Genomic DNA, 55,941 nt, shown 5'->3' with positions numbered 1-55,941 from the left:
CGCCGGCGTCGTCCATGACGCCGTACTCATCCGCCGACTCTCCGGAGCCCCAGTTGAGGCCGCACTGCTCGTTGATCGCGAGGGTGATGGTCGCGGTCTCGAAGCCTGCGACCTGCTGCTGGAAGTCCTGCGCGGCCTCATCCGGGTGCGCACACGCCCACAGGTAGCCCTTCTGCATCGCCCGGTTGAACTTCCGCACCTGCTCGGGATCGCTTTCGAGTCTCTCGTTGGAGAAGATGATCCCGTTGCCGTAGAGGTCGATGCCCAGGTCGGACCACTTCAGCACAACGGCCTCCCGGCCGAGTGCGTCGATGGCCGGCTGGTCGGAGACGTACAGGGCGAGGTTGGCGTCCCACTGCCCCGACAGCAGCCCGGGGATCTTCGATTCGCTCGATGCGTGGACGACGTTGACATCGCCCTCGTCGAAACCCAGCGTGCTCATCGCGTACGGCCACATCGCGGTCATCGCGCCCGCGCCCTCGGTGGCGACCGTCCTGCCCTGGAGGTCGTCCCAGTCATCGATCCCGGTGTCCGCGAGGGCGACGACCGCGTAGGCGGACCTGGCCTGTACGAGGTTGACCTGTCTGACGTCGGCGCCCCTGCCCTGGCTGGTGACCGTGGCGCCGAAGTCCGCCCAGCCGACGTCGACCTTGCCGGTATCGACCGAGGTGACCGTGTTGGTCGACCCCGAACCCGGCATGACGGTGAGGTCGATACCCTCCGCCTCGAAGAAGCCCTGCTCGACAGCCGAGATGAAGGGGGCGTGCTTCGGCAGGTACCCCACGTCGAGCATGAGGGTCATGGAATTCTTCCCGCCGCCGTCGGCGCACCCCGACAGGACCACGAGCAGCATCGCCGCGGCGATCGCGGCGGTTCTAGGAGTCGCGTTGCGCATCCGAGTCTCCGATCTCCGTGGTCACTTCAGGTGGTTCTTCCACGGGACCAGCTTTCGTCCCGCGAAGTCGACGAGGAAGAACAACGCCAGCGCGATGGCCGCGAGCACGATGAAGGCCGCGAACATCGATGGGAGGTCGACCTGGCTGTTGGCGAGGAGGATGACGTAGCCCAATCCCTTCGAGCCGGCGATGAACTCACCGACGACCGCCCCGCCCACAGCCAGCGAGATGGAGATCTTCGCTCCCGAGAAGATCGACGGGATCGCGTAGATGAACTCGATCTTCGTCATCTTCTTCCACTGCGACGCCTTGTTGATCCGGGCGAGTTCCTGCAATTCCCGGGGCACGGAGCGCAGGCCGTCATAGGTGTTGATCACGAGTGGGAAGAACGCGATGGCCATGGCGACGAACGCCTTCGACTCGAAGCCGAACCCGAACCACACGATGAACAGCGGTGCGAGCGCGACCTTGGGGATCGTGTCGATCGCGATCAGCGCGGGGTAGAGAAAACTGCGCACCGTCGTCGAGTAGTGCAGGGCCGCGCCACACAGGACCCCCAGTGCGGTACCGAGCGCGAACCCCGCGAGTGCCTCCTGCAGGGTGACGAAGGTATTACTCGCGAAGTACCCGGGCCGCTCGATCAACTCGGCGAAAGCGGAGATCGGCCCGACGAGCAGGTACTCCGGCGGATCGGTGATGACGACCACTAGCTGCCAGACGACGAAGAGCCCGCCGATCCCCACGACCCCCTTCACCCCGGCCATGATGGAGTCGCGGCTGAGCCCCCGCGAACGCGGCCTCGCCGGTCCACCGGGCGCCGGCTCAGGGGACGACCGGCGCAGGTCGTCCGGCTTGACTTCAGGAATGGCCATCGCGGGAGCTCCCATCGAAGACGCGCCGTGCGCGGACTGGGCCGCGGGACGATGATCGACAACTACGGACTGTCAGAGGTGGATGCCGGCGGGATCGCGTGGCGGAGAGCGGTGACGCAGCCGTGGCCCGGCGCAACGGCGGTGATAACGAAGGTGATCGCGGTGTCATGGGGTCCTGACGGGATTGGGAAGGTCGCGGCCGGGCACGCCCGGTCACGTGGCGTCGCCGGCGAGGGCTGGGTTCGACCGAAGGGGCCCGCTGTGGCCGGCCGGCACTGCTCGGTCGACGATGGGCGCGTCTCGGCCGGGTTCACCGCCGAGTCGGCGCCACACGTTGATGGAGATGTCGTCGCGCGCCTCACCGGCACCAGCGCCGTCGGCGCGTCCTGATGGAAGGTGGGTCGCGACAAGCGCTCGATCGCGCGCGTCCCGCACGAGGTGCCGAGCGGGGATCGGACGTGGTCGGGAACGGGCCGCGGTGCACTATGGCGAGTCGGCCTCGCGGCCGGTGTGCCGGCCACCGAACAGGATCGGGCCCGTCCGTTCGTCCAAGAGCGGCAGCGGCTTCGCGGCGAGTAGGTGATCGGCCGCATCAGCGTGAACGGTCGCGGTGAGCCGACCTTTCAGCACGCTGACAGCAGCTGTCAACTCAGCGAAGGCCGCGCACCCGATGAGCGGTGATGTCGTGCCGACGACCTCGGTTCGCAGCGCCGGATCGACGCCGGGTCACGGATGGAGTGAGTCACCGGGAATGAAAGCGGCCCGGAGCCGAGACGCTCGGCGAGCTCGGTCGAAGTGAAGGTCGGCATGGGCGTTTCCCCTCCTACTGGTTACGAACTGGCCCGACTGTGACTGGGACCACCGTAAGGACCTGAAACGATGCACGTCCAACACTGTTTTGGTATGGATCGATACCTAGAATGGATCCGCCTCACGCGGAGCCGAGGTGGAGGACCGCGTCGACCCCCGACAACCGCGCGGCGGTCTTCACAGTGGGACACGCCCCCTATCAGACCCGTTCACCTCCGCGGCGTCGCCCGATCCCCTGGTCTCCTCACGAAACCGCCTTGACCCACCCCCCGACGTGCACCTCCCGCCGGACGAGTCCGTCGTCCCCCATCTCCCGCAGTGTCTGGGTCAGCACCTTCTCGGTGAGGCCCGGCACCCGGCGGCGCAGCTCGCCGGGGCGGTACGGCCTCTCCTCCAGGAGCCACAGCACCAGCGTCTTCCACTTGCCGTCGATCACGGCGACCGCGGCGGTCACTCCGCAAACGTTCGGGTCCTGAGCACGGCCGCGCGTCATCGCCGCCCCTTCGACCGCCCGGTACTGGACACCCTGGGCGGCACCCACACCCACCTCGGAGCCGAGATCGGCCGCGCGGCCGCGTACGACATCGCTCTGCTCGACGTCTTCTGGACGGCGATGGCCGGCTACGCCCACGCACTGGCCGTGGCACGGGCGGAAGGCATCAGCGCCCAGGAGTTGGCGCCGTTCGCCCAGGGCATCGCCGCGATCCTGCCACCGCTCTTCGGGCAGGGCATGGAGGACGTGGACGAGGGCCGATACCCCGGCGACACCAACCCGATCACATCGACGGTGTCGACCATGGCCCATATCATCCACGCCTCGGAGGGCCACGGAATCGACGCGAGCGTGATGCGCGCCGCCGAAGGGCTGTCCCGCCGCGCCATCGGACTCGGGCACGACGCCGACGGGTTCATGCGGGTCGTCGAGATCCTGAATCCCCGCTGAGCCGAGATCCCACTGCCGAGTATCAGGACCACGGATCCTGGGCCAAGAGCGCGGATCTCGTCGAGAAAGATGGGAACCGTGGTGAGAGAGACGGAGCGGAAGCGCCACCCGCGCTCTGTCGACAAGAAGGCCAAGCTCCTCAAGGTTGAGATGTACCAGGAGGGCAAGGGGGCGTGGCTCGCCATGTCGATTTCGGTGACCAGGCCGGGAGATTTCAAGGCGGAATTCCATTACGAAAAGGAGTTGGGGGTCCACCCGATTTCTCCGTCGCCGGAAAACCATGCCTTCGAGCTAGGGAAGTTCCCCCGGGACGACGACGCGATCTCCGACTGGCTCAGGGAGAAGCTTCGCCAGGCGCAGGGCTAGTGTCCTGCTTGACCGTGATCTCCACGCGACATTCGCGGCAATTGGATGGCGGCCGGCAACGCGTCGTGCCGGCCCTTGCCGAATATCCCTTTGCGCACCTCCAAAGCCTCGGGGAGAACCGGTCGGAAGTCCTCATCCTCCGCCGTCTCCGCCCCCACCGTCGCCGCCGTCACCCCCGTCGCCGGCCCATCCTCCGTCATCGGAGGACCTGCGGTAGTACCCCGTGCCCTCGCTCCCACCGCGCCTCGGTGGGCTCGAACCGTCGTCATTTATCGCTATGAGAATGCCGATGACGACCCCCGCCACGACGATGTAGATGACCACGGTGAAGACGATTTCCACGAGCTCTGCAAGGGCAGCCAGGAATTCCTGGCCCTCCGGCGTCTCAAGGAAGGTGATGACGCCCATTGTGGCCAGGCCCCCTATGGCAGCGCCCGCCAGGGCGTGTACCAGGAGGCTCAACGGACCGTCGTCCGCCAGGAACTCGGCGAGCTCGTCTTTGAAGGCGTAGGCGAAGCATCCGATACCGAAGAGGATCAGGAGTATTCCCAGGCCCACTGCAAGGCACCTCCCAGGGTGGGTGCCTATCCCTACCCGCTGACGGCGGGTTGCCGGCGAAGGCGGGTGTCCGGATCGGGCCGACCGCGGGTGGAGTCCTTGCGGCGGCTTCCCTGCCGTGACCGATATGGCTACCGATCCGCGGACGCGGTCGGCTGCCGTAGGTTCGGACCCGCTCGAGGGCCCTACGTGCCCGAAACCCCCGATCTGGGAGCCGTTGATGTCCTCCGTCCTCGGTCGTCTTTGTTTCGCCGGCGGCGCCTCGCGTGAGGCCGATGCCGCATGACCACGTCCGCGCGGGCCGCTGTCGTCGAAAAGAAAGACGGGCCGTTCGAGTTCCGCGACATCGAGATCGAAGACCCCCGACCCGACGAGGTACTCGTCCGCATGGTCGCGACCGGAATCTGCGCGACCGACGCCCACGTGCGGTCGCAGCGAATGGCGACCCCGTTGCCGGTCGTGCTGGGGCACGAGGGCGCGGGAATCGTCGAACGCGCGGGGAGCGCCGTCACCTCCGTGAAGCCCGGTGACCACGTCGTCCTGTCCTACCACTCGTGCGGCCGCTGCAAGCCGTGCTCCTCCGGGCACGCGGCCTACTGCGACGACGTCTGGGCGGCGAATTTCGCGGGTGCCCGCCTGGACGGCTCGAACGGCCTGCGCGTCGCCGGCGGTCCCGGGCCCCACGGCCACTTCTTCGGCCAGTCCTCCTTCTCCACCTACGCCCTCACTCACCAGCGCAACACGATCAGGGTCCCGCCGGACCTGCCCCTCGAAGTCATGGCTCCGTTGGGCTGCGGGCTGCAGACGGGCGCGGGGGCCGTGCTCAAGGCCCTCGCCGTTCCGGCGGGGGCGTCCTTCGCGGTGTTCGGCGTGGGCGCCGTGGGCATGGCGGCGGTCATGGCGGCGCGCGTCGCGGGCGCGACCACCATCGTCGCCGTCGACATCGACGCCGATCGGCTCGAACTCGCACGCGACCTGGGAGCGACGCACACCGTCGACCCCACCCGGGTCGAGGATCCGACCGGCGCGCTTCGCGCGATCGAGGGGCGCGGCCTGGAGTACGTGCTCGACACCAGCGGCCGGAAGGAGAACCTCGACGCGGGGGTGGGCGCCCTGGCGCCGATGGGCAAGTTCGGCTTCGTGGCGTTCCATGAAGGCGCGGGTGCGGTGGTCGACGCAGGCAGGCTCACCGTGGGCCAATCGTTGCAGGGCATCATCCAGGGAGACGCCGTCTCGCCGCTGCTGATCAACGAACTCGCCCGGCTCTACCGAGCGGGCCGATTCCCGATCGACCGCCTGCTGTCCTTCTACGAATTCTCCGACATCAACACCGCGTTCGAGGATTCAAGCGCGGGCCGCACCACCAAGGCGGTCCTCAGATTCACGGGGTAAGCCCGATCGACGCGACCGAACCCGCGAAACACGATATCGGACAGAAAAGAACAGGTAGCCCGTCGATGTGCCCTAACGTTCAAAAACCCATCAGCGTCGAGAACACTCCCGGTTTCTTCGGAATCGACCACTACGGGTTTCCCCGGGTCGGGGCGGAGGACCCGCCGGACCCTGAGGGATACTACCCGCCTTACCTGCAGAGTGAGCGCTTTCAGACGTACGGCTATCACGTCGAGGAATTGCGCGACGGCTTCTACTGGGTCACCAGCGCCGGCTATGACGCCGCCTTCGTGGTGACCGATGACGGCGTGGTCGCGATCGACGCACCGCCGACGCTGGGCGAGAACATGCTGGCGGCGATCGAGGAGGTCACCGACCGGCCGGTGACCCACGTGATCTACAGCCACTGGCACGCCGACCACATCGGCGCGGCCTCCGTCTACGGTCCCGCCGTCGAGATCGTCGCCCACCGCATCACCAAGGAACTCCTGGAGCGGTTCCCCGACCCCAAGCGCCCCGTGCCGACACTGACGTTCGACGACGAGTACGTCCTCGACGTGGGCGGGGTGCGCCTGCATCTGTCCTACAAGGGCGAGAACCACTGCCCGGGCAACATCTTCATCTACGCACCGCAGCAGAAGGTGCTCACCGCCGTGGACATCCTGAGCCCGGGTTCCGTCACGTTCATGCACTGCGACGCCTCGCAGAACATCTCCGGCTGGTACGAGGCGCATGAGCAGATCCTCGGCTACGACTTCGACTTCTTCGTCGGCGGGCACCACATGCACTACGGCACCTACGAGCAGGTGAAACTGTGCGTGGAGTACTTCGCCGACGTGCTCGAGGGGGCGACCGCGGCGGTCGAGCGGTTCAGCCGCTCGGACGCGCTCGTCGACATCCTGGGCGAGGTCGGCCAGAACCGGGTCTTCGTCGGCACCGAGAACTGGATCAGCTCCATGGCGAACTACACCACCCGGCACGTCCTGGAGAAGAGGACCGGCGACGGCCGGCTCTGGTGGGAGCGGCTCGCAGGTGCCACCACCCAGACCAAATACCACGCGTACACCGTGCTGGAGTCGATCCGGCTGGAAAGGCCCCGCCCCGATTACCGCTTGCGCGGGGAGAACCCCCCGGCCTTCCAGACCTGATGCCGTCCTGAGCGGTATGACCAGATGAGCGGTGTGGTGGACCAGGCGGGTCCGCCACACCGCTCACTGCCGCAACAAGGTGCGGCAGCGCCTCGGCGGCGTGCGCGGCCAACCGCGCCCACGGGTGAGCCGGATCGACGGACCGGGTCTTCCGGGAATCCGGCATCTTACGGCGATCCCTCGCCGAGGCGAAGCTTCAGCCGTCGTTCTCGGCGCTCCACTCGACGAGTGGGTGCAGAACACGCATCAAGCCGGCGCCTCGTTCGGTGGGCCGGTAGAGGATCTGCACGGGCGCCGTCGGCACCACGACCCGCTCGATCAGTCGGTGGCCCTCCAGTTCCCGAAGTCGCTGGGACAGCAGCTGGTTCGAGATTCCGGTGATCCGCGAGCGGTACTCGACGAACCTGCGTGCTCCCCGCATCGCCGCCAGGAGTACCGAAGCGGTCCATTTCTTGCCGACGACCTCGATCGAGCGCTGGAAGCTGCGGCACACGTCGTCGTCGATGTGTTCATAGTCGACGTCCGGGGGGCTCTGGCCGGATGGAGCGGCGGATCCGTCGATAGGTCGAAAGCCGGACATTCGGTCAGGATAACAGAGCGTGTCATGGTTGCAGAGGAGGTCATTTCCTCTTTGCCCAAGGTGTGTCGTCGTCCAGCCTTGAGCCATGAACGCACACCGACCTGTGGCGGGGCACGGTGAACCGCGGACACCCGATGAGACTCAGGCTGCGCCTGACCACGGGCGCCGGCCGCGGACCGGCCCAGCCGGTGCGGCAAGCGGGCATGGTCGAGCAACCGGGGCCGGACCTGCTCGTCGTACCACGAGCGGATCGCCAAGCCGCACCCTCGTCCGCGACTTCGCCCGACGCCACCCGATGGCGGAGGCGCGGCAACGGCTGAGCCGCACGTCCGATCCGCACATCCGACACCGTGCTGCCCGGGATGCGCGAGGCGGTGGTGCCCACGGCCATCGCCACACGCAGGGCGGTCCCGGTCGGTGGAGCCCGGCGGCATGACAGATGTCATGGCCGCCTCGTGCGGAAGCGCGAGAAAACCCGTGATCGGTGACACTCTGTCACGCTCCGCCCCCTACCTAGGTTCGAGGCATGAACAGCGACGGCCTGACCTTCTCCGCATCGCCCCCCGCACAGCCCGCCGGCCGGTCGGCTCCCCGGATCCCGCCCGGTGTCGAGTACCACCGCGTCCTCGCCGGTGAGAAGCGCCGCATCGGACGCGGCGTCCTCGCGATCGCACTCCTGGTGGCCGGGCTGTTCGCCTCCCAGCTCGTTCTCGCCGTGGGTGCCGCCTTCATCGACGCGCAGATGGGCAACACCAACCCGACCTTCGGCGGCACCGACTACACACCGCTCTTCCTCTCCGCGAACCTGGTCTCGATCGCCCTGCTCATCCCGTGGAGCATCCTCATCCAACGGTGGCTCTACGGCGTGCGCGGCCCTTCGCTGCACTCCGTGGTGTCGCAATTCCGGTTCGACCTGTTCGGCCGGGCGATCCTCTACGTCGGCCCCTTCTGGCTGTTCCTCTCGCTCATCGGCCCGGCCGTCATGCCCTTGCGGGACGTCGACTGGTCCACCGCCACGCTCCTCACGGTCTTCGCCGCCGGCCTCCTGCTGACGCCTCTCCAGGCGGCGGGTGAGGAGTACGGTTTCCGCGGGCTCGTGTTCCGGGTCGCCGGGAGCTGGGCGCGCGGGCCGCGCACGGCGCTGGCCCTGGGTGCGGTCGTCTCCGGGCTGATGTTCACGGGCGTCCACCTCTCGACCGATCCGTGGTTCATGCTCTGGACCTTCACGCTCTCCGTCAGCCTGGCCGTCATCACCTGGCGCACCGGCGGCATCGAGGTCGCGGTCGTCGTCCACGCTCTGCACAACACGCTCGCCGCCCTTGTCGCCACGGTCCTGCACGCCGACCCGACCCCCGCGCTCGACCGCTCGGCGGGTACCGGGTCGGCCGCCCTGCTCGTGCTCTGCGCCGGCGTCGTCGCCGTCACGGCGGTGGTGTGGTGGCGCACGCGCGGATCGGGACCGGCCCTGACCCCCGCGGAGCCACACTCCGGGCGGGTGTGACCAGACGATGACGGCGTCGGTGGAGTTGTTCGGTCGTCGCGAGGAGACCTCGGTGCTCGACGGGCTTGTCTCGCGCGCCCGCAGCGGGGCCGGTGGCGCGCTCGTGCTCTGGGGCGAACCGGGTATCGGCAAGACCGCTCTGCTGCACCACCTCCGTGATCAGGCCGCGGACTTCCTCCGGCTCAGCCACCAGGCCGCACGGACCGAGTCGACCCTGCCCTACGCGGGCCTGCACGCACTGCTGCGGCCGGTGGCCGACCGCATCGAGTCCCCGGCCGGCACCCGGTTCCCGGCTCTGCGCGACGCGTTCGCGTCCAGCGGTGGGCCGGCCAACCCGCTGGCGGTCGGGGCGGCCCTGCTGTCACTGCTCTGCGAACTCGCCCAGCAGCAGCCCGTCCTCGTCGCACTGGACGACGCGCAGCGGCTCGACGATGCCACCGCGCTGTGCCTGGGCATCGTCGCGCGGCGCGTGCGGGCCCACCCCGTGGTGGTCGCCGTCGCCGACCACAGTGACCCGGCCGCCCGGCCCTGGGAAGGCACGCCCGGCATGCGCGTCGAGGGCCTCACCGAGGCGAGCGCGCGCCACCTGGTGGCGACCATGGCCCCCGACGCCGACGAGGCCACCGTGCGCAACACCGTCGATCAGGCGGGCGGCAACCCACTGGCGCTGCTGGAGCCGGCCGTTACCGGCGGCGACTCCGCTGACGCCGAGCACCACCACGCGGACCGGGCGCGGCCACCCGTCGGCCCGCGCCTGCGGCGCGCCTTCCGTGCCGCCATCGAGGCGCTCAGCCCCCCGGCGCAGCTGCTGACCGTGCTCGCCGCGGCCGAGGAACACGGCGACCGACGCACACTACAGCGCGCCGGCAACGCGTCAGGGGTCGACGACACCGCCTGGGAGGAGACCGTCAACGCGGGCCTGCTCCACGTGATGGACGACAGCGTGGGGTTCCGCCACCCCATCGTGCGCGGAGCCGTCTACGAGGGGGCCGGTGCGGCGGCGCGGCGACGGGCACACCGCGCCTTGGCCGCCGTGCTGGCGGAGGAGGCAGAGGACCGCGCCTGGCACCTCGCCGCCGCGACCTACGACCACGACGAGGACGTCGCGGCGTTGCTCGAGCGGGCCGCGGCCCGCTCCCGCCTCCGCGGGGACGCGATGGCGGCGGCACGGGCGCTATGGCGGGCCGCCGAGCTCTCGCCCGCGCCGATCGACGCCTCACAGCGGCTGGCCGGCGCGGCCCGGGCGGCGTGGGACGCCGGCCGGGCGGCCACCGCCCAGCGCCTCCTCGACGACGCCGAGCGGCTGGCCCCGGGGGCCCACATCGCCCGGCGCAGCCACGGCCTGCGGGGGGTCATCGAGTTCGCCCGCGGCACACCCGAGCTGGCCCACCACTATCTGACCACCGACATGAACCTGGTCTCGGACCCGCCTACGGCACTGGAGCTGGGCACGACCGCCATGCGCGCCGGCTGGTCGGCGGGACGCGACGACCTGTGGGCCACGGCTCTGGGCTCGCTCCTCGAACTCGACGCCGACGACCGCGCCGGGCTGGGCGCCCTCCTTGCCTGCTGGAGCGACGACCCGGCTGACGGTGTGGCGGGGGGTGGGTCCGGTTTCGACGATGTCGTCGTGCGGGCCCGGGCGACGGCGCTGGGGTTGCTTCCACCGTCACCGCTGGCGTTGGCCTGGGGCATCGACGAGCCGATGGGGCAGGCCCTGCACCGCCGGACGCGGCGCCTTCGGCTGCGTGTGGAGCCCGCCGACCTCGCCGGCGTGCTGGCCCATACCGCGACGCTGGACAGCTTCGCGGGCCGCTGGACGGATGCGGAGTCCGCGGCGGCCGAAGGGCTGCGGCTGGCACAGGACGTGGGCGCCGACCAGGTCGCCGCCCACTGCCGCAACTGCCTGGGCTGGCTCGCCGCCGCGCGCGGCGACGAGCGCACGGTCACCGAGGTCACCGCCGACGTTTTGCGGACCTCGCTCCCTCAGGGTGTGCGCGCGGTGAGTGCGGCGGCCTACTGGATCCGCGGTATGGCGAGCCTGTTCCACGAGCGCCCCGAGGAAGCACTGGAGATGCTGATGCGCCTGGCCGAGCCGGGCCACGGCGCGGCGCACCCGACCTTCGCGCTCCTGGCGGCACTCGACACCGCCGAGGCGGCCGTGCACGTGGGACGGCACGACGTCGCAGAAGAGCGGGTACACCGACTCCACGCCTGGGCGCGGCGCACCGCAGCGCCGTGGGCGCGCTCCGCCGCGCACGCCGCCGAGGCGCTCCTCGGTGGCCCGGGTGCCGAGAGTGCCTTCCGCACCGCGTTGGAGGTGCCCGGCGCCCGCTCGCAGCCCCTCCTGCACGCCCGTGTCCAGCTGTTCTACGGCGAGTGGTTGCGGCGCGGCCGTCGCCGCACCGACGCGCGCGTCCACCTCGGGGGTGCCCTGGAGGTGTTCGACCGCCTCGGGGCCGAGCCGTTGCGCAGACGCGCCCGGCGCGAGTGGGACCTCACCGGCCCCCCGGGGCGCCGTGGGAGCCCCGAGGCCGGGGAGACCGGTGGGCTCACCGCCCAGGAACAGCGCATCGCCCGGTTGGCCGCGGAGCAGCTGACCAACCGCGAGATCGCCGCGAAGCTGCGGATCAGCCACCGCACCGTGGGCCACCACCTCGGCAACGTCTACGCCAAGCTGGGCATCAACACCCGGGCCGGACTGAGCCTCGTCTACGCCGACTCCGAGCCGGGATGAGAGCAACGCGGGGCGTGGAGGCGCCCCGCGGCAGGACGCGCCGTTGCGCGTCCGGGCCGGCGACCGATTGCACGCCCGATTCGCCGACAGGCCCCGATCCGTAACGTCGACACCGTCCCCCGCAGACCCGCAGCGGACCGTCGATCGCCACACGACGGGACCGGCCCGGCGGTGGGCCTCGGTCCTCTGTCAGTCGCGCAAGCGAGACGACGAGGCGCTCGGCGATGTCCGGCGGCCACCAGTAATTGCCCGTCACCGCGGAGCGTTGGTGGGCCAGCCCGTGCAGTCCCATCCACAATGCCGCCGAATCGGCCCACGGATCGGTGCTGGTCGAGATGCCCGCGGCCGCGCAGCGGCCGACGGCGTCGGCGAGCAGCTCCTTGCTCGCTTGACCGATCGCGTGCAGGTCGTGCTGGGTCACCGACGAGGATCGCAGTTCCCGCTTCCAGATGCCGCCGAACATCGTGCGGTAGCGCCCGGGGTACCTGTCCGCGAACTCCAGGTACGTCGAGCAGATCGTGAACAGGCGCGAGCGCGGATCGCCAGGGGCCGCGTCCAGCGCTGCGTCCGGTATCGAGTCCAACTCCTCGAAGCCCCGCTGGATGACGACCAGCATGACGGTGGCCGGGTCGGCGAAGTGGCGGTGGATCGAGGGTGGCGTGATCCCGACCCGGCGCGCGACCGCACGCAGGGTCACCAAGGCCCCGTCGGACAGTGCCAGGGCGAGCGGTAGCGGCATCCTACGCCGGGCAGGCCGACACGCCGAGTTGTGCGCACTGGGTGGACGAGTAGGCCGAGCCGCCGGTGGAGATCACGACGACGGTAGAAGACCGATGAAGATCTTGTTGAGGGGCTGTCCGGCCAGAGGTCAGTCTTCCAGTCGGCCGCCCCGCCCGCCACGGTTCGCCCCGGAATCGCCATCTCCGCCGCCCCGGTTCAGCCTCGGCCCCGAACCCGCGGGAGGACACCCCCGAAAACCCCGTTCACCTGCCCCGGCCTTCCGCCGGGGCTCCCCCATGTCTGGAGGCTCTATGTCCTGGAGGCTCGCGCGCAGCCTGGCGACGCTGCGCGCCGAGATCAACACGGCCGCGCCGGACCGCTCGAAGCGGTCGGACGGATCGATCGGCGACGCCGCCCACCGCGCATCGGCGTCCGACCACAACCCGAACGCGGCCGGGGTGGTGTGCGCGATCGACATCACCCACGACCCCGACGCCGGGGCTGACATGGCCGAGGTCGCCGAACAGCTCCGCGCCGGCGGGCACCCCGCCCTGAAGTACCTGCGCCGCCGCCAAGCAGATCATGTCCCAGTTCATCAAGGCCCACCTGTAGGCCACCACGCGCTTGCCGCCCCGGCCGGGCTGTTCCTGTGCGCTCTGCGCCGGGGCCCGGTGTCCGGTCCCCGCACACCTCGCGGGGACCGGACGGTGGCTTACGCGATGTAAACGCTGACGCCGAATTCGGAGGTCGCGCTCCCGCCGGGCGGAACCACCTGGATGACCGCTCCCGTGCAGTTGGGGGCGTTGAAGATGAGCGCGGGCTCGTCGGTGTCGTTCTGGACTATGAGCGGCCACCGCTGGGCGTTGTAGCAGCCGCTGGGGTTCTCAATCGTTTGCCCGCTGAGGACGAGCGTGCCGGTGGCGGCGTAGGCGGGGACAGCGGAGGTCAGGACGAGCCCGGCGGCAGCGAGGAGAACAGCGAAACGCTTCATAGCGCTCCCATCACGTGGAGTCGTGGAACCAGCGGACTCATTTCATCGCCCACCGGCAGACCACACCACCCCGGACGCACCCTCGAAAGGGGTTGTGACCTGCCCGTATACCAAGATCACCCGAAAGATTCCGCCCCGGCCGACACACGGCCGGGGCTTTCTCATGCCCAGCAGGAGGACAGCATGCACACCACCCCACAGACCCGCGCCGACGCCCGCACCCGCGCCCTGCGCACCGCCCTTCAGGGCGCCGTGTCCGCCGTCCTGGTCGCCGTCGCGCCGTCATCCTCGACCAGGTCACCCCCGGCACGGTCATCGACTGGCCGACCCTCGCCGCGGCGGCCGGGACCGCGCTCGCCGCGTGGGTACAGCGGCGCCTCGAAGGGCGCCCCGGCCGACGCCGCCCCCGGTGGTGATGCCTGATGGCGCGGACCTACCTGCGCGGCACCTGGCGAGCCGGAACCCAAGACGGCCGCCCGATCCCCGACGCCCAGGCGTCCGTCTGGGACGCCGCCGAGGGCGGGCAGCAGGTGACCGACCTGCGCACCCTCGACGGCGCCCTGATCCCCGGCGGGCTGCTGGAGTGCGACGCGTGGGGGTACATCTCCCTGCCCGGATGGATCGACCCCGCCGACGTCCCGCACCTGTTCCTCATCGGCTCCCCAGACGGCACCATTCCCGGTGTCGGCCGCGTGCATCTGGCCCCGGCCGACACCCCGGCCCGGGTGACCAGCCTGGAGACCCAGCACGCAGGGCTCGCCGGGCGCGTGGTGGGGCTGGAGAATTCGCGCGGTACGCCGGGCGGGATCGCCACCCTCGACTGACCGGGCGCGTCCCCGCCGCCCAGCTCCCCCGGGCGGCCCCGGCGGCGGGGGCATGACTAGGACGTGTTTGGAAACCGGGTCATGTAGGGATGAACGGCATCACAACGGCATAGTCGGGCGTGTCGCCCCGCAGATGAGCGAAGCCTCCGGTAGACGGGTCAACGACCAAGAAGACCTTGCCCACCGGAGGCTTCGTGCCGACCCTACCGGGCCCTGGGCGCGGTGACCTCACCGATGCGCAGTGGGCCCTGCTGCACCCCCTGCTTCCCGGCCCTGCGGCATGCGGCCGGCCGCAGGTGCGCCGCAAGCGGACCCTCATCGACGCGATCCGGTGGCGAACCCGTACGGGGGCGCCCTGGCGCGACCTGCCCGCAGGCTATGGGCCCTGGCAGACGGTCTACGACCTGTTCCGCCGCTGGAGACAGGACGGCACCTGGGCGCGTATTCTCGCCGGCCTCCAATCACACGCCGACGCCCAAGGCCTGATCACCTGGGACGTCGGCGTCGATTCCACCGTCATACGCGCCCACCAGCACGCCGCCGGCGCCCCGAAAAGGGGGAGGGCGAAGATCACGGAACGGCGGCGGAGCCCGCCGACCACGCGCTGGGCCGCTCCCGCGGCGGGCTCACCACCAAAATCCACCTGGCCTGCGAGCAGGCGATGAAGCCCCTGGCCGTGGTGATCACGGCAGGGCACTGCGGGGACGCCCCGCAGTTCGAGGCGGTCATGGACCGCATCCGGGTGGCCGCGCACGGAAGGCCGGGGCCGGCGCGCACCCGCCCGGTGCGGGCCCGCGCGGACAAGGCCTACAGCTCCCGCGCGATCCGCTCCTACCTGCGCAGGCGCAGGATCAAGGCGACCATCCCCGAGCCGGCCGACCGGATCGCCGCCCGCAAGCGCAAGGGGAGCCGGGGCGGCCGCCCGCCCGCCTTCGACAAGGCCGACTACCGCCACCGCAACACGGTGGAGCGCGGGATCAACCGGCTCAAGCGCAACCGGGCGGTCGCGACCCGCTACGACAAGCTCGCCTCAAGCTACGAGGCCACCGTCCTGATCGCGGTCATCAACGAATGGCTCTGACTTCCCAGACACGGCCTAAAGAGCACACCTGGAGCACATCCGGGAAGCACGAAACCCCAGCGTCACGGTAGGAAATAGCCGACGACCTGGGGTTTTTCTCGTGCGAAGAGTAGGCCGGGCGGGGCTCGAACCCGCGACCCAGGGATTATGAGTCCCCTGCTCTGACCAGCTGAGCTACCGGCCCGCTGCGCGGCACCCAGGGGGTGCGCTCACGGTTTCCCGGCCGGGGTGTGGCGCCGGGATGGGACATCTTAACAGGGTGGGCCCTTCTGACATGGGCCGGAATCCGGTCCTGGTGGGCCCTTTGGGGCCGCAATACCGCTGAGCGGCCGTTCTGTCCGCATTGCGGTCGCGGCGCGGGCGTCGGCCCTCCTGGCCATAGGGTCCCGCGCACGGCTTCGGCATCCTGGGCCATGGCTCCCTTGGTTTCGGGTGTGGATGGGTGGCCGGGCGTGGGGGTGGGGGACGGCCCGACTAGGGTGGATGTCCGCGGCGCCGCCGCCTGCTTCTGCGGGATGCGTCGTCTCCGGAGGTCGAGTCCGTTCTCGCCGTCCCCGTAGCCGGGGTGGCGGGTGGCAGCGGCTCCGGGGAGGCGCGGGAGGGCCGTCTCCGGGTGGTGCGGGAGCGCCACGGGCCGGGGCGGCGCATCCGCAGGCCGGGGAGGGCATCGCCGGTCGCACACACGTCATCAGGAGAAGAAGGTCAATGGCCCAAGCACCCGTCAACGTCACCGTAACCGGCGCGGCCGGTCAGATCGGCTACGCGCTGCTGTTCCGGATCGCCTCCGGCCAGCTGCTGGGTGCCGACACGCCCGTCAAGCTGCGGCTGCTCGAGATCCCGCAGGCCGTGAAGGCCGCGGAGGGCACCGCCATGGAGCTCGACGACTGCGCGTTCCCGCTGTTGCAGGGCATCGACATCTTCGACGACGCCCGCCAGGCGTTCGACGGGTCCAACGTCGCGCTGCTGGTCGGCGCCCGCCCGCGTGCCAAGGGCATGGAGCGCGGCGACCTGCTGGAGGCCAACGGCGGCATCTTCAAGCCCCAGGGCGAGGCCATCAACGCCGGCGCCGCCGACGACATCCGCGTGCTGGTGGTGGGCAACCCCGCCAACACCAACGCGCTCATCGCGCAGGCGCACGCCCCCGATGTCCCGGCGGAGCGCTTCACCGCCATGACCCGCCTCGACCACAACCGCGCGCTCACGCAGCTCGCGCAGAAGCTCGGCGTCTCGGTCACCGACATCAAGAAGCTGACGATCTGGGGCAACCACTCGGCCACCCAGTACCCCGACATCTTCCACGCCGAGGTCAACGGGACCACCGGTGCCCAGGCCGTGAACGACGACGCGTGGCTGCGCGACGACTTCATCCCGACCGTCGCCAAGCGCGGCGCCGCGATCATCGAGGCGCGGGGCGCGTCGTCGGCCGCCTCGGCCGCCAACGCCGCGATCGACCACGTTCACGACTGGGTCAACGGCACCCCCGAGGGCGACTGGACCTCGGCGGCCATCCCCTCGGACGGCTCCTACGGGGTGCCCGAGGGCCTGATCTCGTCCTTCCCTGTGGTCTCGCGCAACGGCGCCTGGGAGATCGTGCAGGGGCTGGACATCGACGCGTTCTCCCGAGAGCGCATCGACGCCTCCGTCCAGGAACTGGCGGACGAGCGCGACACCGTCCGCAAGCTCGGCCTGATCTAGGCGCAGCAAGCGCCCGCAGGGCCGACCGCCGGCTCGGCCTGGTCCAGGCGCAGCAGGCGCTCGCAGGTCCGACCGGGCGTTTCGGGCGGTACCCGGGGACGCACCCTGTTCAGGGTGCGTCCCTTCGCCGTGTTGGGGTCACTGCCGCGGACGGGGCAGTATGGGTTGCGTGAGTCTCATCGATCAGCTTCCGGCCCGACCCGAACCCGATTCCCTTTTCGAGGCGTTCGCTTCGTGGGCCGAGGAGCGGGGCCTCTCCCTCTATCCGCACCAAGAGGAGGCCCTGATCGAGGTGGTGTCGGGGTCCAACGTCATCCTGAGCACCCCCACCGGGTCGGGCAAGAGCCTGGTCGCGGCCGGCGCGCTGTTCGCCGCCCTCGCCCGCGACGAGTGCGCGTTCTACACTGCCCCGATCAAGGCGCTGGTGTCGGAGAAGTTCTTCGACCTGTGCGCGGTGTTCGGCACCGACAACGTCGGCATGATGACCGGCGACGCCAGCGTCAACGCCGACGCCCCGATCGTGTGCTGCACGGCGGAGGTGCTGGCCAACATCGCGCTGCGCGACGGCGCCGACGCCGACATCGGCACGGTCGTCATGGACGAGTTCCACTTCTACGCCGAGCCCGACCGCGGCTGGGCGTGGCAGGTGCCGCTGCTGGAGCTGCCGCAGGTGCAGTTCCTGCTGATGTCGGCGACGCTGGGGGACGTCGCCCGGTTCGAGGACGACCTGACCCGGCGCACCGGGCGGGAGACGTCGGTGGTGAGCTCCGCCGAGCGGCCGGTGCCGCTGTTCTACTCCTACCGGACCACGCCGCTGCACGAGACGCTGGAGGAGCTGCTCTCCACGCACGAGTCCCCCGTCTACATCGTGCACTTCACCCAGGCGCAGGCGGTGGAGCGGGCACAGTCGCTGACCAGCATCAACATGTGCACGCGCGCGGAGAAGGACGCCATCGCCGCCGAGATCGGGAACTTCCGGTTCACCACCAAGTTCGGCCGCAATCTCTCCCGCTACGTACGGCACGGGATCGGCGTCCACCATGCGGGCATGCTGCCCAAGTACCGGCGCCTGGTGGAGCGGCTGGCGCAGGCCGGCCTGCTGAAGGTCATCTGCGGCACCGACACCCTGGGCGTGGGCGTCAACGTCCCGATCCGTACGGTGCTGTTCACCGCGCTGAGCAAGTACGACGGGGTGCGGGTGCGCCGGCTGAGCGCGCGCGAGTTCCACCAGATCGCGGGGCGGGCCGGCCGCGCCGGGTTCGACACCGTCGGCAACGTGGTGGTGCAGGCGCCCGAGCACGTGGTCGAGAACGAGAAGGCGCTCGCCAAGGCGGGCGACGACCCCAAGAAGCGGCGCAAGGTGGTGCGCAAGAAGGCGCCCGAGGGGTTCGTGGGCTGGGACCAGGCGACCTTCGAGAAGCTGATCGCCGCCGAACCCGAGCCGCTGACGTCGCGCTTCCGGGTGAGCAACGCGATGCTGCTCAGCGTGATCGCCCGCCCGGGCGACTGCTTCGCGGCGATGCGCCACCTGCTCACCGACAACCACGACGACCGGCCCACGCAGCGGCGGCACATCCGCGAGGCGATCGCGATCTACCGGTCCCTGATCGACGGCGGGATCGTGGAGCGGCTGGCCGAGCCCGACGCCAACGGGCGCACCGGCCGCCTGACGGTCGACCTCCAGCCCGATTTCGCGCTGAACCAGCCGCTGTCGACGTTCGCGCTGGCGGCGCTCGAACTGCTCGACCCGGCGTCGCCCACCTATGCGCTGGACGTGCTGACCGTCGTCGAGTCGACGCTCGACGACCCCCGCCAGATCCTCGGGGCGCAGCTGAACAAGGCGCGCGGCGAGGCGGTGGCGCAGATGAAGGCCGACGGCATCGAGTACGACGAGCGGATGGAGCGGCTGGAGGAGATCGACTACCCCAAGCCGATGGTCGACCTCCTCGACCACGCCTACGAGGTCTACCGGCGCGGCCACCCGTGGGTGGGCGACCACCCGCTGCGCCCGAAGTCGGTGGCCCGGGACCTGTTCGAGCGGGCGATGACGTTCACCGACTACGTCGGCTTCTACGAGCTGGCGCGGTCGGAGGGCCTGGTGCTGCGCTACCTGGCCGGCGCCTACAAGGCGCTCAGCCAGACCGTGCCCGAGGACGCCAAGACCGAGGAGCTGCGCGACCTCACCGAATGGCTGGGCGAGCTGGTCCGCCAGGTCGACTCCAGCCTGCTCGACGAGTGGGAGGAGCTGACCAACCCCAAGCAGGACACCGCGAGCGCGGAGCAGATCGAGGAGCGCCCCAAGCCGGTCACCGCCAACCAGCGGGCGTTCCGGGTGCTGGTGCGCAACGAGATGTTCCGCCGGGTGGAGCTGGCCGCGCTGCGCCGCTACGCCGACCTGGGCGCGCTCGACGGCGAGGAGGGCTGGGACGCGGAGGCGTGGTCCGAGGCGATGGACGAGTACTTCGCCGAGCACGACGACCTCGGCATCGGCCCCGACGCGCGCGGCCCGAAGATGCTGCTCATCGAGGAGCGGCAGGGCGTGTGGGAGGTCCGCCAGGTCTTCGACGACCCCGACGACGACCACGACTGGGGCATCAGCGCCGAGATCGACCTCGCCGCCTCCGACGAGTCCGGCCACGCGGTGGTGCACGTGGTGGACGTGAACCGCCTCTAGGAACGCACCGCCCTGGCGCCGCGCGGCCGGGCCGACCGCGTCAGCGGGTGGTCCGGTCCCGTCAGCGGGCGGTCCCGCCGCCGGTCAGGTGGTCGATGACGCAGAACTCGTTGCCCTCAGGGTCGGCCAGGACGACCACGCGGTGGTGCGCCTCTTCGACCGGGCCCTCGCGGTGGACCGCGCCCAGGGCCAGGAGGCGGGGGACCTCGGCGTGGAGGTCGGGGACCACCATGTCGAGGTGCATCCGGTTCTTGCCGGTCTTGGGCTCGGGCACCTCTTGGAGGAGGAGGTCCGGCCAGCGGCCGTTCGGATCCTTCAGTTCCAGGTAGGGCCGGTTCGGCACGTCGACGGGCTCGAAGCCGAGTGCCGCGGTCCAGAACTCCCCCGCCAGTCTCAGGTCGTTGGTGTCGAGCACGTAGACCAGGCGCATGGTGCCGCTCCTCGTGGACGGGCCCGCGCGGGACTCCCGGGCGCCGCCGCGCGTGTGCCCCGCCAGGATCACACATCGGCTCCCGGCCGATCGAGGCCCGCCGATGGCCCCGATCCGGCGAATACGCCAGAGAACGGTCGGGACACCGCGTCTATGGCACGATAGGGGCGCGGGGCCGGATAGCCGGGTCAGTACATGCGCGATCGCACTGGGCTAGTCGGGTGCGTGTCATACCAATCGCGCGTGTCGCCTCGCCGCATCCCGCCCGCCGGCGGCGCAGGCGCGGCGCGCCTACCGGGCCGCGGCGCTAGGGTGGCGGGCATGGACCGGCCCTACACCATCCTGAGCTGCGCGATGTCGCTCGACGGCTGTATCGACGACACCGGGCCCGACCGGCTGCGGCTGTCGAACACCGCCGACTTCGACGAGGTCGACGCGCTCCGCGCCGACTGCGACGCCATCCTCGTCGGAGCGGGAACGCTGCGCAGCGACGACCCCCGGCTGCTCGTGCGCTCCGCCGAGCGCCGCCGCCGGCGTATCGCCGAAGGGCGCACCGGCGACCTGGTCAAGGTGGTGCTCAGCGCGAGCGGGGACCTCGACCCCGATGCCCGGTTCTTCACCACCGGCGACGCCGGCAAGGTCGTCTACACGGGCGGCTCCGCTCTGGAGAAGGCCCGGACCCGACTGTCCGCCCTGCCCGGCACCGAGGTGGCCGACGCCGGCGATCCGCTCCGCCCCGAGCGGATCCTCGCCGACCTCGCCCTCCGCGGCGTCCGGCGCCTCCTGGTGGAGGGCGGCACCCGGGTGCACACGCTCTTCCTGACCGCGGGCCTGGCCGACGAGTTGCGCCTCGCCATCGCCCCGTTCTTCATCGGGGAGCCCGGCGCCCCCCGGTTCACCGGCCCCGGCGCGTTCGCCAACGGGCCCGGCGCGCCGCTGCGGCTCGCGCAGACGCGCGCCGTCGGCGATATCGCCGTCCTCCGCTACCTGCGCGCGGACGCCGCGTGACCGCCGGAGGCGGTCCCCGCACCGCCCCGGGAACGGGTGCGCAGGCGGCCCCCGCCGACCTCGATTGGCTGCGCGCCGCCGTCGACCTGTCGCGCGCCTGCACGCCCTCTCCGAGCGCGTTCTGCGTGGGGGCGATCGTGGTGGGCGCCGACGGAACCGTCCTCGCCGATGGCTACTCGCGCCGCGACGACCCGCACGACCACGCCGAGGAGGCGGCGCTGCGCACCCTGGACGGCGCCGATCCGCGCCTGCGCACCGCCACCGTCTACAGCTCGCTGGAACCCTGCGGCAAGCGCGCGTCGCGCCCCCTCACGTGCACCGACCTGATCCTGACCACACCGATCCCGCGCGTGGTGTTCGCCTGGCGGGAGCCCGTGCTCTTCGTGGACTGCGACGGCGCCGAACGGCTGCGGGCGGCCGGCCGCACCGTGGTCGAGGTCCCCGAGCTGGCCGGTCCGGTCCGCGACGTCAACGCCCACCTCCTAGGCTGATCCGCACGCTGCCGGCGCGCGCCCGGCGCGGCCCCGGCACCGTCCGCGGCACCGACCACGGCGCCACCCCCGGTGCCCCCGGCGGCGCCGCCCCGCCGATTGGCCGCGCGCGCGGGAACCCGGCATGATGCATCGAACGCGTCCGGTTCGTCCCCTCTGCCGGTCGCGCGCCGCGCCCCCGCCGTGTCCCCGGCAGCGGGCGCACCCCCCACCCAGTGATCCCCGAGGTGACCGTGACGGTGTTCGAGTCCACCGCGAGCCGCGCCGCGCCGGCGCTGGCGGCCGCGCTTCTGCTGTCCCTGACGGCGTGCACGCCCGACGACGGCGAGAGGAGGGCCGACGTCCTGACGTTCTGGACCCCGCACGTCACACCGGACCGGCTCGCCCAGCAGGAGGAGACCGCGGCGCGGTTCACCGAGGAGACCGGTATCGAGGTCGACGTGGTCCCGATGGAGGCGGCCGACCAGGGCCCGGCGCTGGAGGTCGGCGCCGAGGCCGGGGACGTGCCCGACGTCGTGCTGGCGACCGCGGAGCAGGCGGCGGCCTGGATGCGCCCGGGCCTCCTGGACCCGGCCGCGGCGGGCGCCGTGCTGGACGAGCTCGGCCCCGAGACCTTCAATGAGCGCGCTCTGGAGATGGTGACCGCGGGCGATGACGGCCCGGTCGCGGTGCCCAGCGACGGCTGGGGCCAGGTGCTCGTGTACCGGACCGACATGTTCGAGGCGGCCGGGGTGCGACCGCCGGGCGCGGCCGCCACGACCACGGAGATCGCCGACGCCGCCGAGCGCATCGACACCGACGGCGTCACCGGGATCGCGCTCGGCACCCGGCCGGGGGATCCGTTCACCACCCAGACCCTGGAGGCGCTGCTGCTGGCCCGCGACTGCCCGCTGGTCGGCCGCGACGGCGCCGTCGCGCTGGACGCCCGGGGGTGTGTGGGCGCGCTCGGCGACTACCAGCGGATGGCGGCGGTGTCGGCCGGCGCGGAACAGGACGCGCGCACCGCGCGGGACGCGTATCTGGCCGGGGAGAGCGCGATGCTGCTCGGCGGGCCCGACATCGTCGACGAGCTGGCCGATCTGGTCCCCGGCTCCCCCACGACGTGCGACGAGTGCGCCGACGACCCCGCGTTCCTGGCCGAGAACTCCGGGTTCACCGCGGTCATCGGCGGCTCCGAAGAGCGCGGCGCCGCGGCGGGTCCCGAAGGCGCCGGGGGCTCCGAGGGCACCGAAGGCGCGGCCGGTGCGGAGAGCCCCGAGGGTACGGAGGACGCCCAGGGCGCCGATGGCCCCGGTGCCGCACCGGGGGCCCGGTACGGGCAGACCCTCAACCTCGGGGTTCCGCGCGGGGCCGACACCGCCGACGCGCGCGCGTTCATCGAGTTCCTGCTCGGCGACGGCTACCTGGAATCGCTGGCGGTCTCGCCCGAGGGCAGGGTCCCCATGCGCGCGGGGACGCCGCGGGAGCCCGCCGCGTTCGCGGAGGGCTGGTCCGAGCTGCGCACCGGTGAGGCCGCGGGTACGCGCGTCCCGCTGACGGACCTCTACGACGAGGCGGCCGTGCGGGGCCTCGCCGACGGCGCCCAGTCCATCGACCGCTGGGGGTTCGGCACCGAGCACGCGGTGTTCGCGGGCACGCTGGCCGTGCGTGACACACTCTCCCGCGAGGTCGGCCCGCTCATCGACGGCGCCGACCCCGCCGAGGTCGCGTCCGCCATGGCCGATGCGGCGCGCGAGGTCCAGGCCGACCTCGACTGACGCCCGTCCGCCCCGGCGCCGAAGGGCGTCGGCCGCCCGCGCCCCGTCGGTGCGCCGGAGGCGGCGCGGTCCGTCCCGGCGGTGAGCCGCGCACGCGCACGCGGCCGCCGGCCGCCGGCGTGCCCGCCCCGGCCGGACTCCGGCCCCCGCACGGCCCTGCCGGACCGGCGCGCCCGGTCCGGCAGCGGGCCGCCTGGCGAACCGCTCCTGAGCGACCGCCGATGAACGATGCGCACGCACGCGGCCGCCCCCGCCGCCCCGCCCACACCGCTGGGCGCCGTGCCGCCCCCGTGCCCCGCACTGGGCACGGGGCCGAGGCGTCCGGGTCTCGGCCGGCCGTCTGCCGGACGGCCCCCGAGCGGTCGCGGTCAGAACGGGTAGCGTTCGATCTCGCTCTGCATGGTCACCCACTGGGTCTCGGTGAACGCCTCGATGTTGGCTCTGGTGCCGCCGAACCGGGCGCCGGTTCCCGACGCGCCGACGCCGCCGAAGGGGGCCACGGCCTCGTCGTCGACGGTCTGGTCGTTGATGTGCACGATGCCCGAGGGGATGCGGTCGGCCAGTTCCAGGCCGCGCATCGGGTTGCCGGTGAGGATGCCCAGGGACAGCCCGTAGTCGGAGGCCGAGGCGATCGCGGCCGCCTCGTCGAGGGTGGCGAAGCGGATGACCGGGGCGACGGGGCCGAAGACCTCGTCGCCGAACGCCGGGGCGTCGGGGGTGACCCTGTCGAGCACGGTGGGCCGGTAGAACAGCCCGTCGAACGTGCCGCCCGCGCGGACCTCGGCGCCCGCCCCGACGCTGGCGGTCACGAGCGCGTGGATCCGGTCGCGCTGGCCGGTGTCGATGACCGGCCCGAGGGCGACCTCGTCGCGCTCGGGGTCGCCGACCGGCAGGGCCTCGGCCCTGGCCGCGAGCCGCTCGATGTAGGCGTCGGCGATGGACTCGTGGACGATGTGGCGCCCGGTGGTCATGCAGATCTGGCCCTGGTGCAGGAACGATCCCCAAGCGCCGGCGGAGGCGGCGCGGTCGGGGTCGGCGTCGTCCAGCACGATGAGCGGGGAGTTCCCGCCCAGTTCCAGGTGGACGCGCTTGAGATGGCGGCCGGCGGCCTCCGCGACCCGGCGCCCGGCCGCGGTGGAGCCCGTGAAGGAGATGATCCGCACGCGCGGGTCGGCGACCAGGCGCTCGCCGGCCTCGGCGCCGCCGGGCAGGACGTGCAGCACGCCGTCGGGCAGCCCCGCCGCGCGGAAGACCTCGGCGATGACCGCTCCGCCGCTGACCGCGGTGCGCGGGTCGGGCTTGAGGACCACGGCGTTGCCCAGCGCCAGGGCGGGGGCGGTCGAGCGCAGGCCCAGGATGAGCGGGAAGTTGAACGGGGCGATGACGCCGACCACGCCGGCCGGCACCCGGCGGGCGAGGCTGAGCCGCGGTTTGCCGGAGCGCAGGACCTCGCCGGCCGGCTGGGAGGCGAGGGCGGCCGACTCGTAGGCCTCGGTGGCGGCCAGGTGCGCTTCGAACCCCGCCTTGCCCCGGGCGGACCCGGCCTCGCGCACCAGCCAGCCGGCGATCTCGTCGCGGTGCTCCTCCAGCAGTGCCCCGGCGCGGCGCAGGACGGCCGCCCGCTCCTCGAAGGAGGCCGCCGCCCACGCGCGCTGGGCGGCGGCGGCCGCCCCGGACGAGGCGGCGACGTCCTCGGCGCCGGCGGACCCGATGCGGCCGATCTCCGCGCCGGTCGCGGGGGCGGTCACCGCCGCGTCCCCGCCCCGGGCGGGCGTCCAGGCGCCGGTGAAGACCGCGCCGTTCCATTCGTCGTTCAGCAGGGCCATGGAGTGCTCCGTAGGTCGTTCGCTGTGCGGTCCGGCCGTGGCCGGGCGCGGCGGATCGTCTCCCGGCCGCCCGCCGGGGGCGGGCGGCCGGCGTCACGGGGTTCTTCGGGGGTTCACGGCTGGAAGGAGGCGTCGGTCGCGACGGCGATGTCCAGGAGCACCGGGTCGCGGCGGTCGTGCAGGGCGGGCAGGATCGCGTCGAGCGCGTCGGTCAGTTCGGCGTGGGTCGTCACGCGTCGCGCGGTGCAGCCCAGCCCCCGGGCGAGAGCGGCCACCGACACCTCCTCGAACGGCGGCCAGGACGGTTTGCCGCCCGCACGCTCGGCCAGGCGGTCCATGACGGCGTAGCACCCGTTGGACAGGACGGCGACGAGCACGCCGGCGCGGTAGTGGGCGGCGCTCCACAGCGCCTGGACCTGGTAGAGGCAGGATCCGTCGCCCACGACGGCGATGACGGGGCGGTCGGGACGGGCCATGCGCACGCCGATGGCGCCGGGCAGCGCGAACCCCAGCCCGCCCATGGCCGCGGAGAGGAAGCCCAGGGGGCGCCGGGCGGGGAGGTGGCGGTGCAGGTCGGGGCGGCTGGAGGGGGTCTCCTCGACGATCACGGTGTCGGGGCGCGCCCGCCGGGCCAGCTCGGCGAAGACGTGCGCGGGCGGCAGCGGCCCGCCGCCCCCTGCGGGCGGGGCGGCGGCCGCCTGGGCCCCCGGCCGGTCCTCCCCCGCCGAGGGCCGGGGCTCGCGCGCGCGGACCCGCTCGGTGACGGCGCGCAGGGCCGCCGGGAGGGGTCCGAGCACCGCCAGTTCGACCGGGCTGCGGTGGGCTTCGGCGGGGTCGTCGGTGAGCAGCGCGAGCCGGGTGCCCGGCTCCACCAGCGGCCCTTCGGCGAACATGTACTGGCGGAACACCGGAGCGCCCACGGCCACGACGGCGTCGTGCCCGGCCAGCGCCGCGCGCAGCCCCGGCCGGTCGGCGGGCAGGATGCCGGCGAACAGCGGGTGGTCCTGGGGGAACCCCGCGCGGGCGCCGAAGCTCTCCTGGTGGACCGGGGCGCCGATGCGTTCCGCGAGCGCGACGAGGGCGGCCCAGCCGTCGCCGGTGTCGGTCCCGGCGCCGGTCACCAGAGCGGGCGCGGCCGCGGTGTCGATGAGCGCGGCGATCTCCGCCGGGCCGGAGGGGTCCGCGGCGGCGCCGCGCGCGACCCGGGACGCCGCCGCGCGCTCCGCGCCGTCTGCGGCGGGCCGGGCCCAGTCGTCGACCGGGACGATCACCAGCGCCGGGCCCCGGCCGTGCACGGCGGCGTGGTGGGCGCGGGCGACGGCACCGGGCACGTCCTGGGCGGTGGCGGGCTCGTCGGTGCCCACGGGGTAGTCGCCGGCCAGGCCGCGCAGGCGCCCGGCGAGGAAGGGCTCGGTGGCGAGGTGGCGGCGGTCCTGCTGGCCGACGAGCACGACCAGGGGCGCCCGGTTCGCCCGCGCGGTGGCCAGCGCGCCCACCGCGTTGCCCAGGCCCGCGGTGGTGTGCAGCTGGACGAGGGCGGGGCCGCCGCGGGCGATCGCCCAGCCGGTCGCCATGCCCACGACCGAGCCCTCGTGCAGGGCGAGGACCGGCCGGATGTCGTCGGGGAGGTCGGTGAGGAAGGGGATCTCGGTCGAGCCCGGGTTGGTGAAGAGGGTGGTGAGGCCGAATTCGCGCAGGACGTCGAGCGTCGCGTCGCGGACGGTGCGGCCCGTCCCCCCGGCCGCCGTCATGCGCGCGCCGTCCCGTCGCCGGCGGTGGCGGCGCCGGGCGCTGGGCCGCGCTTGGCGTGGCGGATGTCGGCGTAGATGCGGGCGCGCAGCTCGGTGAACCGGGGGTCGGCGCGGGTGGTGAGCTGGTCGCGCTCGCCGGGGAGGTCGATGGCGATGTCGTCGTGGACGACGGTCGGCGACGACGACAGCACGAGCACCCGCTGTCCCAGGTAGACCGCTTCGTCGATGTCGTGGGTCACGAACAGGACGGTCATGGAGAACCGCCGCCACAGGGCGCGGATGAGGTCTTCGAGGTCGGCGCGGGTCTGGGCGTCGACGGCGGCGAACGGCTCGTCCATGAGCAGCACCCGCGGCTCGTAGGCGATGGCGCGGGCGATGGCGACGCGCTGCTGCATGCCGCCGGACAGCTCCCAGGGGTGGCGGTCGCCGGCGCCGGCCAGGCCGACCGCCTCCAGCGCCTCGGCGACCAGGGCGCGGCGGCGGTCCCGGGGCAGCCGCTTCTCCTTGAGGGGCAGCTCGACGTTGCCGCGGACGGTCAGCCAGGGGAAGAGGCTGCGGCCGTACTCCTGGAAGACGACGGCCATGTCCGGCGGCGGTCCGGTGACGGCCCGGCCGCCCAGCCGGACGGTGCCGGATGTGGGCTCCAGCAGCCCGGCGACGCACTTGAGCAGGGTGGTCTTGCCGCAGCCCGAGGGGCCGACCAGGCAGGCGAGTTCGCCCTCCGCGATGCGGAACGTGAGGTCGCGGACGGCCTCGACGTCGCGCTCCCTGCCGCGGTAGGTCTTCCGCAATCCGGTGACGTCGAGCAAGGCGGCCTCCTCGTGGAACGGCGGTGGGCGGGGCGGCGTGCGGGGGCGGGCGGCTCAGCCGTCGCGGACGGCGGCGCGCAGCCCGTGGTACCAGGCGAGCACCCGGCGTTCCACCAGGCCGAGGAGCGCCGACAGCACGACGCCGAGCAGGCCCAGGAGGACGATCCCGGTCCACATCTCGGGGATGGCGAAGCCGCGCTGGAACTCCTGGACGGTGTAGCCGAGCCCGCTGTTGCTGGCGAACATCTCGCTGATGACCATCAGGATGATCGCGATGGACAGGCCCTGGCGCAGCCCCGCCATGATCTGCGGGCTCGCCGAGCGCAGCACCAGGGTGGTCAGCCGCCGCCGGCCGCGTATGCCGTAGCAGCGGCAGGTGTCGGCGAGCACCGGGTCGACCGCGCGGACCCCTTCGACGGTGTTGAGCAGGATGGGCCAGACGCACCCGGAGACGATGACGGCCAGCCGCATGGGGGTGTTGACGCCGACGAGCAGCATCAGCAGCGGGACCAGGACGGGCGGCGGGATGGCGCGGAGGAACTCCAGGACCGGTTCGGCCAGCGCGCGCAGCCGCGGCGAGAGGCCGAGCGGGAGGCCGAGGCCGACACCGATGACCGCGGCGAGCGCGAACCCGGTGAGCAGCCGCCCGATGCTGGGCAGGGCGTCGCCGGTGAAGCGCTCGCCGAACCAGACCTCGCCGAAAGTGGTGGCGATGGCGGCGGGGGTGGGCAGGTAGAAGCTGCCGGATGCGGCGCTGCCCCACCACCAGGCGAGGATGAGCAGCACGGGCAGCAGCAGCGCCTGGAGGGCGCGCGCGGCGGCCCGGCGGGCCAGGGCCGCCGCCGTGCGGCCGCGCACCCGCCCGGGAACGTGCGCCGGGGTCGCGCTCACAACGGGGTCTCCCCTCTGACCGAGGTGTGCCATCGCAGCAGGCGGCGCTCCAGGGCGCGGACGGCGGTGTTGACGGCGACGCCCAGGGCGCCGGTGGCCACGATCAGGGCGTAGACCAGCTCGACGGCCCCGCTGGAGCGGGCGACGTCGATCTCGCGGCCCAGCCCGGGGGTGCCGATGGTGAGCTGCCCGGTGATGGTGAGGATGAGGGCGACGGCGGCGCCGAGGCGCACCCCGGTGAGCAGGTAGGGCAGGGCGGAGGGCCACGTGACGTGGCGGGTCCTCGCCCAGCGGCCCAGCCCGTAGGAGCGGGCGGTCTGCTCGGCGACGGGGTCGACGTCGGCCACCCCGTAGAGGACCTGGATGTAGATCTGCCAGAACGCCGCGTAGACGACCAGGAGCAGGGTGGAGCGGATATCGGTGCCGTAGATCAGGATGGCCAGGGGGATCAGGGCCACCGACGGGATCGGCCGCAGGAACTCCACGGTCGACGCGGTGAACGCGCGCAGCACCGGCACCGATCCCACAGCGAATCCGAGCGCGGTGGCGGCGGCGAAGGCGATCGCCAGTCCCAGCCCCCAGGCGGCGACGGTGTCGGCGACGGCCCGCCAGAACTCGGGCAGGGCGAGCCGCCGCCCCAGGGTCGCCAGCACCTCGGAGGCGGGCGGCAGGAAGCGGGCGGGGACCCACCCGGCGCGGGGGGCTGCCTCCCAGACCGCCAGGAGGGCGGCGATCCCGGCGGCCCCCAGGAGCGGGGACGGCCGGCCGGCGCCGCGGCGGGCCCCCGCCGCTCGGCGGGCGGCCGCCGCGGGCCCGACCGCGGGTGCGCGCGTTCCGGTCATCGCGTCTCGCGCAGGAGCGCGCCGATGTCGGGTTCGTTGTCGACCGCGCCGTCCTCGACCATCAGGTCGGCGATGGCCTGGACGGAGTCCCGGTCGGTCTCGGCCGGGTAGGCCGGCAGCCGGATCTCCTCGATGACCGCCGCGTCGATCTCGGTGTAGGTGCCCAGGATCCGCCGGACCTCCTCGGGCCGGGAGTCGGCGTAGGCGAGGGCGTCGCGCATGGCGGCGGTGAAGGAGTCCACGAGCTCGGGGTCCTCGGCGAGGACCTGCTCGGTGGTGAAGTAGGACGCGATCGACAGGCGTTCGTGGGCGTCCACGAAGTTGGAGGCGATCTCGGTGGCGCCGTCGTCGAGGGAGGTGGTGAGGAACGGCTCGACCACCCAGGCGGCGTCGACGTCGCCGGCGGCGAGGGCGGCGGGCATGTCGGGGAAGGCGAGTTCGACGAACTCGATGCCGGAGGGGTCGCCGCCGTCGAGGCGGACCGAGTTGCGCACGGTGGTGTCGCCGATGTTGCGGAGGTTGTTGACGGCGACGGTCGCGCCGGCGAGGTCGGCGGGGGCCTCGATGGCGCTGCCCTCGGGGACGACCACGGCGCCGAAGTCGTTACCCTGCTCTCCGGTCGTGGTCACACCGTTGGCGACGGCGACGACCGGGAGGTTCTGGTCGCGCGCGGTGATCAGCGAGGCGATGTTGCCGAAGGCGAAGTCGTAGGTCCCGTTGACGACGTTGGGGACCGCCTGGGCGCCGCCGGTGGTGCTCTCGATGGTGACGTCGAGGCCCTGATCCTCGAAGAAGCCCTGGTCGACGGCGAGATACAGAGGGGCGACGTCGACAATGGGGATGGCGCCGACGGTGACGGGGGTGAGGCCGTCGGCGGTCTCCTCGGGCTCACCGCCCCCGCAGGCGGACGTGGTGGCCAGCACCGCTATACCGGCCACGGCGAGGATGGATCGACGCATCGCAGGTCTCCTGGTCTTCGGGGGAGGGGGACCGGAGGGCGCGGCGGGCGGGCGGCCGCCTGGAACGGCGGCACGTTCGGGGCGCGCGCCCGGACCCGTGTGAAGAGTTCGCCGGAGGAGTAGATTCGGATCGAATGTGCGTCTTGCGAACGACTGTTCTGCACGCGAACGTAGATCACACGCCTCGGCGGCGTCAACCCGTCCTCACCCCCCATTCCACCGACCGATCCGAGGACGCCCTGAGAGAGAAGGAGCCCATGACCGCGAACGATCCGACGGCCGGACCGGCACCGCGACGACCGGCGGAGCCGCAGGCCGAGCGGGGCGAGCACTTCGTGCAGTCGCTCGAACGCGGTCTCGCCGTCGTCCGCGCGTTCTCCGCCGAGACGCCGTCCATGACGCTCAGCGACGTCGCGCGGGCGACCGGGCTGACCCGCGCCGCGGCCCGGCGCTTCCTGCTCACCCTGGCCGACCTGGGCTACGTGCGCACCGACGGCCGGTGGTTCGCGCTCACCCCGCGGGTCCTGGAGCTGGGCTACGCCTACCTGTCGGCGGCCGGGCTGCCCGAGGTCGCCCAGCCGCACCTGCAACGGCTCACCGCCGAGGTCCGCGAGTCGTCGTCGGTGTCGGTGCTCGACGGCGACGACGTGGTCTACGTCGCCCGGGCCGCCGCCGCGCGGATCATGACGGTGGCGATCAGCGTCGGGACCCGCTTCCCGGCGTTCGCGACGTCGATGGGGCGGGTGCTGCTGGCCGGGACGGCCCCGGCCGACCTGGCCGCCCGCCTCGACGGCATCCGCCTGGAACGCCTGACCCCGCACACCGTCGCCTCGCCCGGGGAGCTGCGCGCCGAGATCGAGCGGGCCCGCGAGCGGGGGTGGGCGATCGTCGACCAGGAGCTGGAGGAGGGCCTGCGGTCGGTCGCCGCGCCCGTGCGCGACCGCGACGGCCGGGTGGTCGCGGCGGTCAACATCTCGGTGCAGGCCAACCGCACCCCGGTGGCCGAGCTGCGCCGGGAGCTGCTGCCCGCGCTGCTGGCGACCGCCGAGCGCATCAGCGCGGACCTGGAGATCGCCTCGCGGGGTAGCGCGCGCAGGTCCTGACGTCGCACGACGGGGCCGCCGGGGATCGTCCCGGCGGCCCTTTCCGCGTCCCGGCCCCTTGACCGCTCCCGCCGCCGGGGATACGTTCCGACCAAGCATGTTCGCCTTGAGAACATGCATTCGGCATCCGAACAGGGGTGAATGCATGATCGTGCCGCTGGACGAGGGCGTCCGCGAACTCGTCCGCGACGGGGACACGGTCGCGCTGGAGGGCTTCACGCACCTGATCCCGGTGGCCGCCGGCCACGAGATCATCCGGCAGGGCCGGCGCGACCTCACCCTGGTGCGCATGACGCCCGACATCGTCTACGACCAGATGATCGGCGCCGGGTGCGCCCGCAAGCTGGTCTTCTCCTGGGGCGGCAACCCCGGCGTGGGGTCGCTGCACCGCTTCCGCGACGCCATCCAGGCCGGGTGGCCCGTCCCGCTGGAGATCGAGGAGCACAGCCACGCCGGCATGGCCAACCGCTACGTGGCGGGGGCATCGGGCCTGCCCTTCGCCGTGCTCCGGGGGTACGTGGGCACCGACCTGGCCGGGCGGACCGGCACGATCGCCACCATCGAGTGCCCGTTCACCGGCGAGAAGCTGACCGCCGTCCCGGCCCTCAACCCCGATGTGGCGGTGGTGCACGCTCAGCGCGCCGACCGCGCGGGCAACGTGCAGCTGTGGGGCATCACCGGCGTGCAGAAGGAGGCGGTGCTCGCCGCCCGGCGCAGCCTGGTCACGGTGGAGGAGGTCGTCGACGAACTGCCCCCCGTCCCCGGGCAGGTGATCCTGCCCTCCCGCGTGGTGACCGCGGTCGCCGTCGCCCCCGGCGGCGCACGCCCCTCCTACGCGCACGGCTACTACGCACGCGACAACTCCGCCTACCAGGCGTGGGACGCGATCAGCCGCGACCGCGCCGCGTTCGGATCCTGGCTGCGCACCGAGATCCACGGGGGCGCGCCCGCGCTGGAGGAGGGGAACGCGCCGTGACCGCGACCGCGACCGACTACACCGCCGACGAGATCATGACGGTCACCGCCGCACGCTCTCTCACCTCCGAGACGGCGTGCTTCGTGGGCATCGGCCTGCCCAGCACCGCCGCCAACCTCGCCCGGCGCACCCACGCCCCCGGCCTGTGGATGGTCTACGAATCCGGCACGCTCGGCGCCGATCCCGCCACCCTCCCGCTGTCCATCGGCGACGGGGTGCTCGCCGAGACCGCCGACGCCGTCGTCTCGGTGCCGGAGGTGTTCAACTACTGGCTCCAGCCGGGCCGCATCGACGTCGGCTTCCTCGGCGCCGCCCAGATCGACCGCTACGCCAACATCAACACCACCGTCATCGGCGACTACGCCGACCCCGCGGTGCGCCTGCCCGGCGCCGGCGGCGCGCCGGAGATCGCCGCCTCCTGCCGCGAGGTCGTCGTGATCGTCCGGCAGAGCCGCCGCACCTTCGTGGAGGCGGTCGACTTCGTGACCTCGGTGGGCCACGCCGGCGGGCCCGGCGGCCGCGAGCGCCTGGGCCTGCGCGGCGGCGGACCCACGCGGGTCATCACCGACCTGGGGATCCTCGAACCCGACCCCGCGACCCGCGAGCTCACCCTCGTGAGCGTGCACCCGGGGACCACCGTGTCCGATGTGCGCGCGGCCACCGGCTGGGACCTCGCCGTCGCCGGCGATCCGCGCACCACCGCGCCGCCGACCGCCGGCGAGCTCGCGGTCCTGCGCTCGCTCACGGACCGCTAGCCCGACCGATGGATGGGAGATCCGCCATGACCGACGTGTTCGTGCTCGACGCGGTCCGCACGCCCTTCGGCCGCCTCGGCGGCGAACTGGCCGGCGTGCGCCCCGACGACCTCGCCGCGCACGCCGTGCGCGGGCTGCTCGGCCGCTCCCCCGGCCTGGACCCCGCCCTCATCGACGACGTCCACTTCGGCGACGCCAACGGCGCCGGAGAGGACAACCGCAACGTCGCCCGCATGGCGGCGCTGCTGGCCGGGCTCCCGCCGTCGGTGCCCGGCGCCACGGTCAACCGCCTGTGCGGGTCGGGGCTGGAGGCGGTCGTCTCCGCCAACCGCGCCGTCGCCGTGGGCGACGCCTCCCTGGTCCTTGCCGGAGGCGTGGAGTCCATGAGCCGCGCACCGTGGGTCGTGACCAAGCCCGCCAAGGGCTTCTCCACCGGCCACGAGACCCTGCACTCCACGACGCTGGGCTGGCGGATGGTCAACCCGCGCATGCCCGCGGAGTGGACGGTCCCACTCGGCGAGTGCACCGAGCAGATCGCCGACGCCTACGGGATCGGCCGCACCGAACAGGACGAGTTCGCGCTGCGCAGCCACGCCAACGCCGCCGACGCCTGGGCCAAGGGCGTCTTCGACGACGAGATCGTGCCGGTGCCCGGAACCGCGCTCGACCGCGACGAGAGCATCCGCGCCACCTCGATGGAGCTGCTGGCCCGCCTCAAACCGTCCTTCCGGCCCGATGGCACCGTCACCGCCGGCAACTCCTCCCCGCTCAACGACGGCGCCGCCGCGCTGCTCATCGGCGACGCCGAAGCCGCCCGCGCCGCCGGCCGCGACCCCCTGGCGCGCATCGTCAGCCGCGGTGCGGCCGCCGTGGAGCCCCATCGGTTCGGCATCGGTCCGGTCGAAGCCGCCGAGACGGCGCTGCGCCGCGCCGGGATCGGCTGGGGCGACCTCAGCGTCGTCGAGCTGAACGAGGCGTTCGCCGCGCAGTCGCTCGCCTGCCTGCGGCTGTGGCCCGATCTGGATCCGGCCGTCGTCAACCCCAACGGCGGCGCACTGGCCATCGGCCACCCGCTGGGCGCCTCGGGCGCCCGCATCCTCGGTTCCCTCGCCCACGAGCTGCGCCGGCGCGGCGGCGGCTGGGGGCTGGCCGCGATCTGTATCGGGGTCGGCCAGGGCCTGGCCGTCGTCCTGCACGCCTGAGAGAGGAGTCCACGCCGTGACCACCGACGACACCGCGCGGCGAGCCGCGGACGCGCCCGGGTACGTCCGCGACCACGAGGTCCACCCGCCGCTGGACTACCCCGGCTACCGCAGCACCGCGCTGCGCCACCCCTCACGGCGGCTCAAGCTGCTGCCGCACCTGCTCACCGAGGTCACCGGCCCGATGCTGGGCGAGGACCGCTTGGGCACCCTCGACAACGACCTGACCCGCCAGCACGACGAAGAGCCGCAGGGGCAGCGCATCATCGTGCACGGCCGCCTGCTCGACGGCGACGGCCGCCCGGTCCCCCATTCGCTGGTCGAGATCTGGCAGGCCAACGCGGGGGGCCGCTACCGGCACACCGGCGACAACTGGCCCTGCCCGCTCGACCCCAACTTCACCGGGGTGGGGCGCACGCTCACCGACGCCGAGGGGCGGTACCGCTTCACCACCGTGCGGCCCGGCGCCTACCCGTGGCGCAACCACGACAACGCCTGGCGCCCCGCCCACATCCACTTCTCGCTGTTCGGGCGGGCGTTCACCCAGCGGCTCGTCACCCAGATGTACTTCCCGGACGACCCGCTGTTCTTCCAGGACCCGATGTGGAACGCCATCCCCGACGAGCAGGCCCGGCAGCGGCTCGTGGCGCGGTTCGACCACTCCGCCACGGAGCCCGAATGGGCCCTGGCCTACGAGTGGGACATCGTCCTGCGCGGGCGCGACGCCACCGTCTTCGAAACGGAAGGGGACGACGACTGATGCCGGCCACCACCCCCTCCCAGACCGTCGGCCCCTACCTGCACATCGGGCTGCCCTGGCCCGACGGCCCCTTCGCCCTCGCCGAGGGGGCGCCCGGCGGGATCTGGATCCGCGGCGTCCTCACTGACGGCGCCGGGCAGCCGGTCGCCGACGGGCTGATCGAGACCTGGCAGGCCGACCCCGACGGCCGGTTCGACCACCCCGACGACCCGCGCGGGGCCGTCGCCCGCCCCGGGTTCCGCGGCTTCGGGCGCTGCCCCACCGGCGCCGACGGCTCCTATGGGATCCACACCCTCAAACCGGGACCGGTACCGGGCACGGGCGGGGCGCTCCAGGCCCCGCACATCGACGTGTCGGTGTTCGCCCGCGGCATGCTGCACCGCACGGTCACCCGCGTGTACTTCCCCGAGGAGGCCGAGGCCAACGCCGCCGACCCGGTCCTCGGCGCGATCGCCGACCCCGCGGAGCGGGCGACGCTCATCGCGCGGGCCGACCCGGACGGCGGCGGCTACCGCTTCGACATCCGGCTGCAGGGCGCCGGCGAGACCGTGTTCTTCGACATCTGACCGGGTAGCCGGCCGACCATGGGAAGGGCGGAGCGGTGACGGGCTTGTTCGCGGGGGTGTTCGGCCACGGCGGCATCGAGCACCAGGTGGACGACGGCGCCTGGCTGCGGGCGCTGCTGGACGCCGAGGCGGCGCTGGCGCGCGCCCAGGCAGCCTGCGGGCTGATCAGTGCCGCCGACGCCGAGGCCATCACCCGCGCCTGCGTGCCCGGCGCCGTCGACGCGGGCGCGATCGGCCGGGCCGCGGCCGACGGCGGAAACCCGGTGATTCCCCTGGTCAAGGAGGTGACCCGGGCCGTGGGCGGCGACGCCGGGCGGCACGTCCACACCGGGGCGACCAGCCAGGACATCATGGACACCGCGGCCATGCTGGTGGCCCGGCGCGCGGGCGCCGTGGTCCTCGACCACGGCGCCGCCGCGACCGACGCGCTGGCGGAGCTCGCGGCCGACCACCGCGCCACCCTGATGGCGGGGCGCACGCTGCTCCAGCACGCCCTGCCCGTCACGTTCGGGCTGACCGCGGCGGGCTGGCTGAACGGGGTCGGCACCGCCCTGGAGCGGCTGGACGCGGTCCTCGCCGAAGGCGCCGCCGTCCAGCTGGGCGGGGCGGCGGGCACGCTGGCGTCCCTCGGGGACGACGGACCCCGGGTGGTCGCGGCCTTCGCCGCCGAGCTGGGGCTGGCCGAGCCGCTGCTGCCCTGGCACACCGACCGCGGCCGCGTCGCCGACCTGGCCGGAGCGCTGGCGCGGGTGAGCGGGGCCGCGGGCAAGGCGGCCGGCGACATCGTGCTGCTGGCCCAGACCGAGGTGGCCGAGGTCGCCGAGGCGGGCGGCGCGGGGGTGGGCGGGTCGTCCACACTGCCGCACAAGCGCAACCCAGTGGCGGCGGTGTCGGCCCTGGCCTGCGCCGAGCAGGCTCCGGGGCTGGCGGCCACCCTGCTCGGCGCGCAGGTCCAGCAATACCAGCGCGCCGCGGGGGCCTGGCAGTCGGAGTGGCCCGCCCTGACGCACCTGCTGCGGGTGACCGGCGGCGCGGTCGCCTGGCTGGGCACGTCGCTGGAGCGGCTGCGCGTGGACCCGGGGCGCATGCGCGCCAACCTCGACCTGACCGGCGGCTTCGCGCTGGCCGAGCGGGTCGCCACCGACCTGGCGGCGGAACTCGGCCGCCTGCCGGCCCACGACCTGGTCCGCGAGGCGTGCGCCGAGGCGTCGGAGAGCAGGCGGGGCCTGCCCGACGTCCTGGCCGGCCGCTTGACGGGGCGACGCACCCGCGAGGAGATCGCCGCCCTGCTCGACCCGTCGGGCTACCTGGGCCGATCGGCGGCGTTCACCGACCGCGCGATCCACGCCCACCACACCCGCACGGCGCACAGGCGCTAGGGGGACGGCTCTATGGACCCCCACTTCCCGCCCGGAGCCCCGCCCGTCCGGGTTCGGCCGCGGCCGCCGGGCGGTCCTGTTCAATGGCGGGCCGGCGCCGTCGTATCCGGCGGTCGTGACGTGACGAGGAGGCGGACGCAGACGTGAGCATCGACGTGCACTACGCCGTGGACGGCCCCGAAGGGGCGCCCGTGGTGGTGCTGGCCGGGTCGCTGGGCAGCACGCTGGAGATGTGGCGGCCGCAGGTCGCGGCGCTCGCCGGGGACTTCCGGGTGGTCCGCTACGACGCGCGCGGGCACGGTGCCTCCCCCGTCCCGGAGGGGCCCTACGAGCTCGCCGACCTGGGCGGCGACCTGCTGCGGCTGCTGGACCGGGTCGGCGCCGAGCAGGCACACGTCGCCGGGCTGTCCCTGGGCGGCATGACCGCGATGTGGCTCGCCGCCAACGCGCCCGAGCGGGTCGCGCGCCTGGCCCTGCTGTGCACCTCGGCGCGGCTCGGTCCCCCCGAGGGGTGGGCCGAGCGGGCGCGGGCCGTGCGCGCCGGGGGTACGGCGGCGGTCGCCGAAGGCGTCGTCTCGCGCTGGCTCACCCCCGGTTACGCCGGGCGGCGCCCCTCCGTGGCGGAATGGATGCGGGGCATGGTCGCCACGACCCCGGCCGAGGGCTACGCCGCGTGCTGCGGCGCGATCGAGCGCATGGACCTGCGCGGCGACCTCGGCCGCATCACCGCGCCCACCCTGGTCGTGGCGGGGGCCGACGACCCCTCCACCCCGCCCCCGCACGCCGGGGCGATCGCCGCCGGCATCGGCGGCGCGCGGCTGCACGTCCTCGGGCCGGCCGCCCACCTCGCCTCGTGGGAGCAGGCGGGGGCGGTCAACGAGCTGCTGCGCGGGCACTTCGGCGCCCTGCGGCACACGGCCGGGACCGCGGTGCGCCGGGCGGTGCTGGGCGACCGCCACGTCGACCGCGCCGGGGCGGCGGCGACCCCCTTCACCGAGCCTTTCCAAGATCTCATCACCCGCTACGCGTGGGGCGAGGTCTGGACGCGCCCCGGCCTGGACCGCCACACGCGCAGCTGCATGGTGCTCACGGCGATGGTCGCCCTCGGCCACTGGGACGAACTGGGCATGCACGTGCGCGCGGCGAAGCGCAACGGGCTCAGCGCCGACGACATCGGCGAGGTCCTCCTCCAGGCGGCCGTCTACTGCGGTGTGCCCGCCGCCAACAAGGCGTTCGGCATCGCGCAGCGGATCCTCGCGGAGGACGGGGAGGCGGAGGGCTGATGCGCGTCCCCGTGGGCATCATCGGGGCGGGCCCGGCGGGCCTGTTCCTGTCGCACCTGCTGCACCGCAAGGGGGTGGAGTCGGTCGTGCTGGAGCGGCGCGACCGCGCCTACTGCGAACGGCGCCAGCGCGCCGGGGTGGTGGAGCACGGCGTGGCCGAGGCGCTGCGCGCCTCGGGGGCCGGCGAGCGCATGGACCGGGAGGGGTTCGCGCACGACGGCATCGAGCTGCGCTTCGGCGGGCGCGGCCACCGCGTGGACTTCCCCGGTCTCGCCGGCCGCAACGTGCTCGTCTACGCCCAGACCGAGATCGTCAAGGACCTCATCGCGCGGCGCCTGGCCGACGGCGGGCGGCTGCTCTTCGAGGCCGAGGCGACCGCCGTCGAGGGCATCGGCACCGGCCGGCCGCGCGTCCGCTTCACGCACGGGGGCACCGAAGGGACGCTGGAGTGCGACCACGTGGTCGCCTGCGACGGGTTCCACGGCATCGGCCGGGCCTCGCTGCCGGCCGGCGCCGTCACCACGTTCGAGAAGACCTACCCGTTCTCCTGGCTCGGCATCCTGGCCGACGCCGCGCCGACCTCCCACGAGCTGATCTACACCCACCACCCGAACGGCTTCGCCCTGCACAGCATGCGCTCGCCGACCGTGAGCCGGCTCTACCTCCAGGTGCCCAACGGCACCGACCCCGCCGACTGGCCGGACGAGCGCGTCTGGGACGAGCTGGACGCCCGTTCGCGGCTGGACGGCGGCGGGGGGACGGTCAACCGGGGCACCATCACCGACAAGGGCATCACGCCGATGCGCAGTTTCGTCGCCGAACCGATGCGCCACGGAAGCCTCTTCCTCGCCGGGGACGCCGCCCACATCGTGCCGCCCACCGGCGCCAAGGGCCTCAACCTCGCCATGCACGACGTCATGCTCCTGGCCGAGGCGCTGGGCGCCTGGCACGCGACCGGCGCGACCGGCCTGCTGGACGCCTACTCGGCGACGGCGCTGCGCCGGGTGTGGCGGGCGCAGCACTTCTCCTCCTGGATGACGTCGCTGCTGCACACCGACCCTTCGGGGACGGAATTCGACCGGCGGCTCCAGATGTCCCATCTGACGCACATCGCGGACTCCCGGGCCGTCTCCACCTACCTCGCGGAGAACTACACGGGCCTTCCGCGCGTCTGAGGGAGTGGCCGGCCCCGACCGCGGCACCGACCGCGGGCGGGGCGGCGGGGGCGGTTAGCACCGATCGGCCGCCGCGGATAGGGCGCAAAGACCCGATCCGGCGGACGGAAGCCGCCAAGTGGTGACCGGACGGGGCCCGGACGAATACAATCCGATGGCAACAAGCCGACCTTCCCCATCTTTGACAAAGAACGGCTCTGTCGCCTATGTCGCACTTCGACTCCCCGGAATTCCTTAAGGGAATGGGTGGGAAGTTCCGCCCGACCCCGCCGATCGACATGACGAAGGCCAGCATCTCGCGGGTGTATTCGTACCTTCTAGGCGGAAAGGATCATTTCGCGGTCGATCGCGCCATGGCCGACTACGCCGAGGACGCGGTCCCCGGCGTCACCGACCTCGCCTTGGGCAATCGGGCGTTCGTCCAGCGCGCCGTCCGCTTCCTGGCGAGCGAGCGCGGCATCCGGCAGTTCCTCGACATCGGCTCGGGCCTGCCGAGCGACGGCAACGTGCACGAGATCGCCCACGAGAGCGCACGCGACGCCCGCGTCGTCTACGTCGACAACGACCCGATCGTGCTCGCCCACGCCCGTGCGCTGCTCGCCGACGACCACACCACCATCGTCGTCACCGCCGATCTCACCGACCCCGCCGACATCCTCGCGAAAGCCGAGGGGAGCGGGCTGATCGACCTCGCCCGGCCGGTCGGGCTCATCCTCGGCGGCATCCTGCACCACCTGCACGATCACCAGGACCCGGGCGGCCTCACCGCCCGGCTGCGCGATTCCCTGGTGCCCGGAAGCCACATTGCGGTCAGCCACTTCCTGCGCCCCCCGGCGGAGGAGCACCCGACCGACCACGAGCACGCCGTGAAGCTGGAGGAGGCGTTCCTCGCCAAGCTGAGCACGGGGGTGTGGCGGCCGCATGAGGACATCCGCGGCTACTTCGGCGACTGGACGATGTTCGACCCGGGCGTGGTCCCGCTCAACGAATGGCGCCCCACCCCGGGCTCGGCCGCCCGCGGCTCCTACCTGATGCCGGAACGCAACCAGCGGCTCATCGCGGGCGGGGTCGCCCACAAGGAGTGACCGCGGCGTGCGGCGCCCGCGCCGCCGCCCCCGGCCCCCCACCCCGCACGGCCGCCCGGCGCGGCCCACCCGGGATACCCGCCCGCTCCGGGCGCCGCGGTGCCCCCGGACCACGGCCGTCCCCCGGCGTACGCGGGCGGGCACCCCGCCGGCCACGACCCGTGGGGGACGCGCACGGCCACTCTGACGCTCAGGTGGCTCGGCCTGTTCCTGGACGGGCTGGGGATCGCCGCGGTGTTCTACGGCGTCTTCTTCGGCACGGCCATGCTCGGCTACACCATGGGGGTGCCCGAGGACGTCCTCTCGCTGATCACCGTCACGTGCCTGCTCCTGGTGGCGGCGTTCTACGTGATCGGCACGACGACGACCTGGGGACGCACGCCCGGCAAGATGCTCGTGGGCACGCGGGTCATCGACATCCACACCGGGCGGCCGCCGCGGCCGCGCCGAGGCGGTGGAGGCCCATGAACGCATCAGGGGCACCTGCCGAAAGCGGAAGGTGCCCCTGAACTGCGCGCATGGAGAAATGAAGAAGCTCCCGCGATTGGACTCGAACCAATAACCTGCCGGTTAACAGCCGGCTGCTCTGCCAATTGAGCTACGCGGGATGGTGCTCCGGCCGCCCGGTTTCCCCTGGCGACACGTCATAGACTAGCGCATCCGCGGTCGTGCTCGTGACGACATTTTCCGCTGTGCGCGGGGTACCTTCGGGGGTGACGGTACCGTCGACGCCGAAAGGGACCCATGCGCTACCGGATCACGTTCGTCGCCGGACTGGCCATCGGATACGTGCTCGGAGCCAAGGCCGGCAAGGCCCGCTACGACCAGATCGTCCGCACCGCCCGGCGCATCGCCGACAGCCCCGCCGTGCAGGAGACCGCCGGGCTGGTGGGCGCACAGGTGAGCACCGCGGGCAAGGCCGTCTACGCCAAGGTGAGCGACCGGATCCCGGTCGCCTCGCTCAAGGACTTCCTGGCCGGACCCACCCCCGAGGAGAGCGAGGAGCTGCACCGGACGGGGATCAACGGCACCGGGCCCGTCCCCGATCCCGCCGACGGGCGCTGACCCATGGTCCTGCGCCGCACCGCACTCCCCCGCGAGGTCCGCGACCGCCTGCGGCTGGAGCGGGGCGAACGCGTCCTCGCCCACGCCCTGTCCACCGACGGCACGCTGGTGGCCACCACCCGCGCCCTCCACCTGCCCGACGGCCACCCGGTGCCGTGGCAGCACATCGACCGCGCCCGCTGGACCGACACCGGACTGCGCTTCACGGAGGAGGGCGTCGGCCAGCGGGTGTTCACCATCGACCGGCCCGGGAGCCTGGCCGAGGCCGTCTACGAGCGGGTGACCGCGTCGATCGTGGTGGCCCAGCACGTGCCGCTGCCCGACGAGCCGAGCGGACGCGGGATCCGCCTGGCCGCCCGGCGGGCGCCGGGCGGCACCGAGATCACCTGGCAGGTCCACATCGACGACGGGATCGACCCCGACGACCCCCGCCTGCCCGACCACACCGCCCGCGCCTTGGCCGCCATGCGCGAGCAGATGGGCGTCTAGGGCGGATACGGGGACCCTTCGACGGCGGCGGCCCGGCCCGTGGCAGGGTCGGTCGCCGGGCCGGGGCCGGGGCCGCAGCGGCGCCGCTACTCGCAGAACACCCGCACCTGGGAGTCGGGGTCGTCGACGTCGACGGTGAGGTCGTCGAGCTGCTCGACGAGGTCCTCGATGTGCTGCGGCTTGAGCTCGGTGAGGTCGATCGGTATCCCCGATCTGTCCAGCTCCGCGTTGACCTTGGTGAGCGCCTGCGGCGGGACGAGACTCGTCAGCCGGACCCCGGCGCGCAGCAGCTGGAGCGGGATCCGGACGTTGATCCGGCTCGGCCCGTCGCCGCCGGGGTCCGCCGAGAACACCACGACGCGCAGGTACTTGGGCCGGGCCTTCGGAAGGGGCGCGGCACCCGGCGGGGACTCGGGCCGCTGCCGTTCGAGGGCGTCGATCAGCCGCTCGGCCTCGTCCGCGGTGACCTTGCCCTCGGCCAGCATCTCCAGGATCTGGCGGCGCTGCTCGTTCATTGTCGCTCCTGCTCTCCGAGTCATCTGACGCTTACGAGTACGGCCGTTCCACCGTGTTCGATCTCGATCCGGGTACCGGGCAGCGCCCACAGCAGGCGCCCGATGCCGCGCAGCGCGCCCGCCGGGCTCACCCGGATGGCGAGGCACGCGACCAGTCCGGCCAGCGCGGCGAGCGGCAGCAGCGGCGACAGCACCAGCAGCACCGGCACGACGGGGACGTACAGCCGCCGCCGGCGGCCGCCGGGACGGCGGTGTCCCACCGTCACCAGGTGCGGGATCACCGGTCCGCCTCCAGCTCGGCCAGCGCCTCCTCGGCGCTGATCTCCCCCCGCCGCAGGCGGTCGACGACGTCGGCGCCGGTGGGCGCCGGATCGGTGTCGACGAGGTCGAGGTGCTCGGCGATCCGGTTCAGCCGGGACTTGACCGTCGGGTAGCTCACCCCGAAGATCCTCTCCATCTCCTTGATCGAGCCGTGCGACCGCACGAACGCGGCGACGAACACCTGGTCGTCGATGCCGAGCTGGGCCAGCTGCGGCGGTTCGAACCGCCCCTCGACCGCGACGCCGCTGCCGGTGAGGCGGACCCGCTCGACCACGAACGGCTGTCCACGCGTCAGGTCCGTCAGTTCCTGCCAGTCCACCCTCGGCTCCTTGCTCTCAGAGACGTGCTCGCGGTCAATTTTTACCTTGATTTTTTCAATTTATCAACGCATAGAACTTAATTTTCTCAACTTCCCCATAATCCAGATCACCGCTCCCCGGACCGGCGGTGCCGGCACGGCCCGTGGCGGACGCGCCACGCACCGACGCGGCACGGGGCACGGCTCCAGCGCCGCCGGCACCGATGGCACCCGCCCTCCGGCCGATTGGGCGGAGGCATCGGCCGCAGCGGGGATTTCGCCAGCCCGCACCGCTACTGCCGGCGCGGGCCGCTGGCTACACTGCCGCCATGAGTCCGGGAAAGGTGGTCCGAAAGGGCCTCGCCACGGCGGTCGCGGTCGTCTCGGCGACCGTCCTGAGCGGGTGCATCGGCGCCATGGACCGCGCCGACTTCGACGCGGAGATGGCGCGGCGGGGCGGTGGCCTGACCACGGAGCTGGTCGGCGACGTCCTCGCCGCTCTGCGCGTGCACTACCGGGTCTCCGAGGACACCGACGTCGGGCTCACCTCGCTGACACTCCAGGCGGAAGGCGCCCTCGTGGGCGTCGAGGCCCAGGCGCCGGACGACCCGCGCGTCCTGGACTCCTACACGTTCGAGGACGGCGAGCTGAGCGCACCGACCCCCGTCCGGGTCAGCGCCATGGACGACGTCGAAGCGCGCGTCTTCCGGCCGGGCGACGTGCCTGCACTCGGCGGGATCGAGGACATCGTGGACACCGCCGTGCGCGAAGCCGGAATCGAGGACGGCCTCGTCAGCCGGATCGCGGTCCAAAGGTCCGCGGGCGACGTGGTCGTGGTGGCGGCGGTGGAATCGCCCCGCACCCTGGCGACGGTCCTCTTCGACGCCGAGGGCGGGTTCGACGAGGTGGTCCCCCAATGAGCGACCCCTACGCCGCCGACCGCTACTCCGGCGATCCGCGCGACGCGGACCGCTATGCCGTCGACCCGCGCGACGCGGACCGCTATGCCGTCGACCCGCGCGACGCCGAGCTGTACGGCACGGCCCCGCGGCGGCGGAAGCGGACCTTCGGCCGGACCGTCAGAGCCGTGGTGGGCACCTTCCTGGGTGTCGCCTTCTTCGTCCCGGTGGCGACCATCCTCCTCACGGTGATCTGGCCGGGCGAAGCGGTGTACACGGCGCCGCTGTTCTGCGCCGAACCGACCCCGGAGGCCGTCGTCGTCGCCGACTTCTACCCCCACGAGGGCGGCACGGCAGGCGACTTCACCCTGTACTGCGTGGGCGACCGGGGCCAGCGCACCCGGATCGGCTGGATGCCGCCCTTCATCGCCCTCAGCACCGCCCACGTGCTCATCGTGTTGCCGATGGCGCTGGCGGGCGTTCTCAGGTCCGATCCACGGGACGGCCGGCCGACGGACGACGAGGACGCGCGCTCCTAGGCGGTTCCCGGGCCGAGCCCCCTTGCCAGGACCTCCGCCAGGTGGAGGGCCGGGCGGCCGGTCTCCTGGGTGATCTGGGTGCGGCAGCTGAAGCCGTCGGACAGCACCAGGGTGTCGGGGCCGGCGGCCCGGACCGCCGGGAGGAGGACGCGTTCGCCCACCGCGCGCGACACGTCGTAGTGCTCCGCCTCGAAGCCGAAGTTCCCGGCCAGCCCGCAGCAGCCGGAGTCGAGCACGTCCGCGTCGATCCCCGCGCGGCGCATCAGGTCGCGGTCGGCGTCGAAGCCGATCACCGCGTGCTGGTGGCAGTGGACCTGCCCCAGCGCCCGGACGCCGAGCCGGGGCGGATCCCAGTCCGGTGCGTGCTCGGCCAGGAAGCCCGCCAGCGTGTACACCGACTCCGCGACCTTCTCGGCCGCCTCCCCCGGCACCAGCTCCACCAGGTCGGTGCGCAGCGCCGCCGTGCAGCTCGGTTCCAGGCCGACGATCGGCGTCCCCGCCGCCACGTGCGGCGCCAGCGCGCGCAGCGCGCGCCCCATCACCTTCCGGGCCACGCCCAGCTGGCCGGTCGACACCCATGTCAGCCCGCAGCACACCGGCCCCGACGGCAGCACCACCCGGAACCCCGCGTCCTCCAGGACCCGCACGGCCGCCATCGGGACGCCGGGGGTCAGGTGGTTGCCGAAGGTGTCCGGCCACAGGACGACGTCGCCCCGCGCCCCCGCGCCCCGGGCGGCCCGTCCCCGCCGCCGGAACCAGCGGGTGAAGGTCGTCCGCGAGAACTCGGGGATGTCGCGCTGCGGCGCGATCCCGCCCACCCGCTTGGCGATCCCGCCCAGCAGCGGCGCGCGCCCCACCCGGTTGACCTCGGCGGGCGCCAGCGCCGCCAGCCGCGCCCACACCGGCAGCCAGCCCATCGAGTAGTGCGACGCCGGGCGCACCCGGCCCTCGTAGTGGTGGTGCAGGAACTCCGCCTTGTAGGAGGCCATGTCGACGTTGACGGGGCAGTCGCTGCGGCACCCCTTGCACGACAGGCACAGGTCGAGACTGTCGCGGACCGCCTCCGAGCGCCAGCCGTCGGTGATCACCTCGCCGTTGATCATCTCGAAGAGCATCCGCGCCCGGCCGCGGGTGGAGTCCTTCTCCTCGCGGGTGACCATGTAGCTCGGGCACATCACGCCGGGCCCGGAGTGGCGGCGGCACTTGCCGACACCGGAGCACCGGCGCAGGGCGCGCGCGAAGTCGCCCTGGTCGTCGGGGTAGTCGAGGACGGTGAGCGGGGCGTTCAGCGCGGCCGGGACGCGGAGGTCGGCGTCGAGGGGGGCGGGGTCGACGATGATGCCGGGGTTCATCAGCCCGCGCGGGTCCCACACGGCCTTGAACGCCCCGAACGCGCTCATCAGCCGCTCGCCGTACATGCGCGGCAGCAGCTCCGAGCGCGCCCGGCCGTCGCCGTGCTCCCCGGAGATCGAGCCGCCGTGGGCGACCACGAGGTCGGCCGCGTCCTCCATGAACGCGCGGTACCCGCGGTGGCCCTCCTCGGTCACGAGGTCGAAGTCGATGCGCACGTGCAGGCAGCCCTCGCCGAAGTGGCCGTAGACGACGCCGTCGCGCCCGTGCCGCTCCATCAGGGCGTCGAACTCCCTCAGGTAGGAGCCGAGGCGCTCGGGCGGGACGGCGGCGTCCTCCCATCCCGACCACGCCTCCGCGCCTTCGGGGCTGCGGGAGGTGAGCCCGGCCCCCTCCTCGCGGATGCGCCACAGGGCACGCGTGTGCGCGGGGTCGGTGACCACGGCGGAGCCGACCGGCCGGGCCGCCCCGCGCAGGCCGGCCACCAGCAGCCGGCCGGATTCGGCGGCGTCCTCGGGGGTGTCGCCGCCGATCTCCACCATCAGCCATGCGCGCCCCTCCGGCAGCGCCACCCCCGATCTCGCGCCGGGGCGGTCCAGGCCCGCCACGAGTCGGTCGTTGAGCCCTTCGACGGTCAGGGGCTGGTGGCCGAGCAGTTCGGGCAGGGCGTCGGCCGCGGCGGGGGCGTCGGGGTAGCCGAGCACCACCAGGGCGCGGGCGCGCGGCGCCTCGACCAGCCGCACGGTCGCGCCGAGGACCGTGACGCAGCCGCCCTCGGTGCCGGTGAGCGCGCGGGCGATGTTGCCCCCGTGCTCGGGCAGCAGCCGGTCCAGGGAGTAGCCGGAGACCCGTCGCGACAGGTTCGGCATGCCCGTGCGCAGGTCGCCCATATAGGTGTCGGTGAGGTCGCGCAGGGCGGCGTAGACGCGCCCCTCGCGGGTGGGTTCGGCGGCCCGCCGGTCGAACTCGGCCCGGGTGGTGGCGCCCACGGTCATCCGGGTGCCGTCGTGGAGCAGCACGTCCAGCGACTCGACGTTGTCGGCGGTCGTCCCCCACGCCACCGAGTGCGCTCCGCACGCGTTGTTGCCGATCATCCCGCCCAGCGTGCACCGGCTGTGCGTGGAGGGGTCGGGGCCGAAGGTGAGGCCGTGGGGGGCGGCGGCGGAGCGCAGGTCGTCGAGGATGACGCCGGGCTGCACGCGGGCGGTGCGCCGGGCGGGGTCGATCTCCTCGATGGCGGTCAGGTGGCGGGACACGTCGATGACCAGGCCGGGGCCGATGGCGTTGCCCGCGATGCTGGTCCCGCCGCCGCGCGGGGTGATCGGCACCCCGTAGGCGTCGCAGGCGGCGACCGCGGCGATCACGTCGTCGGTGGTGCGGGGGATGACGACGCCGAGCGGAACGCTGCGGTAGTTGGAGGCGTCGGCGGTGTAGAGGGCGCGGGCTCCCTCCCCGAAAGCGGCCTCGCCGGAGACGCCGTCGCGCAGGGCGCGCCGGAACCCCTCAAGGTCGATACCGCGTGCCGTGTGGGAGGCGGGAGGCATGGGAGCAGAGAGATCGACCATCCTCCCAGGGTGACCTGAGGCACCCAATGTGACAACAGGGGCACACCGGCGATTCCTGACAGGGGATGTCGGGTGGGGCGCGCGAGACTGGCCCCATGACGACGAAGACGACCGGATGGCAGGGGTTCGCCGACGAGGCCCCGGAGCTGGCCGCGGTGGTGCGCGGCCGGTTCGAGGCGGCCCGGCACCATGTGCTGGCCACCCTGCGCGCCGACGGCGCGCCCCGGGTGAGCGGGACCGAGGTGGACTTCCGGGACGATGGCGGCCTCTACATCGGCTCCATGCCGGGCGCGCGCAAGGCACTCGACCTGCAACGCGACGGACGGTTCGCGCTCCACGCCAACCCCGGCGACGAGGCGACGGTGACCGAGCTCGGCGGCGACGCCAAGATCTCCGGCATCGCCGAGGAGATCACCGACCCGGACGAGATCGAGGCCCACCGCGAACCGGGCACCCCACCTGGCCCCTTCCACCTGTTCCGCCTGGCCCTGACCGACGCCGTGGTCACCTCCGTGGAAGGCGACCGCCTGGTCATCCGCCTCTGGCGCCCGGGAGCGGGCGTGACGGAGACCCGGCGGGCCTGAGCGGTGCACTGTTCCTCTGTCACCTTTTCAACGGCGTCTTCGCCGACGACGCCCTTCCGTTCCCGGCCCGGGCGCGGACCGCCGGGGTCCGGATCGCGGTCGTGAGCGATACCCACGTCGACATCCGGCCGAGCTTCGACGCCACCGGCCTCGGAGCCCATGTCGCCCCCCTTGCCGAGAGGCTCCTTCGCGAAGAGGCGGCTCGGCCGTCGGCCGCCCACCGACCACGGGTCTCCGGCCCCGCGGACGGTGCGCGAGAATCGCCGGATGACCGACGACCGCTTCATGCTCATCCACGACCCGGAGTTCCTGTCCAGGGGCGAGCGCGTCCTGGGCGCCGAGTTCGAGGCGATGAGCGCGAGGGTGCTGCGGGCGACGGAGCTGACCTCCCGGCTCAATGTCCTGCCGTTCGATGACGAGGCGGGTAAGGCGGCGCTGTTCGAGGAGATCCTGGGCCGCCCCCTGCCGGCGAGGGTGACCATCTACCCGCCCTTCTACACGGATCACGGGCTTCGCCTGGACCTGGCGGAGCGGGTGTTCATCAATCAGGGATGTACGTTCCTCGACTACGCCGGCATCCGGCTGGGCGAGGGCGTGATGGTCGGCCCCAAGGCCACGTTCATCACGGTGGGCCACCCGGTGGACCCTGACGAGCGGCGCCGGTTCCTCACCGGTGCGCCCATCGATGTGGCGGAGAACGTGTGGATCGGTGCCGGCGCGACGATCCTGCCCGGCGTCAGCATCGGTCGCGACGCGGTTGTCGCGGCCGGGACGACCGTGGCCGACGATGTCCCGGCCGCGAGCATGGTGGCCGGCCCCAAGGGCACGGTGCGCCGGCGCTGGTAGCGCCGGGCGGCGCTACCACCGGTGCTCCTGAGGCGGCGCCCCCTCACCCGATGTCGAGGACGGCCTTGCCGTGGAGGCGGCGGCCCAGGAGGAGTTCGGCCGCCGTGGACGCCTGGTCCCAGGGGCCTCGCCAGGAGATCCCGGGGTCGATCCGCCCAGCGGCGACGGCGCCGGCCAGCCAGGTGAGGTCGGGGGCCAGGTTCGTGTGCCCGCCCAGGTAGAAGGTGACGACGGAGCGGTCGGACCGCCCCTGGCCGCCGAACAGTGCGCCGTACGGGAACTCCTCGCCTTCGCCGGTCGTGTGGCCGACGGCGACCAGGGTGCCGCCCCCGGCGAGGCGGTCGAAGGCCGCCACCAGCTGACCGCCGCCCACGTTGTCGACCACGCCGTCGACGGCGACCGCCACCTCCGCGGGCCCGGACACCACCTCGTCGGCCCCGAGCCTGCGCAGGCCCTCCCCGTGCGCCTCCGGGTCACCCGTCGAGGCGACGACGTGCGCCCCGCCGAGGTGGGCCAGGCGCACCGCGTAGCGGCCGACCCCGCCGGTGGCGCCCGTCACCAGCACGCGCCGGCCCAGGATGGGCCCGATGCGGTGGAGTGCGCGCAGCGCACTGGCGCCCGCGACCGGGATGGTGCTGAGGGCTCCGAGGTCGGCGCCCTCGGGCGCGACGCCGATCATGCTCGTGGGGACGGCCCGGAATTCGGCCCAGGCGCCGTCCATGGCGAACGTGACGACCGGCGTGCCGGCAGGGGGACCCGAGCCGTCTGCCGCGGCGCGCTCGACCACCCCGGCCGCGTCCCAGCCCGGCACGGACCCTTCCGGGGCGTTGTGGACGCCCACCGCGACCTCGCCGTAGTTGAGGGAGGCCGCCGCCACGCGTACCAACACCTGGTCGGCGGCGGGTTCGGGATCGGGTGCTTCACCGAGCCGCACGCCAGCGGGCGCGGAACGGTCGACGATCAGTGCGCGCATCATCCACTCGCTTTCCATGGGAAACCCAGGCGTAAAATGCCACTGAGTGGCATAAGCCTATAGGAGGCATTCGCCTTCCGGGTACAGTGGTGGCGTGCACCCCGTGATCCCCGATGGACTGCCGCTGCGCGAGCGCAAGAAGCACCGCACCCGCGAGGCGCTGATCGCCACCGCGCTGGAGCGGTTCACCGCCCAGGGCTTCGACGGCACGACCCTGGACGAGCTATGCGCGGGGGTCGAGGTCTCCAAGCGCACGTTCTTCCGCTATTTCGCAGGGAAGGAAGACGTCGCACTGGCACCCACACAGGACATGTGGACCGCGTTCGTGGCGGAGCTGGAGGCCCGCCCCGCGGACGGGGGGCTGCTGATGGACCTGCTCCAGGACACCGTGCTCACCACGATCCGCGCCATGCCCGCCGAGGGCTGGGCACAGCGTGTCCGCCTCAGCCGTGTGCTCGCGCAGGACACGCCGTCGATGAACGCCCGGAACCTACAGTTCTGCGACCGCGCCACCCGCGCGGCGCTCGACGTCGTGCGCGAGCGCTTCGGCTTCGACCCAGCAGACCTGCGTCCGCGGCTGACGTTCGACGTCGTGCTCGCGGCCTTCAAATGCGGACTGGACGAATGGACCCGCCATCCCGGCCCCGCCACCCGCGACACCCTCGCCGGCCATGTCCGCGACGCCTTCGCCGCGATCCCCGGCAGCATCGCCGTGGAGATCCCGTCCGCGGCATGACGATCGCGGCCCTCCCCCGCTATCCGTCGCGCAGGGCGGTGTCCATGGCCGCGACCAGCTCGCCCCGCGGGTCCATGTCGAGGTTCCAGAGCATCATGCCCGCCAGGCCGTTGTCGCGGACGTAGGCGCCCTTGAGCGCGACCACCTCGGGGGTGTCGTAGCTCCACCACTGGTCACCGTCGTAGATCCAGTAGCTGCCGTTGACCGGGTCCAGGAAGCGCCGGCCGGGGCGCTGTTCCAGGTCGGCGTAGGAGTCGGTGCTCTCGCCGTAGTCGCCCGGGGCGCCGCTGAGCGCGGGGGCGAAGCGGCCGAAGCCCTCCGGGGCCACGCCCGCCCAGCCGCGGCCGAAGCCCGGGAAACCCACCACCAGCTTCTCGGGCGGCAGCCCCAGGTCCAGGTACTGGCGCACGGCGCGGTCCACGCTGGCGTCGTCGGGCGCGTCGTCGGGCGCGTAGAGCTGGGAGTGCGGACTGGTGGTGTCGCTCCAGGAGCCGGTGAAGTCGTAGCCCTGCACGGTGGCGAAGTCGACGGCGTCGAACAGCTCCGGCTCGTAGGACGACGGGATCAGCCCTTCGGCGTTGGCCAGGGACACCGACAGCGTGTACCGCTCGCCGGTCTCGGCCGCCAGCGCGTCGAGCTGGCGGCGGAACTCGGCGGCCACCAGCGTGAAGTTGCGCCGGTCGTCGGGGTGCGCGGTGTTGTGGGGGTTGCCGCCGCCGCCCGGCCACTCCCAGTCGAGGTCGATCCCGTCGAAGACGCCCGCGGCGACCCCCGGCCCGCCCTGCGGTTCGCCGTCGAGCCGGGGCAGGTCGCCGCGCAGCCAGAGGTCGATGCACGAGGACACCAGCGCCGCGCGGGACTCCTCGGTGCGCACCGCCTCGGAGAAGTACCGCGACCAGTTCCAGCCGCCCAGGCTGATGCTCGCCCCCAGGCCGGGCGTGCGCTCCCGGAGCAGCCGGAGCTGGTGGAGGCTCCCGGCGAGCGGCTGCTCGTAGTCGTCGCCGAGACCGCCGACGCTCTCGCCGGCGGGATAGCGCCGCTGGTAGAGCTCCCAGGGCTGGCCGTCGGCCGCGGAGACGCGGCACCGGCCGTCGGCACCGATGTTGCCGAACGCCCACAGGATCCGGTCCAGGCGCGCGGCGGCGCCGCTGTCGCCGATGTCCTTGACGGTGTAGCCGCGGTTGGCGACGTTCCAGTCGGCGAAGTAGGCGATCCGCAGCGGGCCGTCGCCGGCCGGGCGGTCCTCACCGGTGTCGGCGATGACGGCGAACGCCGTGACCAGCAGGGCGGCGATCGCCACCACCGCGCCGGCGGCCCACGCCAGGCGTGGGCCGCGGGCGGCCGGCGGCCACGCGAGAGCTGACATCACACCGACGGTAGCCCGCGCCCCGGCGCCCCGGGCGGGGCGACGGGGGAAGCGGCCACATCAGGCCGTGCCCGGCCGCCGGGGAACTCCGGGCGGCCGCCGCACGTTGCGCCTCACTCCAGGAAATCGCGGAGCAGCTGCGCACGCGACGGATGGCGCAGCTTCGCCAGGGTCTTGGACTCGATCTGCCGGATGCGCTCGCGGGTGACCCCGAACTCCCGGCCGACCTCCTCCAGGGTGTGCGGGTGGCCGTCGGCCAGGCCGAACCGCAGCTGGATGATGCGCTGCTCGCGCGCCGACAGGTCGCCCAGCATGGCCACCAGCTGGTCCTGGAGCATGATGAACGCCGCCGCCTCGACCGGTGCCACGGCGTCGGAGTCCTCGATGAAGTCGCCGAAGTCGGAGTCCTCCTCCCCGATCGGGGCTTGGAGCGACACCGGCTCCTGGGCGATGCGCTGGATCTCCTGGACCCGGTCGTCGCCGAACCCGAGTTCGCCGGAGAGCTCCTGGGGGGTCGGCTCGCGGCCGAGCTCCTGGTGCAGCTGGCGCTGCACGCGCATCAGCTTGTTGATGGTCTCCACCATGTGCACCGGGATGCGGATGGTGCGCGCCTGGTCGGCGATGGCCCGGGTGATGGCCTGCCGGATCCACCAGGTGGCGTAGGTGGAGAACTTGAAGCCCTTGGTGTAGTCGAATTTCTCGACCGCGCGGATCAATCCGAGGTTGCCCTCCTGGATCAGGTCCAGGAACAGCAGCCCGCGGCCGATGTAGCGCTTGGCGATGGAGACCACCAGGCGCAGGTTCGCCTCGGTGAGGCGGCGCTTGGCGCGTTCGCCTTCGAGGACCAGGCAGCGGAGGTCGTCGGCACGCTGCCCGGGCTCTTCGCCCGGGATACGGGCACCGTCACCGTGCGCGCCCGCCGTGCGCAGCTTCTCGCCCGCGTACAGCCCGACCTCGATCGATTTGGCCAGTTCCACTTCTTCTTCTGCCGTGAGCAGCGGCACGCGGCCGATCTCGCGCAGGTAGATGCGCACAAGGTCGCTGGTGGGCGCTTTTTGTCCGAGTTCGGCGGCGGGAGAGGCGTCGTCAGCGGAGGAGTCGACGACCTCGACCCCCTGCTGGGCGAGGCCCCGGACCACCTGGTCCAAAGACTCGGGAGGGGCGTCGAGCCGATCCAGGGCGGAGGCGACATCGGAAAGTGTCACCGAGTCGCCGGGTCGTGTCCCCGCGACCAGGTGCACCACCTGACGGAGCGGCGGCATTTCGCTGGGCAGCGCCGAAAGAGCCACACCTACAGTGTGCCCGCCCATGCAGCCGAATGGAGAGAACTAGTTTTGTCACCTCCGTGCCAGGGCGCCCCTCAGGAACGCTCGCGCATCAGACGTCGCTGCTGCTCAACGGTCATCAGCTCGGTGAAGACGCGCTGGTATTCGTCGGCGTGGGCGGCGGGGTCGAGCCGCCCCAGGCGGGATTTCAGGTTTGCCACCTGGCGATTGATGGAATGTATCTTAATTGTGCCGAGGATTTCTCGCGCTAAATGCTCGTCGAGTTCTCCATAGACCTCGATCGGCTCCACCGCCAGCCGCGTGACGAATGCGCGCTGGGCGTCATTGGGCGCGCTCTCGCGCAGCCGCGACGCCCATTGCCCGGAATCGCCCGCCGCGGCCACCCCGCCCAGCCCGCGGATGAGTTCGACCACCGCGCCGTGCTGGGGCACCGTGAACGTCTCGGGGGCGAGGTCGTCGAACTCCAGGGCCAGCCCCGGGTACTGCACGGCGATCTTCAGTGCCTGGCGTTCGCGCTGGAGGGAGGGGTCGCGGAGGTCGTAGGGGGCGGAGTCGGCGGCCCCGGGGGGCGCCGCGGGAGCGGGCCGCCGCCCGGCCTGCCGCGGGCCGCCGCCGCGCAGGTGCTGGCCGACCCGGCGGGCCACGAACGATTCGTCCATGATGCCCAGCCAGTGGTCGAGGTTGACCGCGTAGAGCTTGCGGACCCCCTCGTTGCGGATGCTGGCCACGATCTCGGCCCCGGCGTCGAGCCCGGCCATGCGGCCCTCGGGGGTGTTGAGGTCGTACTGCTCGATGACGTTGCGGATCATGAACTCGTACAGCGGCTTGCGGGCCTCGATGAGGTCGACGATGGCGGAGTCGCCGTGGCGCAGCCGGAGGTCGCAGGGGTCGAGGCCGTCGGGCTGCACGGCGACGAAGGTCTCGGAGGCGAAGCCGTGCTCCTCGGCGAACGCCCGGACCGCGGCCTTCTGCCCGGCGGCGTCGCCGTCGAAGGTGAACACGACCCGGCCGCCCATGTTGGACCGGCCCAGCAGCATGCGGCGCAGCACCTTCAGGTGCTCCTCGCCGAAGGAGGTGCCGCAGGTGGCGACCGCGGTGCCGACCCCCGACAGGTGGCAGGCCATGACGTCGGTGTAGCCCTCGACGATGACGGCCTGCTGCTCGCGGGTGATCTCGCGCTTGGCGAGGTCGAGCCCGTAGAGCAGGTTGCCCTTCTTGAAGATGGGGGTCTCGGGGGTGTTCAGGTACTTGGGGCCGTCGTCCTCGGGGTCGAGCTTGCGGGCGCCGAACCCGACGACCTCGCCGGTGACCTCGCGCACCGGCCACACCAGCCGGTTGCGGAACTTGTCGTAGGCGCCCCGCCGCCCCTGGCTGGCCAGGCCGGCGGTGATGATCTCCTTGTCGGTGAAGCCGTTCTTGCGCAGGTGGGTGGTGAGGGACTCCCACCCCGGCGGCGCGAACCCCACCCCGAACCGCTCGGCGTCGGCCCGCACGAACCCGCGCTCGGTCAGGAACCGCCGCCCCTCCTGCGCACCGGGCGACAGCAGCTGTTCGGCATAGAACACCTGCGCGATCCGGTGCGCCTCGATCAGCCGCTGCCGCTGCCCCTGCTCCCCCCGGGAGGTGTAGCCCCCCTGCTCATACCGCAGCCGCACCCCGGCCTGCTGCGCCAGCGACTCCACCGCCTCGACGAACCCCAGCCCTTCGATCTTCTGGACGAAGGCGATGACGTCGCCGCCCTCGCCGCAGCCGAAGCAGTTGCCGGTGAGGATGTTGTCCTCGAGGACGAAGGCGTGCCCGTCGTCGACGACGGCGCAGAACACCTCTTCGAACCGGTCGGTGTCCTCGACCGAGACGACGGTCCATCCCCGGCGGGCGAACTTCTTCGCGGAGCCGGCGAAGCGGAGCCGGTGTTCGGGATTGAGGAAGAACGGCTCGGTGAGGTCCTCGCCGATGAGGTGGACGCGGTAGAGCGCGGAGGGCTCGCGCCCCGGGAAGCCCTCGCGCATCTGCTCGGTGATGCCGTAGGTGCCGATCCCCAGCCGGGTGCAGACATCGCGGACGTGCTGGAGGACCGCGCGGTCGGCGCAGTTGAGCATGACCGTGCCGTCCTTGGCCACATGGCCGTCGGCGGCGAGGTATCCGGCCAGCCAGCCGTAGAGGTAGGGAACGGATTCGCCCAGGGAGGGGAGGTCCTTGAAGAACCGCGGCAGGTGGTGGACGAGGATCTGCCGGCCGGACTCGCTGGTCGCGCTGTTGGGGAACCACTTCAG

55 protein-coding genes and 2 tRNA genes (2 of these 57 cut by a window edge) are annotated in these 55,941 nt (G+C 72.8%); 33 read left to right on the top strand and 24 right to left on the bottom strand.

Annotated elements, in window-relative coordinates; genetic code table 11:
* Both ACFO4E_RS03760 and ACFO4E_RS03755 read right to left on the bottom strand, forming a co-directional pair.
* On the bottom strand, positions 1-895 hold the 5' portion of the coding sequence (locus ACFO4E_RS03760; protein ID WP_378571554.1) for an ABC transporter substrate-binding protein. 131 nt of this gene lie to the left of the window's left edge; only the first 895 of its 1,026 coding nucleotides appear in the window; it begins with the start codon at positions 893-895; the stop codon falls past the left edge of the window.
* Positions 896-916: 21 nt separating this feature from the next.
* Positions 917-1,768, bottom strand: a complete 852-nt coding sequence (locus ACFO4E_RS03755) for an ABC transporter permease (protein WP_378571552.1) — start codon at positions 1,766-1,768, stop codon at positions 917-919.
* Positions 1,769-1,819: 51 nt separating this feature from the next.
* Between ACFO4E_RS03755 and ACFO4E_RS03750 the strand changes: the two genes are divergently transcribed.
* Positions 1,820-2,158: a hypothetical protein gene (locus ACFO4E_RS03750; RefSeq protein WP_378571550.1), complete on the top strand. Its 339-nt coding sequence runs from the start codon at positions 1,820-1,822 to the stop codon at positions 2,156-2,158.
* A 664-nt stretch (positions 2,159-2,822) separates the two neighbouring features.
* On the opposite strand, the gene ACFO4E_RS03745 is transcribed toward ACFO4E_RS03750, so the two are convergent.
* Entirely contained in the window at positions 2,823-3,032 is a 210-nt protein-coding gene (locus ACFO4E_RS03745; RefSeq protein WP_378571625.1) for a winged helix-turn-helix transcriptional regulator, read from the bottom strand.
* An 18-nt stretch (positions 3,033-3,050) separates the two neighbouring features.
* Between ACFO4E_RS03745 and ACFO4E_RS03740 the strand changes: the two genes are divergently transcribed.
* Both ACFO4E_RS03740 and ACFO4E_RS03735 read left to right on the top strand, forming a co-directional pair.
* Positions 3,051-3,521 (top strand): imine reductase family protein, encoded by a 471-nt coding sequence (locus ACFO4E_RS03740; protein ID WP_378571624.1) that lies wholly within the window; start codon positions 3,051-3,053, stop codon positions 3,519-3,521.
* Between the two features lie 78 nt (positions 3,522-3,599).
* Positions 3,600-3,887, top strand: coding sequence for a hypothetical protein (locus ACFO4E_RS03735; RefSeq protein WP_378571549.1), 288 nt, complete (start codon positions 3,600-3,602; stop codon positions 3,885-3,887).
* 132 nt (positions 3,888-4,019) lie between these two features.
* Here the strand turns inward: ACFO4E_RS03735 and ACFO4E_RS03730 are convergent, their stop codons facing one another.
* Entirely contained in the window at positions 4,020-4,445 is a 426-nt protein-coding gene (locus ACFO4E_RS03730; RefSeq protein WP_378571547.1) for a hypothetical protein, read from the bottom strand.
* Positions 4,446-4,727: 282 nt separating this feature from the next.
* Here ACFO4E_RS03730 and ACFO4E_RS03725 point away from each other — a divergent pair, with 282 nt between their 5' ends.
* Both ACFO4E_RS03725 and ACFO4E_RS03720 read left to right on the top strand, forming a co-directional pair.
* Positions 4,728-5,837: an NAD(P)-dependent alcohol dehydrogenase gene (locus ACFO4E_RS03725; RefSeq protein ID WP_378571545.1), complete on the top strand. Its 1,110-nt coding sequence runs from the start codon at positions 4,728-4,730 to the stop codon at positions 5,835-5,837.
* 239 nt (positions 5,838-6,076) lie between these two features.
* On the top strand, positions 6,077-6,985 hold the full coding sequence (locus tag ACFO4E_RS03720) for an MBL fold metallo-hydrolase (protein WP_378571543.1): 909 nt from the start codon (positions 6,077-6,079) through the stop codon (positions 6,983-6,985).
* Between the two features lie 196 nt (positions 6,986-7,181).
* Here ACFO4E_RS03720 and ACFO4E_RS03715 read toward each other — a convergent pair whose 3' ends face one another.
* Positions 7,182-7,565, bottom strand: coding sequence for a winged helix-turn-helix transcriptional regulator (locus ACFO4E_RS03715; RefSeq protein ID WP_378571541.1), 384 nt, complete (start codon positions 7,563-7,565; stop codon positions 7,182-7,184).
* A gap of 526 nt (positions 7,566-8,091) precedes the next feature.
* On the opposite strand from ACFO4E_RS03715, the gene ACFO4E_RS03710 reads away from it, so the two are divergent.
* Entirely contained in the window at positions 8,092-9,066 is a 975-nt protein-coding gene (locus tag ACFO4E_RS03710; RefSeq protein ID WP_378571539.1) for a CPBP family intramembrane glutamic endopeptidase, read from the top strand.
* A 7-nt stretch (positions 9,067-9,073) separates the two neighbouring features.
* Entirely contained in the window at positions 9,074-11,803 is a 2,730-nt protein-coding gene (locus ACFO4E_RS03705) for an AAA family ATPase (RefSeq protein ID WP_378571537.1), read from the top strand.
* Here ACFO4E_RS03705 and ACFO4E_RS03700 read toward each other — a convergent pair.
* The gene (locus ACFO4E_RS03700) at positions 11,751-12,500 is read right to left on the bottom strand and encodes a TetR/AcrR family transcriptional regulator (RefSeq protein WP_378571535.1); all 750 of its coding nucleotides are present in this window, start codon (positions 12,498-12,500) and stop codon (positions 11,751-11,753) included. The genes ACFO4E_RS03705 and ACFO4E_RS03700 overlap by 53 nt on opposite strands.
* 334 nt (positions 12,501-12,834) lie before the next feature.
* Between ACFO4E_RS03700 and ACFO4E_RS03695 the strand changes: the two genes are divergently transcribed.
* Complete coding sequence (locus ACFO4E_RS03695; RefSeq protein WP_378571533.1) at positions 12,835-13,248, top strand: hypothetical protein; 414 nt, start codon at positions 12,835-12,837, stop codon at positions 13,246-13,248.
* Here ACFO4E_RS03695 and ACFO4E_RS03690 read toward each other — a convergent pair.
* Positions 13,236-13,514, bottom strand: coding sequence for a hypothetical protein (locus ACFO4E_RS03690; RefSeq protein WP_378571531.1), 279 nt, complete (start codon positions 13,512-13,514; stop codon positions 13,236-13,238). The genes ACFO4E_RS03695 and ACFO4E_RS03690 overlap by 13 nt on opposite strands.
* Before the next feature lie 422 nt (positions 13,515-13,936).
* Here ACFO4E_RS03690 and ACFO4E_RS03685 point away from each other — a divergent pair, with 422 nt between their 5' ends.
* Positions 13,937-14,338 carry a hypothetical protein gene (locus ACFO4E_RS03685; RefSeq protein ID WP_378571529.1) on the top strand — a complete coding sequence of 134 codons (402 nt, stop codon included), beginning with the start codon at positions 13,937-13,939 and terminating at the stop codon, positions 14,336-14,338.
* Between the two features lie 194 nt (positions 14,339-14,532).
* Positions 14,533-15,419 (top strand): IS5 family transposase gene (locus ACFO4E_RS03680; protein ID WP_378571527.1). Its coding sequence is split into 2 segments (ribosomal slippage): positions 14,533-14,931 and positions 14,934-15,419, totalling 885 coding nucleotides; the frame shifts between segments, so codons are not numbered across the junction.
* Positions 15,420-15,529: 110 nt separating this feature from the next.
* On the opposite strand, the gene ACFO4E_RS03675 is transcribed toward ACFO4E_RS03680, so the two are convergent.
* Positions 15,530-15,603 (bottom strand) — tRNA-Ile (locus ACFO4E_RS03675).
* A 521-nt stretch (positions 15,604-16,124) separates the two neighbouring features.
* On the opposite strand from ACFO4E_RS03675, the gene ACFO4E_RS03670 reads away from it, so the two are divergent.
* Positions 16,125-17,114, top strand: a complete 990-nt coding sequence (locus ACFO4E_RS03670) for a malate dehydrogenase (protein ID WP_378571525.1) — start codon at positions 16,125-16,127, stop codon at positions 17,112-17,114.
* Positions 17,115-17,274: 160 nt separating this feature from the next.
* Positions 17,275-19,788 (top strand): DEAD/DEAH box helicase, encoded by a 2,514-nt coding sequence (locus tag ACFO4E_RS03665; RefSeq protein WP_378571524.1) that lies wholly within the window; start codon positions 17,275-17,277, stop codon positions 19,786-19,788.
* 61 nt (positions 19,789-19,849) lie between these two features.
* Here ACFO4E_RS03665 and ACFO4E_RS03660 read toward each other — a convergent pair whose 3' ends face one another.
* On the bottom strand, positions 19,850-20,218 hold the full coding sequence (locus tag ACFO4E_RS03660) for a VOC family protein (protein ID WP_378571522.1): 369 nt from the start codon (positions 20,216-20,218) through the stop codon (positions 19,850-19,852).
* 321 nt (positions 20,219-20,539) lie between these two features.
* Here ACFO4E_RS03660 and ACFO4E_RS03655 point away from each other — a divergent pair, with 321 nt between their 5' ends.
* From ACFO4E_RS03655 to ACFO4E_RS03645, 3 genes are all read left to right on the top strand, one after another.
* Positions 20,540-21,226, top strand: a complete 687-nt coding sequence (locus ACFO4E_RS03655; protein WP_378571520.1) for a RibD family protein — start codon at positions 20,540-20,542, stop codon at positions 21,224-21,226.
* Positions 21,223-21,717: a cytidine/deoxycytidylate deaminase family protein gene (locus ACFO4E_RS03650; protein ID WP_378571518.1), complete on the top strand. Its 495-nt coding sequence runs from the start codon at positions 21,223-21,225 to the stop codon at positions 21,715-21,717. The genes ACFO4E_RS03655 and ACFO4E_RS03650 overlap by 4 nt, the downstream gene beginning before the upstream one ends.
* 227 nt (positions 21,718-21,944) lie before the next feature.
* Positions 21,945-23,474 carry an ABC transporter substrate-binding protein gene (locus ACFO4E_RS03645; RefSeq protein ID WP_378571516.1) on the top strand — a complete coding sequence of 510 codons (1,530 nt, stop codon included), beginning with the start codon at positions 21,945-21,947 and terminating at the stop codon, positions 23,472-23,474.
* Between the two features lie 368 nt (positions 23,475-23,842).
* Here the strand turns inward: ACFO4E_RS03645 and ACFO4E_RS03640 are convergent, their stop codons facing one another.
* The 6 genes from ACFO4E_RS03640 to ACFO4E_RS03615 form a co-directional block, all read right to left on the bottom strand.
* On the bottom strand, positions 23,843-25,300 hold the full coding sequence (locus tag ACFO4E_RS03640; RefSeq protein WP_378571514.1) for a benzaldehyde dehydrogenase: 1,458 nt from the start codon (positions 25,298-25,300) through the stop codon (positions 23,843-23,845).
* Positions 25,301-25,413: 113 nt separating this feature from the next.
* On the bottom strand, positions 25,414-27,051 hold the full coding sequence (locus ACFO4E_RS03635) for a thiamine pyrophosphate-dependent enzyme (protein WP_378571512.1): 1,638 nt from the start codon (positions 27,049-27,051) through the stop codon (positions 25,414-25,416).
* Positions 27,048-27,860: an ABC transporter ATP-binding protein gene (locus tag ACFO4E_RS03630; RefSeq protein ID WP_378571510.1), complete on the bottom strand. Its 813-nt coding sequence runs from the start codon at positions 27,858-27,860 to the stop codon at positions 27,048-27,050. The genes ACFO4E_RS03635 and ACFO4E_RS03630 overlap by 4 nt, the downstream gene beginning before the upstream one ends.
* 54 nt (positions 27,861-27,914) lie before the next feature.
* Complete coding sequence (locus ACFO4E_RS03625) at positions 27,915-28,751, bottom strand: ABC transporter permease (protein WP_378571508.1); 837 nt, start codon at positions 28,749-28,751, stop codon at positions 27,915-27,917.
* Positions 28,748-29,593, bottom strand: a complete 846-nt coding sequence (locus tag ACFO4E_RS03620) for an ABC transporter permease (RefSeq protein WP_378571506.1) — start codon at positions 29,591-29,593, stop codon at positions 28,748-28,750. Before ACFO4E_RS03620 ends, ACFO4E_RS03625 begins: the two co-directional genes overlap by 4 nt.
* Entirely contained in the window at positions 29,590-30,552 is a 963-nt protein-coding gene (locus tag ACFO4E_RS03615) for an ABC transporter substrate-binding protein (RefSeq protein WP_378571504.1), read from the bottom strand. Before ACFO4E_RS03615 ends, ACFO4E_RS03620 begins: the two co-directional genes overlap by 4 nt.
* 257 nt (positions 30,553-30,809) lie before the next feature.
* Between ACFO4E_RS03615 and ACFO4E_RS03610 the strand changes: the two genes are divergently transcribed.
* The 11 genes from ACFO4E_RS03610 (at position 30,810) to ACFO4E_RS03560 (ending at position 41,304) form a co-directional block, all read left to right on the top strand.
* Positions 30,810-31,655, top strand: a complete 846-nt coding sequence (locus ACFO4E_RS03610; protein WP_378571502.1) for an IclR family transcriptional regulator domain-containing protein — start codon at positions 30,810-30,812, stop codon at positions 31,653-31,655.
* Between the two features lie 145 nt (positions 31,656-31,800).
* Positions 31,801-32,631 (top strand): CoA transferase subunit A, encoded by an 831-nt coding sequence (locus tag ACFO4E_RS03605; RefSeq protein WP_378571500.1) that lies wholly within the window; start codon positions 31,801-31,803, stop codon positions 32,629-32,631.
* Positions 32,632-32,666: 35 nt separating this feature from the next.
* Positions 32,667-33,386 carry a CoA-transferase subunit beta gene (locus ACFO4E_RS03600; protein ID WP_378571623.1) on the top strand — a complete coding sequence of 240 codons (720 nt, stop codon included), beginning with the start codon at positions 32,667-32,669 and terminating at the stop codon, positions 33,384-33,386.
* 26 nt (positions 33,387-33,412) lie between these two features.
* A complete protein-coding gene (locus ACFO4E_RS03595) occupies positions 33,413-34,588 on the top strand; it encodes a thiolase family protein (RefSeq protein ID WP_378571498.1) in 1,176 nt (391 codons plus the stop codon).
* 16 nt (positions 34,589-34,604) lie between these two features.
* Entirely contained in the window at positions 34,605-35,348 is a 744-nt protein-coding gene (gene pcaH / locus ACFO4E_RS03590) for a protocatechuate 3,4-dioxygenase subunit beta (RefSeq protein ID WP_378571497.1), read from the top strand.
* The gene (gene pcaG / locus ACFO4E_RS03585) at positions 35,348-35,914 is read left to right on the top strand and encodes a protocatechuate 3,4-dioxygenase subunit alpha (RefSeq protein WP_378571495.1); all 567 of its coding nucleotides are present in this window, start codon (positions 35,348-35,350) and stop codon (positions 35,912-35,914) included. The genes pcaH and pcaG overlap by 1 nt, the downstream gene beginning before the upstream one ends.
* A 35-nt stretch (positions 35,915-35,949) precedes the next feature.
* A complete protein-coding gene (gene pcaB, locus ACFO4E_RS03580) occupies positions 35,950-37,293 on the top strand; it encodes a 3-carboxy-cis,cis-muconate cycloisomerase (RefSeq protein WP_378571493.1) in 1,344 nt (447 codons plus the stop codon).
* Between the two features lie 143 nt (positions 37,294-37,436).
* Positions 37,437-38,576, top strand: coding sequence for a bifunctional 3-oxoadipate enol-lactonase/4-carboxymuconolactone decarboxylase PcaDC (pcaDC, locus tag ACFO4E_RS03575; protein WP_378571491.1), 1,140 nt, complete (start codon positions 37,437-37,439; stop codon positions 38,574-38,576).
* On the top strand, positions 38,576-39,751 hold the full coding sequence (locus ACFO4E_RS03570) for a 4-hydroxybenzoate 3-monooxygenase (RefSeq protein ID WP_378571489.1): 1,176 nt from the start codon (positions 38,576-38,578) through the stop codon (positions 39,749-39,751). Before pcaDC ends, ACFO4E_RS03570 begins: the two co-directional genes overlap by 1 nt.
* Positions 39,752-39,957: 206 nt before the next feature.
* Positions 39,958-40,836, top strand: coding sequence for an SAM-dependent methyltransferase (locus ACFO4E_RS03565; protein WP_378571487.1), 879 nt, complete (start codon positions 39,958-39,960; stop codon positions 40,834-40,836).
* Positions 40,837-40,935: 99 nt separating this feature from the next.
* A complete protein-coding gene (locus ACFO4E_RS03560) occupies positions 40,936-41,304 on the top strand; it encodes an RDD family protein (RefSeq protein WP_378571485.1) in 369 nt (122 codons plus the stop codon).
* A 67-nt stretch (positions 41,305-41,371) separates the two neighbouring features.
* Here the strand turns inward: ACFO4E_RS03560 and ACFO4E_RS03555 are convergent.
* Positions 41,372-41,444 (bottom strand) — tRNA-Asn (locus ACFO4E_RS03555).
* Between the two features lie 136 nt (positions 41,445-41,580).
* Between ACFO4E_RS03555 and ACFO4E_RS03550 the strand changes: the two genes are divergently transcribed.
* Together ACFO4E_RS03550 and ACFO4E_RS03545 are read left to right on the top strand one after the other, a co-directional pair.
* Positions 41,581-41,901: a hypothetical protein gene (locus tag ACFO4E_RS03550; RefSeq protein ID WP_378571483.1), complete on the top strand. Its 321-nt coding sequence runs from the start codon at positions 41,581-41,583 to the stop codon at positions 41,899-41,901.
* A 3-nt stretch (positions 41,902-41,904) separates the two neighbouring features.
* On the top strand, positions 41,905-42,390 hold the full coding sequence (locus tag ACFO4E_RS03545) for a hypothetical protein (RefSeq protein WP_378571482.1): 486 nt from the start codon (positions 41,905-41,907) through the stop codon (positions 42,388-42,390).
* Between the two features lie 86 nt (positions 42,391-42,476).
* On the opposite strand, the gene ACFO4E_RS03540 is transcribed toward ACFO4E_RS03545, so the two are convergent.
* From ACFO4E_RS03540 to ACFO4E_RS03530, 3 genes are read right to left on the bottom strand one after another with little or no spacing between them, the layout of a single operon-like run.
* Positions 42,477-42,905 carry an SHOCT-like domain-containing protein gene (locus ACFO4E_RS03540; protein ID WP_378571480.1) on the bottom strand — a complete coding sequence of 143 codons (429 nt, stop codon included), beginning with the start codon at positions 42,903-42,905 and terminating at the stop codon, positions 42,477-42,479.
* Positions 42,906-42,925: 20 nt separating this feature from the next.
* Positions 42,926-43,186: a hypothetical protein gene (locus ACFO4E_RS03535; protein WP_378571478.1), complete on the bottom strand. Its 261-nt coding sequence runs from the start codon at positions 43,184-43,186 to the stop codon at positions 42,926-42,928.
* On the bottom strand, positions 43,183-43,545 hold the full coding sequence (locus tag ACFO4E_RS03530) for a DUF2089 domain-containing protein (RefSeq protein ID WP_378571476.1): 363 nt from the start codon (positions 43,543-43,545) through the stop codon (positions 43,183-43,185). The genes ACFO4E_RS03535 and ACFO4E_RS03530 overlap by 4 nt, the downstream gene beginning before the upstream one ends.
* 308 nt (positions 43,546-43,853) lie before the next feature.
* On the opposite strand from ACFO4E_RS03530, the gene ACFO4E_RS03525 reads away from it, so the two are divergent.
* Entirely contained in the window at positions 43,854-44,444 is a 591-nt protein-coding gene (locus ACFO4E_RS03525) for a hypothetical protein (RefSeq protein WP_378571474.1), read from the top strand.
* Positions 44,441-44,962 carry a hypothetical protein gene (locus tag ACFO4E_RS03520; protein ID WP_378571472.1) on the top strand — a complete coding sequence of 174 codons (522 nt, stop codon included), beginning with the start codon at positions 44,441-44,443 and terminating at the stop codon, positions 44,960-44,962. The genes ACFO4E_RS03525 and ACFO4E_RS03520 overlap by 4 nt, the downstream gene beginning before the upstream one ends.
* Here the strand turns inward: ACFO4E_RS03520 and ACFO4E_RS03515 are convergent.
* Positions 44,959-47,877 (bottom strand): FAD-binding and (Fe-S)-binding domain-containing protein, encoded by a 2,919-nt coding sequence (locus ACFO4E_RS03515; RefSeq protein WP_378571470.1) that lies wholly within the window; start codon positions 47,875-47,877, stop codon positions 44,959-44,961. The two genes, ACFO4E_RS03520 and ACFO4E_RS03515, sit on opposite strands and share 4 nt — an antisense overlap.
* Before the next feature lie 95 nt (positions 47,878-47,972).
* Here ACFO4E_RS03515 and ACFO4E_RS03510 point away from each other — a divergent pair, with 95 nt between their 5' ends.
* Positions 47,973-48,461, top strand: coding sequence for a pyridoxamine 5'-phosphate oxidase family protein (locus tag ACFO4E_RS03510; RefSeq protein ID WP_378571468.1), 489 nt, complete (start codon positions 47,973-47,975; stop codon positions 48,459-48,461).
* Between the two features lie 267 nt (positions 48,462-48,728).
* A complete protein-coding gene (locus ACFO4E_RS03505) occupies positions 48,729-49,307 on the top strand; it encodes a sugar O-acetyltransferase (protein WP_378571466.1) in 579 nt (192 codons plus the stop codon).
* A 43-nt stretch (positions 49,308-49,350) separates the two neighbouring features.
* Here the strand turns inward: ACFO4E_RS03505 and ACFO4E_RS03500 are convergent, their stop codons facing one another.
* Positions 49,351-50,280: a zinc-binding dehydrogenase gene (locus ACFO4E_RS03500; RefSeq protein WP_378571622.1), complete on the bottom strand. Its 930-nt coding sequence runs from the start codon at positions 50,278-50,280 to the stop codon at positions 49,351-49,353.
* Between the two features lie 94 nt (positions 50,281-50,374).
* Between ACFO4E_RS03500 and ACFO4E_RS03495 the strand changes: the two genes are divergently transcribed.
* Positions 50,375-51,016, top strand: a complete 642-nt coding sequence (locus ACFO4E_RS03495; protein WP_378571464.1) for a TetR/AcrR family transcriptional regulator — start codon at positions 50,375-50,377, stop codon at positions 51,014-51,016.
* A 19-nt stretch (positions 51,017-51,035) separates the two neighbouring features.
* On the opposite strand, the gene ACFO4E_RS03490 is transcribed toward ACFO4E_RS03495, so the two are convergent.
* From ACFO4E_RS03490 to dnaG, 3 genes are all read right to left on the bottom strand, one after another.
* Positions 51,036-52,382 carry a glycoside hydrolase family 18 protein gene (locus ACFO4E_RS03490; RefSeq protein ID WP_378571462.1) on the bottom strand — a complete coding sequence of 449 codons (1,347 nt, stop codon included), beginning with the start codon at positions 52,380-52,382 and terminating at the stop codon, positions 51,036-51,038.
* Between the two features lie 113 nt (positions 52,383-52,495).
* Positions 52,496-53,644, bottom strand: a complete 1,149-nt coding sequence (gene rpoD, locus ACFO4E_RS03485; RefSeq protein WP_378571621.1) for an RNA polymerase sigma factor RpoD — start codon at positions 53,642-53,644, stop codon at positions 52,496-52,498.
* A 98-nt stretch (positions 53,645-53,742) separates the two neighbouring features.
* Positions 53,743-55,941: the 3' portion of a DNA primase gene (gene dnaG, locus ACFO4E_RS03480; protein WP_378571460.1), read on the bottom strand. It continues 606 nt past the right edge of the window; 2,199 of the gene's 2,805 nt are visible here — the last part of the coding sequence; its start codon lies beyond the right edge, outside the window — the gene reads right to left on this strand; its stop codon occupies positions 53,743-53,745.

Origin of the sequence: Nocardiopsis mangrovi, from assembly GCF_042653925.1 — a bacterium.
GTDB classification, from domain to species: Bacteria; Actinomycetota; Actinomycetes; order Streptosporangiales; family Streptosporangiaceae; genus Nocardiopsis_B; species Nocardiopsis_B mangrovi.
Note: the sequence above shows the minus strand (reverse complement) of the source record. Positions and strands in the feature narration are given on the sequence as shown.

Coding starts and splice junctions, on each gene's coding strand:
- ACFO4E_RS03755 (WP_378571552.1), bottom strand. CDS start 1,768: ATGGCCATTCCTGAAGTCAAGCCGGACGACCTGCGCCGGTCGTCCCCT.
- ACFO4E_RS03750 (WP_378571550.1), top strand. CDS start 1,820: ATGATCGACAACTACGGACTGTCAGAGGTGGATGCCGGCGGGATCGCG.
- ACFO4E_RS03725 (WP_378571545.1), top strand. CDS start 4,728: ATGACCACGTCCGCGCGGGCCGCTGTCGTCGAAAAGAAAGACGGGCCG.
- ACFO4E_RS03715 (WP_378571541.1), bottom strand. CDS start 7,565: ATGTCCGGCTTTCGACCTATCGACGGATCCGCCGCTCCATCCGGCCAG.
- ACFO4E_RS03710 (WP_378571539.1), top strand. CDS start 8,092: ATGAACAGCGACGGCCTGACCTTCTCCGCATCGCCCCCCGCACAGCCC.
- ACFO4E_RS03705 (WP_378571537.1), top strand. CDS start 9,074: ATGACGGCGTCGGTGGAGTTGTTCGGTCGTCGCGAGGAGACCTCGGTG.
- ACFO4E_RS03695 (WP_378571533.1), top strand. CDS start 12,835: ATGTCCTGGAGGCTCGCGCGCAGCCTGGCGACGCTGCGCGCCGAGATC.
- ACFO4E_RS03690 (WP_378571531.1), bottom strand. CDS start 13,514: ATGAAGCGTTTCGCTGTTCTCCTCGCTGCCGCCGGGCTCGTCCTGACC.
- ACFO4E_RS03685 (WP_378571529.1), top strand. CDS start 13,937: ATGGCGCGGACCTACCTGCGCGGCACCTGGCGAGCCGGAACCCAAGAC.
- ACFO4E_RS03670 (WP_378571525.1), top strand. CDS start 16,125: ATGGCCCAAGCACCCGTCAACGTCACCGTAACCGGCGCGGCCGGTCAG.
- ACFO4E_RS03665 (WP_378571524.1), top strand. CDS start 17,275: ATGGGTTGCGTGAGTCTCATCGATCAGCTTCCGGCCCGACCCGAACCC.
- ACFO4E_RS03660 (WP_378571522.1), bottom strand. CDS start 20,218: ATGCGCCTGGTCTACGTGCTCGACACCAACGACCTGAGACTGGCGGGG.
- ACFO4E_RS03655 (WP_378571520.1), top strand. CDS start 20,540: ATGGACCGGCCCTACACCATCCTGAGCTGCGCGATGTCGCTCGACGGC.
- ACFO4E_RS03640 (WP_378571514.1), bottom strand. CDS start 25,300: ATGGCCCTGCTGAACGACGAATGGAACGGCGCGGTCTTCACCGGCGCC.
- ACFO4E_RS03635 (WP_378571512.1), bottom strand. CDS start 27,051: ATGACGGCGGCCGGGGGGACGGGCCGCACCGTCCGCGACGCGACGCTC.
- ACFO4E_RS03620 (WP_378571506.1), bottom strand. CDS start 29,593: ATGACCGGAACGCGCGCACCCGCGGTCGGGCCCGCGGCGGCCGCCCGC.
- ACFO4E_RS03615 (WP_378571504.1), bottom strand. CDS start 30,552: ATGCGTCGATCCATCCTCGCCGTGGCCGGTATAGCGGTGCTGGCCACC.
- ACFO4E_RS03610 (WP_378571502.1), top strand. CDS start 30,810: ATGACCGCGAACGATCCGACGGCCGGACCGGCACCGCGACGACCGGCG.
- ACFO4E_RS03605 (WP_378571500.1), top strand. CDS start 31,801: ATGATCGTGCCGCTGGACGAGGGCGTCCGCGAACTCGTCCGCGACGGG.
- ACFO4E_RS03600 (WP_378571623.1), top strand. CDS start 32,667: ATGACGGTCACCGCCGCACGCTCTCTCACCTCCGAGACGGCGTGCTTC.
- ACFO4E_RS03595 (WP_378571498.1), top strand. CDS start 33,413: ATGACCGACGTGTTCGTGCTCGACGCGGTCCGCACGCCCTTCGGCCGC.
- pcaG (WP_378571495.1), top strand. CDS start 35,348: ATGCCGGCCACCACCCCCTCCCAGACCGTCGGCCCCTACCTGCACATC.
- ACFO4E_RS03570 (WP_378571489.1), top strand. CDS start 38,576: ATGCGCGTCCCCGTGGGCATCATCGGGGCGGGCCCGGCGGGCCTGTTC.
- ACFO4E_RS03565 (WP_378571487.1), top strand. CDS start 39,958: ATGTCGCACTTCGACTCCCCGGAATTCCTTAAGGGAATGGGTGGGAAG.
- ACFO4E_RS03550 (WP_378571483.1), top strand. CDS start 41,581: ATGCGCTACCGGATCACGTTCGTCGCCGGACTGGCCATCGGATACGTG.
- ACFO4E_RS03545 (WP_378571482.1), top strand. CDS start 41,905: ATGGTCCTGCGCCGCACCGCACTCCCCCGCGAGGTCCGCGACCGCCTG.
- ACFO4E_RS03540 (WP_378571480.1), bottom strand. CDS start 42,905: ATGAACGAGCAGCGCCGCCAGATCCTGGAGATGCTGGCCGAGGGCAAG.
- ACFO4E_RS03525 (WP_378571474.1), top strand. CDS start 43,854: ATGAGTCCGGGAAAGGTGGTCCGAAAGGGCCTCGCCACGGCGGTCGCG.
- ACFO4E_RS03520 (WP_378571472.1), top strand. CDS start 44,441: ATGAGCGACCCCTACGCCGCCGACCGCTACTCCGGCGATCCGCGCGAC.
- ACFO4E_RS03515 (WP_378571470.1), bottom strand. CDS start 47,877: ATGGTCGATCTCTCTGCTCCCATGCCTCCCGCCTCCCACACGGCACGC.
- ACFO4E_RS03510 (WP_378571468.1), top strand. CDS start 47,973: ATGACGACGAAGACGACCGGATGGCAGGGGTTCGCCGACGAGGCCCCG.
- ACFO4E_RS03505 (WP_378571466.1), top strand. CDS start 48,729: ATGACCGACGACCGCTTCATGCTCATCCACGACCCGGAGTTCCTGTCC.
- ACFO4E_RS03500 (WP_378571622.1), bottom strand. CDS start 50,280: ATGCGCGCACTGATCGTCGACCGTTCCGCGCCCGCTGGCGTGCGGCTC.
- ACFO4E_RS03490 (WP_378571462.1), bottom strand. CDS start 52,382: ATGTCAGCTCTCGCGTGGCCGCCGGCCGCCCGCGGCCCACGCCTGGCG.
- rpoD (WP_378571621.1), bottom strand. CDS start 53,644: ATGCCGCCGCTCCGTCAGGTGGTGCACCTGGTCGCGGGGACACGACCC.